General features: G+C 68.9%; 52 protein-coding genes, 1 pseudogene and 1 riboswitch (2 of these 54 only partly in view). Of the genes and pseudogenes, 28 read left to right on the top strand and 25 right to left on the bottom strand.

Going from position 1 to position 55800, the window contains the following annotated elements; all coding sequences use genetic code 11:
• Positions 1–1028, bottom strand: the 5' portion of a protein-coding gene (locus LPC10_RS08895) for a GNAT family N-acetyltransferase (RefSeq protein ID WP_231346362.1). Its footprint begins 163 nt before the window's first position; the window shows 1028 of its 1191 coding nt (coding positions 1–1028); the start codon lies at positions 1026–1028; the stop codon falls past the left edge of the window.
• A gap of 191 nt (positions 1029–1219) precedes the next feature.
• Here LPC10_RS08895 and LPC10_RS08890 point away from each other — a divergent pair, with 191 nt between their 5' ends.
• Positions 1220–2272 (top strand): polysaccharide deacetylase family protein, encoded by a 1053-nt coding sequence (locus tag LPC10_RS08890; protein ID WP_231346361.1) that lies wholly within the window; start codon positions 1220–1222, stop codon positions 2270–2272.
• 25 nt (positions 2273–2297) lie between these two features.
• Here the strand turns inward: LPC10_RS08890 and LPC10_RS08885 are convergent, their stop codons facing one another.
• Positions 2298–2732 carry a hypothetical protein gene (locus tag LPC10_RS08885; protein ID WP_231346360.1) on the bottom strand — a complete coding sequence of 145 codons (435 nt, stop codon included), beginning with the start codon at positions 2730–2732 and terminating at the stop codon, positions 2298–2300.
• Between the two features lie 161 nt (positions 2733–2893).
• A complete protein-coding gene (locus LPC10_RS08880) occupies positions 2894–3100 on the bottom strand; it encodes a DUF2842 domain-containing protein (protein ID WP_009863569.1) in 207 nt (68 codons plus the stop codon).
• Positions 3101–3289: 189 nt separating this feature from the next.
• On the opposite strand from LPC10_RS08880, the gene LPC10_RS08875 reads away from it, so the two are divergent.
• Both LPC10_RS08875 and LPC10_RS08870 read left to right on the top strand, forming a co-directional pair.
• On the top strand, positions 3290–4432 hold the full coding sequence (locus tag LPC10_RS08875; protein WP_231346359.1) for a COX15/CtaA family protein: 1143 nt from the start codon (positions 3290–3292) through the stop codon (positions 4430–4432).
• A 352-nt stretch (positions 4433–4784) separates the two neighbouring features.
• Positions 4785–5465 carry a hemolysin III family protein gene (locus LPC10_RS08870; RefSeq protein ID WP_231346358.1) on the top strand — a complete coding sequence of 227 codons (681 nt, stop codon included), beginning with the start codon at positions 4785–4787 and terminating at the stop codon, positions 5463–5465.
• A 21-nt stretch (positions 5466–5486) separates the two neighbouring features.
• Here the strand turns inward: LPC10_RS08870 and LPC10_RS08865 are convergent, their stop codons facing one another.
• Entirely contained in the window at positions 5487–5747 is a 261-nt protein-coding gene (locus LPC10_RS08865) for a hypothetical protein (RefSeq protein WP_133088238.1), read from the bottom strand.
• 368 nt (positions 5748–6115) lie between these two features.
• Positions 6116–6220: riboswitch (TPP riboswitch) on the top strand.
• A 73-nt stretch (positions 6221–6293) separates the two neighbouring features.
• Between LPC10_RS08865 and thiC the strand changes: the two genes are divergently transcribed.
• Together thiC and LPC10_RS08855 are read left to right on the top strand one after the other, a co-directional pair.
• The gene (gene thiC / locus LPC10_RS08860; protein ID WP_231346357.1) at positions 6294–8186 is read left to right on the top strand and encodes a phosphomethylpyrimidine synthase ThiC; all 1893 of its coding nucleotides are present in this window, start codon (positions 6294–6296) and stop codon (positions 8184–8186) included.
• Between the two features lie 216 nt (positions 8187–8402).
• Positions 8403–8747, top strand: a complete 345-nt coding sequence (locus tag LPC10_RS08855) for a flagellar protein FlaG (RefSeq protein WP_231346356.1) — start codon at positions 8403–8405, stop codon at positions 8745–8747.
• A 256-nt stretch (positions 8748–9003) separates the two neighbouring features.
• On the opposite strand, the gene LPC10_RS08850 is transcribed toward LPC10_RS08855, so the two are convergent.
• Entirely contained in the window at positions 9004–9378 is a 375-nt protein-coding gene (locus tag LPC10_RS08850) for a flagellar biosynthesis regulator FlaF (protein ID WP_231346355.1), read from the bottom strand.
• Between the two features lie 176 nt (positions 9379–9554).
• Here LPC10_RS08850 and LPC10_RS08845 point away from each other — a divergent pair, with 176 nt between their 5' ends.
• Positions 9555–9797: a hypothetical protein gene (locus LPC10_RS08845; RefSeq protein ID WP_231346354.1), complete on the top strand. Its 243-nt coding sequence runs from the start codon at positions 9555–9557 to the stop codon at positions 9795–9797.
• An 18-nt stretch (positions 9798–9815) separates the two neighbouring features.
• On the opposite strand, the gene LPC10_RS08840 is transcribed toward LPC10_RS08845, so the two are convergent.
• The 7 genes and pseudogenes from LPC10_RS08840 to LPC10_RS08810 all read right to left on the bottom strand — a co-directional run bounded on the left by LPC10_RS08840 (position 9816) and on the right by LPC10_RS08810 (position 14282).
• Positions 9816–9956, bottom strand: coding sequence for a hypothetical protein (locus tag LPC10_RS08840; protein ID WP_162940505.1), 141 nt, complete (start codon positions 9954–9956; stop codon positions 9816–9818).
• A 181-nt stretch (positions 9957–10137) separates the two neighbouring features.
• A complete protein-coding gene (locus LPC10_RS08835; protein ID WP_133088067.1) occupies positions 10138–10464 on the bottom strand; it encodes a hypothetical protein in 327 nt (108 codons plus the stop codon).
• A 224-nt stretch (positions 10465–10688) separates the two neighbouring features.
• Positions 10689–11222 (bottom strand): annotated as a pseudogene (locus LPC10_RS08830) (metallophosphoesterase family protein); the annotation flags it as partial.
• Between the two features lie 58 nt (positions 11223–11280).
• Positions 11281–12450: a TonB family protein gene (locus tag LPC10_RS08825; RefSeq protein WP_370644685.1), complete on the bottom strand. Its 1170-nt coding sequence runs from the start codon at positions 12448–12450 to the stop codon at positions 11281–11283.
• A 4-nt stretch (positions 12451–12454) separates the two neighbouring features.
• Positions 12455–12916 carry a protein TolR gene (gene tolR, locus LPC10_RS08820; RefSeq protein ID WP_108939692.1) on the bottom strand — a complete coding sequence of 154 codons (462 nt, stop codon included), beginning with the start codon at positions 12914–12916 and terminating at the stop codon, positions 12455–12457.
• Between the two features lie 87 nt (positions 12917–13003).
• Entirely contained in the window at positions 13004–13705 is a 702-nt protein-coding gene (locus LPC10_RS08815; RefSeq protein ID WP_108939691.1) for a MotA/TolQ/ExbB proton channel family protein, read from the bottom strand.
• 70 nt (positions 13706–13775) lie between these two features.
• A complete protein-coding gene (locus LPC10_RS08810) occupies positions 13776–14282 on the bottom strand; it encodes a Tat pathway signal protein (protein WP_231346998.1) in 507 nt (168 codons plus the stop codon).
• Between the two features lie 570 nt (positions 14283–14852).
• On the opposite strand from LPC10_RS08810, the gene LPC10_RS08805 reads away from it, so the two are divergent.
• Positions 14853–15284: an Hsp20 family protein gene (locus tag LPC10_RS08805; protein WP_231346352.1), complete on the top strand. Its 432-nt coding sequence runs from the start codon at positions 14853–14855 to the stop codon at positions 15282–15284.
• Between the two features lie 165 nt (positions 15285–15449).
• A complete protein-coding gene (locus LPC10_RS08800; RefSeq protein ID WP_231346351.1) occupies positions 15450–15734 on the top strand; it encodes a DUF1150 domain-containing protein in 285 nt (94 codons plus the stop codon).
• Positions 15735–15779: 45 nt separating this feature from the next.
• Here the strand turns inward: LPC10_RS08800 and LPC10_RS08795 are convergent, their stop codons facing one another.
• Positions 15780–16565, bottom strand: a complete 786-nt coding sequence (locus tag LPC10_RS08795; protein WP_231346350.1) for a carboxylesterase — start codon at positions 16563–16565, stop codon at positions 15780–15782.
• 125 nt (positions 16566–16690) lie between these two features.
• On the opposite strand from LPC10_RS08795, the gene LPC10_RS08790 reads away from it, so the two are divergent.
• Both LPC10_RS08790 and infC read left to right on the top strand, forming a co-directional pair.
• Positions 16691–17920 (top strand): glycosyltransferase family 4 protein, encoded by a 1230-nt coding sequence (locus LPC10_RS08790; RefSeq protein WP_231346349.1) that lies wholly within the window; start codon positions 16691–16693, stop codon positions 17918–17920.
• A 176-nt stretch (positions 17921–18096) separates the two neighbouring features.
• Positions 18097–18618: a translation initiation factor IF-3 gene (infC, locus tag LPC10_RS08785; RefSeq protein WP_231346348.1), complete on the top strand. Its 522-nt coding sequence runs from the start codon at positions 18097–18099 to the stop codon at positions 18616–18618.
• Positions 18619–18761: 143 nt separating this feature from the next.
• Here infC and LPC10_RS08780 read toward each other — a convergent pair whose 3' ends face one another.
• Together LPC10_RS08780 and LPC10_RS08775 are read right to left on the bottom strand one after the other, a co-directional pair.
• A complete protein-coding gene (locus LPC10_RS08780; RefSeq protein WP_231346347.1) occupies positions 18762–21098 on the bottom strand; it encodes a glycogen debranching N-terminal domain-containing protein in 2337 nt (778 codons plus the stop codon).
• A 159-nt stretch (positions 21099–21257) separates the two neighbouring features.
• Positions 21258–22391 carry a glycosyltransferase family 4 protein gene (locus LPC10_RS08775; RefSeq protein WP_231346346.1) on the bottom strand — a complete coding sequence of 378 codons (1134 nt, stop codon included), beginning with the start codon at positions 22389–22391 and terminating at the stop codon, positions 21258–21260.
• 441 nt (positions 22392–22832) lie between these two features.
• Here LPC10_RS08775 and rpmI point away from each other — a divergent pair, with 441 nt between their 5' ends.
• The 5 genes from rpmI (at position 22833) to LPC10_RS08750 (ending at position 28099) form a co-directional block, all read left to right on the top strand.
• Positions 22833–23036, top strand: a complete 204-nt coding sequence (gene rpmI / locus LPC10_RS08770; RefSeq protein WP_009863555.1) for a 50S ribosomal protein L35 — start codon at positions 22833–22835, stop codon at positions 23034–23036.
• Positions 23037–23087: 51 nt separating this feature from the next.
• Positions 23088–23453, top strand: a complete 366-nt coding sequence (gene rplT / locus LPC10_RS08765; RefSeq protein WP_108939684.1) for a 50S ribosomal protein L20 — start codon at positions 23088–23090, stop codon at positions 23451–23453.
• A 185-nt stretch (positions 23454–23638) separates the two neighbouring features.
• Positions 23639–24718, top strand: a complete 1080-nt coding sequence (gene pheS, locus LPC10_RS08760) for a phenylalanine--tRNA ligase subunit alpha (RefSeq protein ID WP_231346345.1) — start codon at positions 23639–23641, stop codon at positions 24716–24718.
• A 64-nt stretch (positions 24719–24782) separates the two neighbouring features.
• Positions 24783–27206 carry a phenylalanine--tRNA ligase subunit beta gene (gene pheT / locus LPC10_RS08755; RefSeq protein ID WP_231346344.1) on the top strand — a complete coding sequence of 808 codons (2424 nt, stop codon included), beginning with the start codon at positions 24783–24785 and terminating at the stop codon, positions 27204–27206.
• Positions 27207–27223: 17 nt separating this feature from the next.
• A complete protein-coding gene (locus tag LPC10_RS08750; protein ID WP_231346343.1) occupies positions 27224–28099 on the top strand; it encodes a DUF1186 domain-containing protein in 876 nt (291 codons plus the stop codon).
• On the opposite strand, the gene LPC10_RS08745 is transcribed toward LPC10_RS08750, so the two are convergent.
• Positions 28047–28865 (bottom strand): molybdopterin-synthase adenylyltransferase MoeB, encoded by an 819-nt coding sequence (locus tag LPC10_RS08745; protein WP_231346997.1) that lies wholly within the window; start codon positions 28863–28865, stop codon positions 28047–28049. The two genes, LPC10_RS08750 and LPC10_RS08745, sit on opposite strands and share 53 nt — an antisense overlap.
• Before the next feature lie 263 nt (positions 28866–29128).
• Here LPC10_RS08745 and dapE point away from each other — a divergent pair, with 263 nt between their 5' ends.
• Positions 29129–30292, top strand: coding sequence for a succinyl-diaminopimelate desuccinylase (gene dapE, locus LPC10_RS08740; RefSeq protein WP_231346342.1), 1164 nt, complete (start codon positions 29129–29131; stop codon positions 30290–30292).
• Here the strand turns inward: dapE and truA are convergent.
• From truA to recR, 7 genes are all read right to left on the bottom strand, one after another.
• Entirely contained in the window at positions 30277–31035 is a 759-nt protein-coding gene (truA, locus tag LPC10_RS08735; protein ID WP_231346341.1) for a tRNA pseudouridine(38-40) synthase TruA, read from the bottom strand. The two genes, dapE and truA, sit on opposite strands and share 16 nt — an antisense overlap.
• 13 nt (positions 31036–31048) lie before the next feature.
• On the bottom strand, positions 31049–31978 hold the full coding sequence (gene fmt / locus LPC10_RS08730; protein ID WP_231346340.1) for a methionyl-tRNA formyltransferase: 930 nt from the start codon (positions 31976–31978) through the stop codon (positions 31049–31051).
• A 9-nt stretch (positions 31979–31987) separates the two neighbouring features.
• Positions 31988–32503 (bottom strand): peptide deformylase, encoded by a 516-nt coding sequence (locus LPC10_RS08725; protein WP_231346339.1) that lies wholly within the window; start codon positions 32501–32503, stop codon positions 31988–31990.
• Positions 32504–32621: 118 nt separating this feature from the next.
• Positions 32622–33359 (bottom strand): SDR family oxidoreductase, encoded by a 738-nt coding sequence (locus LPC10_RS08720; RefSeq protein WP_231346338.1) that lies wholly within the window; start codon positions 33357–33359, stop codon positions 32622–32624.
• Complete coding sequence (locus LPC10_RS08715; protein WP_231346337.1) at positions 33359–34732, bottom strand: FAD-binding oxidoreductase; 1374 nt, start codon at positions 34730–34732, stop codon at positions 33359–33361. Before LPC10_RS08715 ends, LPC10_RS08720 begins: the two co-directional genes overlap by 1 nt.
• Before the next feature lie 8 nt (positions 34733–34740).
• The gene (locus LPC10_RS08710; protein ID WP_231346336.1) at positions 34741–35931 is read right to left on the bottom strand and encodes a glycosyltransferase family 87 protein; all 1191 of its coding nucleotides are present in this window, start codon (positions 35929–35931) and stop codon (positions 34741–34743) included.
• Positions 35932–36319: 388 nt separating this feature from the next.
• Positions 36320–36925 carry a recombination mediator RecR gene (recR, locus tag LPC10_RS08705; protein WP_231346335.1) on the bottom strand — a complete coding sequence of 202 codons (606 nt, stop codon included), beginning with the start codon at positions 36923–36925 and terminating at the stop codon, positions 36320–36322.
• A gap of 312 nt (positions 36926–37237) precedes the next feature.
• Between recR and LPC10_RS08700 the strand changes: the two genes are divergently transcribed.
• On the top strand, positions 37238–38857 hold the full coding sequence (locus LPC10_RS08700; RefSeq protein WP_231346334.1) for a phosphoenolpyruvate carboxykinase: 1620 nt from the start codon (positions 37238–37240) through the stop codon (positions 38855–38857).
• 46 nt (positions 38858–38903) lie between these two features.
• On the opposite strand, the gene rlmN is transcribed toward LPC10_RS08700, so the two are convergent.
• Positions 38904–40181, bottom strand: a complete 1278-nt coding sequence (gene rlmN, locus LPC10_RS08695; protein WP_231346333.1) for a 23S rRNA (adenine(2503)-C(2))-methyltransferase RlmN — start codon at positions 40179–40181, stop codon at positions 38904–38906.
• Positions 40182–40289: 108 nt separating this feature from the next.
• Positions 40290–42029 (bottom strand): 3-dehydroquinate synthase, encoded by a 1740-nt coding sequence (gene aroB / locus LPC10_RS08690; protein WP_231346332.1) that lies wholly within the window; start codon positions 42027–42029, stop codon positions 40290–40292.
• A 251-nt stretch (positions 42030–42280) separates the two neighbouring features.
• Here aroB and LPC10_RS08685 point away from each other — a divergent pair, with 251 nt between their 5' ends.
• The 11 genes from LPC10_RS08685 to LPC10_RS08635 all read left to right on the top strand — a co-directional run.
• Complete coding sequence (locus LPC10_RS08685) at positions 42281–43012, top strand: TetR family transcriptional regulator (protein WP_108939672.1); 732 nt, start codon at positions 42281–42283, stop codon at positions 43010–43012.
• Positions 43013–43021: 9 nt separating this feature from the next.
• Positions 43022–43315: a hypothetical protein gene (locus LPC10_RS08680; protein ID WP_231346331.1), complete on the top strand. Its 294-nt coding sequence runs from the start codon at positions 43022–43024 to the stop codon at positions 43313–43315.
• A gap of 49 nt (positions 43316–43364) precedes the next feature.
• Positions 43365–44327, top strand: a complete 963-nt coding sequence (gene mdh, locus LPC10_RS08675) for a malate dehydrogenase (protein WP_231346330.1) — start codon at positions 43365–43367, stop codon at positions 44325–44327.
• 108 nt (positions 44328–44435) lie between these two features.
• A complete protein-coding gene (gene sucC, locus LPC10_RS08670) occupies positions 44436–45632 on the top strand; it encodes an ADP-forming succinate--CoA ligase subunit beta (protein WP_231346329.1) in 1197 nt (398 codons plus the stop codon).
• Positions 45633–45640: 8 nt separating this feature from the next.
• The gene (gene sucD / locus LPC10_RS08665) at positions 45641–46525 is read left to right on the top strand and encodes a succinate--CoA ligase subunit alpha (protein ID WP_231346328.1); all 885 of its coding nucleotides are present in this window, start codon (positions 45641–45643) and stop codon (positions 46523–46525) included.
• A gap of 212 nt (positions 46526–46737) precedes the next feature.
• A complete protein-coding gene (locus LPC10_RS08660; RefSeq protein ID WP_231346327.1) occupies positions 46738–49728 on the top strand; it encodes a 2-oxoglutarate dehydrogenase E1 component in 2991 nt (996 codons plus the stop codon).
• A gap of 84 nt (positions 49729–49812) precedes the next feature.
• Entirely contained in the window at positions 49813–51147 is a 1335-nt protein-coding gene (gene odhB / locus LPC10_RS08655; protein ID WP_231346326.1) for a 2-oxoglutarate dehydrogenase complex dihydrolipoyllysine-residue succinyltransferase, read from the top strand.
• Between the two features lie 85 nt (positions 51148–51232).
• Positions 51233–52426, top strand: coding sequence for a DUF4241 domain-containing protein (locus LPC10_RS08650; RefSeq protein WP_231346325.1), 1194 nt, complete (start codon positions 51233–51235; stop codon positions 52424–52426).
• On the top strand, positions 52423–53826 hold the full coding sequence (lpdA, locus tag LPC10_RS08645; protein ID WP_231346324.1) for a dihydrolipoyl dehydrogenase: 1404 nt from the start codon (positions 52423–52425) through the stop codon (positions 53824–53826). The genes LPC10_RS08650 and lpdA overlap by 4 nt, the downstream gene beginning before the upstream one ends.
• A 179-nt stretch (positions 53827–54005) precedes the next feature.
• Positions 54006–55631 carry a hybrid sensor histidine kinase/response regulator gene (locus LPC10_RS08640; protein WP_231346323.1) on the top strand — a complete coding sequence of 542 codons (1626 nt, stop codon included), beginning with the start codon at positions 54006–54008 and terminating at the stop codon, positions 55629–55631.
• 59 nt (positions 55632–55690) lie between these two features.
• On the top strand, positions 55691–55800 hold the beginning of the coding sequence (locus LPC10_RS08635) for a hypothetical protein (RefSeq protein ID WP_231346322.1). It continues 529 nt past the right edge of the window; the window shows 110 of its 639 coding nt (coding positions 1–110); it begins with the start codon at positions 55691–55693; its stop codon lies beyond the right edge, outside the window.

Here is a 55800-nt window from a genome sequence, read left to right as displayed (position 1 = left end):
CAGGTCTTGGCCTTGTAGCCCGCCTCGCCGACGCCGAGGTCGAGCGCCCGGCGCCCCCGCGCGGCCTGATCGCCGACGAGCCGGTGCAGCAGGATCTCGCCGGGGCTGAACCGGCCGAGTTCGGGGTCGGTGTCGAACGAGGTCCACATCCCGCAGAAGCGGGCGCCGTCCACCGCGCCGCCGAAGGTCGCCAGGATGCGCCCGCTCTCGGAGGCCACCAGGGCATGAACCTCGATCGCCGGCGGAGCGCCCGGCGCGGTGGCGGCGGCGATGAAGCGGCGCACCGCCGCGTCCGCATAGGGATCGGCGATGCCGAGATCGGCGAAACGCGCGGCTTTCTGCGCGTAGAACGCGGCCTGGATCTCGGCCGCCGCCTCCGGCGTCTCGGCGACGCGGTGCTCGATCGCGCCTAAGAACTCCACGAGCTTGCGCTCCTTGGCCCGCAGCTTCTTGCGGGTGTCGCCGCTGAACACCCGGCGCAGGGTGGCCTCGGCATCGGGGCCGAGCAGCATGCCGTAGGCGTCGCTCGGTGCCGGCAAGCCGCCCCCGGCCAGCGGGTTCGGGGTTCCGTCCCAGAAGCGCGGCTGGTTGCGGAAGACGAAGGCGTCGATGCCCGCCGCCCGGCCGGCATCCGTGAGCGCCGCCGTCAGATCCTCAGCCGGCATCGCCGCCGCCTCGCGGGAGGCGAAGAGCGGCATGTGGAAATTGGCGTGCCGGTCACCGATCACCCGCGCCACCCGCAAGGGGCCGCGCCGCCCAACGGTGAGCGGGAGCAGCACCCGCGCCCGCCCGAGCGGGTCACGCAGCACGAGGATGCGGATCGCCTCGCCCGCATCGATCCCGGCGGCGCAATAGGCCGCCACCCAGTCGAAGCGCTGGTAGGGCGTCATTAGGACGGCCGGATCGGTCTCCAGTGCCCGCCACAGCCCCTCGGCCGCGGTAAGCTCCGAGAACACCTCCGCGGTGAGGCCGCCCCGGCCTCGCACCGCCTGCGTCGGCCGCCCCAGATCCTCGGCGAGAGCCACCATGCCCGTCATCCCCGGCGCCTCTGCCCGTCGGACGCAGGCCGCGCAATCCCGGAGGACCCTGCCTGCCTTGTCCTGAAACAGCGGTTGATGCCGCGCCCCGATCTGCGGGAATGGGTAACGAAAGCTTCTCGCGTCCGCCGCTAGGCTTCAGCCGATGCCGGGGCTGCCCGGTGCCTGAGTCCTGACGCGCCATGCTGTCGCCCCGCACCCGACACCGCCTGTTCCGCGCCGGCTTCCGGGCGATCACCGCCGCGGGCGCCGACCGCTGGCTCGCCCCCGCCGCCCGCGGGCGCGGGGTGATCCTCACATTCCACCACGTGCGCCCCGAGCCGGTGCCGGGCTTCGCGCCGAACGCCCTCCTGTCGATCACCCCGGCCTTCCTCGACCGGACGCTGAGCCTGCTCGCCGCCCGCGGCTTCGACCTCATCGGCCTCGATCAAGTGCCCGAGCGGCTCGCGGCACCGGAGGGCGGGCGCCCCTTCGCAGTGCTGACGTTCGACGACGGCTACCGCGACAATGTCGAGCACGCCCGGCCCGTGCTGGCCCGGCACGGGGCGCCCTGGACGCTGTTCGTGACGAGCGACTTCGCCGAGGGGCGCGGGCGGCTGTGGTGGATCGAGCTGGAGCGGGCGGTGGCGCGGCTCGACGCGGTGCGGCTCGGCTCCGGCCTCGTCCTGCCCGCCCGGACCGATGCGGAGAAGACGGCGGCCTTCGAGACGGTCTACCGCACCCTGCGGGCGGGACCGGAGCCGATGCTGCTCGACGAGATCGCCCGGCTGTGCCGCGAGGCCGGGTTCGCGCCGGGCGGCCTTGCCCGCGAACTCTGCCTGACCTGGGCGGAACTGCGCGACCTCGCCCGCGATCCGGCCGTCACGCTGGGCGCGCACACGCTCACGCACCCGATGCTCGCCAAGCACGAGGCCGGTTTCGCGGAGCGCGAGATCGCCGAGAGCCGCGCGCGGATCGAGGCCGAGCTGGACCGCCCGGTGCGGCACCTGTCCTATCCCGTCGGCGATCCGACCTCGGCCGGGCCACGGGAATTCGCAACGGCCAAGAGACTCGGCTTCGCCACCGCGGTGACGACCCGGCCGGGCCATCTGTTCGCGGAACACGCGGAGCATCGCCATGCCCTGCCGCGGGTCTCGGTGAATGGGCTGCACCAGACCGAGGCCGCGCTGGCGAGCCTTCTCTCCGGCGTCCCGTTCCTGGCCTGGAACCGCGGACGGCGCCTCAACGTGGCCTGAGAGACACTCAGGCGGGAACGCCGCCTCAGCGGCGCCGGCGGCGCGAGCGCGACGAGCCGGTGTCGCTCACCCCCGTCCCGGCATCGACGCTGCCGACATCGAAGCTGGCGCTGGCCCGGCCGCGGCGGCCGGAGCGCCGCCCGCGGCGCCGCGCCGGCTCGACATCGGGCTCCTCGATCGAGGGAATGCCGGGGATCGTCGCGGTCGAGGCAACCGACGCGGTGCTGGAGGGGGCGTCCACCCCGCTGGCATACCCGCCGCCGCTCGCGACGTTCCGGGCCGGGGGGCCGAACATGGCGAGGCACTGGTTGTAGGCGAGGTCGTTCTTCAGCCGCTCGCATTCCGCCATCGAGCGCGGCGTCCCCTGAGCCACGGCATTCGGGACGGCGAGCAGCAGGAGCGAGGCGGCGAGAAGGGCGGGCTTGAACGAGAGCGCGGGACGGCGCGGGGAGGGGCGCATGAGCGGCGGGCGACCTTCGGGAACGAACCTTGAGCGTAGGACGTCCCGCCTTCTTGCTGGGGAGTGCGGCGAAAAAAGGGGCCCGCTGTGTCCGGCCTCGTCCGAAAGCTCCGCGCGTCGTCTTCTTCCGAAAGCCGGCGGTCCGCTTGTCAGACGATTCTCTAATCGTCCGGCCGGTCCATCCAGCGGATCAGCGGCATCAGCGGGAAGATCCAGGCGATGCCGAGGATCGAGTAGATCACCGTCTGCACCGCCGGATGGGTTTCCGAGATGCGGCTGTCGGCGAGCGCCATGGCGAGCGGCGCGTAGACGATCACGAAGGCGAGGATCCCGAAGGTTCCGAGCAGGGTGCGCGTGCGGCGGCGCATGGGGGGGACCTTCGATCTCTCTCGCGTCGGGACGGCGCGCCGGTCCGCGCGCCGAAACGGGTCGTACCGATCCTGCCCGGACGCCGCAATGCAGGGGGGCATGCGTCATCGCTCGCGTTGCACGCCAGGGGCCGCTTCCCGTAAGCCACACCCGAACCTTCCCGGCCGCCGGACCTGACGCGCGAGACCATGAGACTGTCGACCCATCCGTCCCTCGACCGCTTCGACGCCGTCCCGGCGGCCTCCTACCGTCCCGGACACGGCCCGGTGCGCGCGTGGCTCTATCTGCTGGCCGTGCTCGTAGTGGCGATGGTCGCCATCGGCGGTGCGACCCGGCTCACCGGCTCGGGGCTGTCGATCACTGAGTGGCGGCCGGTGACCGGCGTGGTGCCGCCGCTCAGCGCGGCCGACTGGGCGGTGGAGTTCGACAAGTACCGCGACACGCCGCAATACCGCATCCTCAACCAGGGCATCGGGCTCGACGGTTTCAAGACGCTCTACTGGTGGGAATGGGGCCACCGCCTGCTCGGGCGGATCGTCGGCCTCGTGTTCTTCCTGCCGTTCGCGTGGTTCTGGATCCGCGGCATGCTCGGGCGGCGCCTCCTGCTCGGCCTCCTCGGGCTCGGCCTGCTCGGCGGTCTGCAGGGCGCCATCGGCTGGATCATGGTGGCCTCGGGCCTCCAGCCCGGCATGACGGCGGTGGCGCCGCTCAAGCTCGCGCTCCACCTCACCACCGCGAGCCTGATCCTGGCCGGCCTCGTCTGGCTCGCCGCTGGCACACGCCCGATGGCGCTCGCCCCGGCCCCTGAGTCAGTGCGGCTCTTCGCCGGCCTGCTGCCGGTGCTGGTGCTGATCCAGATCTGGCTCGGCGGGCTCGTCGCCGGCTCGAAGGCGGGCCTGCTCTACAACACCTGGCCCGACATGGACGGCGTCCTCGTGCCGCCGGCCCGGGTGCTGTTCGACAAGGTGCCCTGGATCGAGAACTTCATCGACAACCTCGCCCTGGTGCAGTTCAACCACCGCCTCTTCGCCTATCTCGTCGTGCTGGCGGCCATCGCCCACGCGGTCCAGTCCCTTCGCGCGGCGCCTGCCGTCGCCGGGCGGGCGATCGGCGTGGCGGTGCTCGCCACGGCGCAGATGGGCCTCGGCATCGTCACCCTGCTCCTGCAGGTGCCGCTCTGGGCCGGGCTCGCGCATCAGGTCTTCGCCATGGCGGTGCTGATCATGGCGACCGTCCATGCCCGCCTCAGCCTCGGCGTGCCCGCCGCCGCCGCACCCGCGGCGGGGGATGTGCCGATCGGCCTGGAGACGCTCGCCGGCCGCGGCGCCTGAGGAGGCCCCCATCGCGTGGGCGCGATGGGATCCGCCGAAATCGAAATCCGCCCTTCCGAACGGATCAGCCGGATTTGGCATAAGACACGCCTGCCTCACCCCGTCCGAATGGCGTGAAACCTGCCTCGCTCCGGGGCAGGGTCACGAAATCTTCGCCATTGGTCCCGATGCTGGAAACCGCATCTTGGCCGACTGCGATGCAGCATAAAATTCGGCTTATCTTGCGGCGCAATCGATGGAGGCCAGTCGTCGTAGCGACAATTTCGGTGGAAGATAGCCCCCTCAGTAGTTGGACGATGGAACGACTCGCAGCTCTATAGAATTAAATAGCTCGCCAGCATGGGAGCAGAGGATGTTTCTGGCCGAGGACGGACGCCCGCTTGCGTTGACCTGGAACTACACACCGCGCGAATTGCGGGCGGACGGTGCGGTCCACATCGCAGGTCTCGTTCTCGGGCTTCTCGGAGCGGTCTGCTTGGTCGCCACCGCGACATTGACGCATCTCGGCTGGATCGAACGGGCCTCTCTGCTGGTCTACGCCACCGCGATGCTGGCCATGCTCGGCGCATCTGCCGCCTACAACATGTGGCCGGTCAGTCCGCGCAAGTGGATCCTGCGCCGTCTCGACCACGCCTTCATCTACCTGATGATCGCCGGCACCTACACGCCGGTGGTGGCGCTGGTGGGCGCCGGCCCGGTCGCCTGGACGCTTCTCGCCCTGATCTGGACCGTGGCGCTCGCCGGCATCGCCATCAAGATCCTGATGCCGGGCCGCTGGGACCGGGTCTCGATCGTGCTCTACCTGATGCTGGGCTGGAGCGGCGTGCTCGCCTACGAATCGGTCATCTCGGGGCTCACCCCTTCGGCGCTCGGGTTCCTCGCCGTCGGCGGCCTGCTCTACTCGGTGGGCGTGGTGTTCCACGTCTGGCGGACCCTGCCGTTCCAGAACGCGATCTGGCATGGCTTCGTCCTCGCCGCGACCGCGTGCCATTACGGAACGATCATGGCGAGCGTGCTGAACGCCGGGGCGTAAATCCCCGCCTCGGATTTCGCTTCAGGCCGGCTCGGAGATGCTGCTGCCTTCGCCCAGCGTATCCGAGGCCCGCTCGACGGCGCTGATCGCATCGAGCAGATGCTGCACGCTGCGCTCCACCTCGATCCGCGGCCGGTCCATATGGGCGGCCCGCGCCACCAGTCCTTCGAGCTGATCCAGCACGGTCAGAAGGTCGCCCGCAACGGCCGCCACGTCGCAACCGGCGCGGGCCGGCGTCACGGGGGCAGGGCGGCGGAAAGGGATGATCGTGCTCATCGCCATCGTGTGTCGCGAAAAGGCGGGCGCATGACCACCCGCCGACCGGGCGTCATCCACACCCAAGCCGCCGCGCGCGGTCGCCAAAAGGGAGTTCCTGCCGCAATTGGTGAGTTTTTCGTCGAAAGCGTGGCTTGCATCCGCGGCACATGGTCAAGCTTTAGCGCCGTGGCACGGGGCGACTGTCTGAGGCGCTCTCCCTGTTTCCCGTCTCAGCCCTCATCGTCGGCGGCCGCCTTCGCGGCCTCAGGCTTCCGCTCCGCTCGTCGGCCCGGCCGTGACAGCCGCCCCTCTTCGGAAACGGAAAAATGTTTCCTCCAAATCGGACCATTCCGACGATGCATTGACAAGGATCGCGGCAGGGCAGAGGTTGGAATCGTTCCGAGGGGGGCCCCGTGAGGGGCTGAGAGTGGGCTGGCGCCCTGACCCTTGAACCTGATCCGGCTCGTACCGGCGGAGGGACGGGAACCAGTGGCCGCTGCTCGAAGCAGAAGCGGCCATCCGCACCATCGTCGGGACCACGGGTCGTCTCCCACTTCAGGAGCGACAGCGATGAACGCACCCGTCCGTCCCAAAGATCTCCCCAACGGCAGCCCTGCCAGCGTCACCACCGGCCCGGTCCAGGGCTCGAAGAAAGTCTACGCCCAAGTCCCCGGCCGCCCCGACATCCGCGTGCCCTACCGCGAGATCGCCCTCTCCGATCCGAAGGAGGAGCCGGTGCGGGTCTACGATCCGTCCGGCCCCTACACCGAGACCGATGCGGCGATCGACCTTGAGAAGGGTCTGGCTCCGGTGCGCGAGCCCTGGATCGTCGGGCGCGGCTACGCGGCGGTGAAGCCCCGCGACGTGAAGCCCGAGGACAACGGATTCGCCGCGGCCGACAAGCTCGTCGCCCCGTGCCCCGCCGAGCGCACGATCCGCCGGGCTGAACCCGGCCAGATAGTGACGCAGTACGAGTTCGCCCGCGCCGGCATCATCACCGAGGAGATGATCTACGTCGCGCATCGCGAGAACGCCTGCCGCGAGCAGATGCTGGAGCGCGCCGAGGCCGCGCTCGCCGACGGTCAGAGCTTCGGCGCGGCGGTGCCGCCCTTCATCACGCCGGAATTCGTGCGCGAGGAGGTGGCCCGCGGCCGCGCCATCATCCCGGCCAACATCAACCACCTCGAACTCGAGCCGATGGCGATCGGCCGCAACTTCCTCGTCAAGATCAACGCCAATATCGGTAATTCGGCCGTGACCTCCTCGGCCGCGGAAGAGGTCGAGAAGCTGGTCTGGTCGATCCGCTGGGGCGCGGACACGGTCATGGACCTCTCGACGGGCCGCAACATCCACAACATCCGCTCGTGGATCGTGCGCAACTCGCCCGTTCCGATCGGCACCGTGCCGATCTACCAGGCGCTGGAGAAGGTCGGCGGCGACCCGCTGAAACTCGATTGGGAAGTCTTCAAGGACACGCTGATCGAGCAGGCCGAGCAGGGCATCGACTACTTCACGATCCATGCCGGCGTGCGGCTCGCCCACGTGCCGCTGACCGCCCGGCGCACCACCGGCATCGTCTCGCGCGGCGGCTCGATCATGGCGCGCTGGTGCCTCGCCGGGCACCGCGAATCGTTCCTCTACGAGCGGTTCGACGAGATCTGCGACATCATGCGGGCCTACGACGTGTCGTTCTCATTGGGCGACGGGCTGCGTCCCGGCTCGATCGCGGATGCCAACGACGCGGCCCAGTTCGCCGAGCTGGAGACCTTGGGCGAACTCACCAAGATCGCGTGGGACAAGGGCTGCCAGACCATGATCGAGGGCCCCGGCCACGTGCCGATGCACAAGATCAAGGTCAACATGGAGAAGCAGCTCCGCGAGTGCGGCGAGGCGCCGTTCTACACCCTCGGCCCGCTGACCACCGACATCGCGCCGGGCTACGACCACATCACGTCCGGTATCGGCGCGGCAATGATCGGCTGGTTCGGCACGGCGATGCTCTGCTACGTCACGCCGAAGGAGCATCTGGGGCTCCCGAACCGCGACGACGTGAAGACCGGCGTCATCACCTACAAGATCGCCGCCCACGCCGCCGACCTCGCCAAGGGCCACCCGGCCGCGCAATTGCGCGACGATGCGCTCTCCCGCGCCCGGTTCGACTTCCGCTGGGAGGACCAGTTCAACCTCTCGCTCGATCCCGACACGGCGCGCGCCTACCACGACGAGACCCTGCCGAAGGACGCGCACAAGGTCGCGCATTTCTGCTCGATGTGCGGACCGAAATTCTGCTCGATGAAGATCACGCAGGATCTGCGCGCCGACGTGCTCGCCATGGAGGAGGCCGGCGTGGTGCTGGGCCAAGCCAAGCCTCTCTCCGAGGCGGAGCGCGAGGCCGGCATGGCGGCCAAGTCGCAGGAGTTCCTGGCCGAGGGCGGCAGGCTCTACGTCGACGCGGCGGAGTAGGCCGGATCTGAAGCAGAGGATGGCGGCCCGGAAGGACCGCCATCCTTCCCAAATCAGTTTGCCGGCCCAGTTATGAAAAATCTTCAGGCAATCTTTACGGTTCAGTCAGGGTGCCGGCCGTTGCCGGGGGATAAGCGGAGGCCTTTAAGACTCCGGTAGCGACGCGCGCAATCTTCTGAGGACCGGCCTCGTGCCGAAACTCGAAGGAATGCAGCCATGGACCCGATCAGGGCCGCGGCCTCCCCGCCGCCGATCTCGACCGCACCCGTCACCCCCATCCGTCCCGTCGCCGAAGCCGTCCGCGTCGAGGCTCCGGCCTCCCGCGTGCTCGATCCCGCGGTCACCGTCGCGGTGAGCCCGGAGAGCGAGGCGAAGCCGACCGAACCGGAGCGGCGCGCCTATACCCGCGACGCGGACAGTCAAAGCCTCGTCTTCCGGGTCACCGATCCGCAGACCGGCGACGTGGTGATGCAGATCCCCGACGAGGTGATCCTCAAGGCACGCGCCTACGCGCGGGAAACGGCGCCCTATCCGGGCGAGCGCATCGCCAAGACCGCCTGAGCCTCGCGCGGTCGAACCCGACGGCGAGCCATTTCGCGAAAGGCCGTGCGCGCGCGGTCAGGACGCGTCCGGAGAACGTGCGACGCCCGCGGGCGGCGGCGCGCCTCATCCGGCCGCGTCCCTTCGCATGACGGGAACACGCTCCGGCGAAGGATCGGCCGATTCGGCGGCGGGAGATACGCCGCTCGGAGCCCGACGAGCGCAGACGCGGCCCGCTCAGGCCGGATACGGCCGAGAGACAGCGCGCTCGGGCGGCTCAGGCTCCCGGCCCGGCATCGCCCTGGAGACCTGCGGCGATGTGGTTGTTGAGCGAGACCAGGGACTCGATCTTCTCCGCCGTCGGCTCGATCATCGCGTCCACGATGGTGTGGAACACGTAGGTCGAGAGCTGGGCCATGCCGTTGCGCACCTCGACGGGAAGTGGGCTGCTCGGCTCGGTCGCGGCAGACGCCAGAATCGTCCAGACACGCTGATTGAAGGTCAGCGCCTCGTTAAGGGCGGCCCCCATCTCGACCTTGGGCCCAAGGGCCTGCAGACGGCCGGCGGCCTTCAGCAGCACGGCGGCCTCGGCCTCCCGAGGCGAGAGCGCCACGCGCGCGACTTTCGCGTAGGCATTGGCCGCATACTGCATGATCGGAGTTCTCCCTGCGCCGCCCTCGGCCGGTCGCGGACGAATCATGCATCCCCTTTGTTAAAAGCGGGTATGCGAAGGTTCTGCCGCATTGGCGCCCCGAAAGGGAGAGAGTGCTTCGCCGTGGCCGGCCTCGTAGCCCATCCGTGCCGCATCGGGTTCGGAACCCGCTTCAGATGACGAACTTCTTTCTCGGATTGATGGCCGGTTGCATCATTGCCGGTGTCGCCACCATCACCGCCGCGCGGCATCCGACGGTGCAGTTGCGGCTGGGTCTCGTGCCCCCCGCCCAGGCGGCGGTCGCACCGCCGCCGCGCCTCGAGCCGACACCCCAATGCCCGGCGCCGAAGACCGCCTTGCAGGTCGGCAAGCCGGAGATGCTGTTCTCGCGCGACCGCCTGTGGTCGATCGCGCCGTGAGCCCTTCGCTCTGCGAGATCAGACGCTGCTGCTGAGCAGGAACATCACCATCGTCGTCGCAACCGTGCTGCCGAGGAAGCCGCACAGAGCCGCAGTGAAGGACGGGCCGGTCTGCATCTCGGCGGCGGGCTGGCGGAGCGTGCTGTCGGTGGTGATCATGGCGGAATCCTGAGGGAGATGAGAGGTTTCGCCCGACGCGAATCGAGTCGTTTCGTTGGGATGAACCTGGGCCGTAAGCTGTGACTTCGCGGTGCGGGACCGCACCCGTCCCTGGGGCGATTCCGGCTTTCACAACACTGCGTTAGGTGACGTCCCGTGGTTCGATGGGGCAGAGCCCCGATCAGTCGCAGCGGTTTACGTGCTTGGCGACGCGCAGGGAGCGGAGTTCGCTGCGCAGGTCGATCGAGACGATGTCCGCCCCGCAATCCTCGAAGGCGTCCTGCGCCTCGTGGTAGCGGTCGCCGATCTCATCAAGGGTGTCGCAGACCCGGTCATGGTTGCCGAGTTTGGCCTCCTGGCGCGCCTGATAGCGAAGCGCACTGGCCTCCTGGATCTTGCGACGGCCGTCGATGCAGCCGGGCGCCGCGAGCGCGGAGGAGACAAGGGAGACGCCGACGAGGGAGGCCGCGAGGCCGGCGAGAGCGGTGTGTCGCATGAGGTGACGCATGGGCAGACCGACGCTGGTTCGACCGAAGTCATGGAAAGGTTAAAGAACGCTCGATTCGCGGGCCGCACAGTGTCGTCACTGCTGAGGCCGTTGCATCGCCGTCCGTGTCGGTCATTTGAACGGTGACGCTAAGCCGATGGTTCCGAAAGCCCTTGACCGGATCTGCGCCGCTTCTTGGCAGACCTTTCGGCCGGCGCAGTCTCGATCGACTCCTCTAGCACCCCGGCGGCGTCCGCCCGGCCGAGACCTTTCCCGCCGCGTCCTCGGCGGGAGACGAGAATCTGGTCGAGGGTGACGGGATGCAGCCCCTGCGCATCGATGCCGACATCGTACTGGCGCGGAATCGGCTTGAGCCGGCCGTGGCTGTGGCCGTGCAGGTTGATCGCGCCCCGGCCGAGACCGTTCCAGGTCCGGAAGGCGTAGTGGCACAGCACGAGCCGGCGGCCCTCGACCTCGGTCTCGGCGTAATGCGCCACCGAGGCCCAGCCGCGCGCCGCCAGGGTGGCGGGACCGTCATTGTTGCCGACGATGAGGTGCTTGTCGCCGTGGAGCGCGGCGAGCAGGGCCGCGATGCGTTCCGGCGGGGGACCGAGGGCGAAGTCGCCGAGATGCCAGACGGTGTCGTCGGGGCCGACGACGGCGTTCCAGGCCTCGACCAGGGCCGCATCATGCGTCGGCAGGTCCGGGAAGGGGCGCCGATCGATCCGCAGGATCCGCGGATCGCCGAAATGCGTATCGCTGGTGAAGAAGACCGTCATCCGCCGCGCCGTCCGCTGTGAGCGGGACAACGCGGCGGAGGGGAGAACGATGCCGGCTTCAGCGGCCGGGGCTGAAGCGCAGCGGTACGGTGACGGCGAGGCTCGACTGCGTGACGCCGGCCGGCGCAGGCGGCAGGCTGCCGCGCACCGCCGCGAGTGCGGCGGCATCGATGGCCCCGACTCCGCTGCTGCCGACCAAGGCCGCGCCGCTCACCGCGCCGGAGCGGCTCACGGTGAACCGCACAGTGGCCACGCCGCCGCTGGTGCCGGCGGCCGCCTCACGGTTCATGCGCCCCTTGATCGCCGAGGCGAGCGCCCCGCGCCAAGCCGCCATGGCGTTGGGATCGCTGGCGGCGGCGGCCGATCCCGTCGCGCTCTGGCGCGAGGTCGCGGCGGAGCTGCGCTGCGAATTGCCCGCCTGCGCGGCCTGGGCGCGCCGGGCGGCGTCGCGTTCGGCCTTCGCCTTGGCCGCCTTGATCCGCGCCTCCTTCTGGGCCTCCTCGCGCTTCTTCTCCAAGATCTCCTTGCGGCGCGCCTCGCGCTCGGCCTCGCGCTTCTTCTCCAGCGCGGCCTTGCGGCGCTCCTCGATCTTGGGATCGGGCTTGGGCGGCTCGGGCTTCGCGGCCACCGGCGGCGGCGGCGCCAGCGGCTCCGCCTCCGGCGCCTCGGACGCGATGATCTGCTCTTCCGGCTGCGGGGGCGGCGTGTCGGGCGGGGCCTCCGTGACGGCCTCCGGCGGCGGAGGCGGGGGCTGCACCTCCTCCGGCATCACCTGCGTCATCTCGGTGGGCGGGGGCGGCTGCACCTCCTCCGGGGCGACCTGTGTCATCTCCGGCGGAGGCGGCGGCTGCACCTCCTGCGGCGTCTCCACAGGCTGGGCCGTCTCCGGCTCGCCCTCGGGCTTGGCCTCTTCAGGAATCGCTTCCGATTGTTGGGTTTCGGCGGGCGCCTGGGTCTCGGCCTCCATCATCTGCGGCGCGAGATCGATCGTGATCTCCTGCTCCCCCGGGGGAGAGGGCGGCGTCAGGCGCAGATAAGCGATGCCGAGGAGCCCCGCGGCGTGGAGCGCCAGGGCCAGGGCGAAGGCAGCCGCGAGGCGGCCCTGGCCGCCCCCGTCGGAGGGACCCGAGGGCAGCCCGTGACCGGCATGAGCGGGCAGGGGGGCGGGCATCGGGGCCGGCATCGGCGGCATGGCGGCGGCCTTCGGGGCTGGCTTGGGGGCGGCCATCGGGTTAACGGGCGGTCCCTGCGGCCGGCGCGGCGCCGCCCGACTGGGCGATCAGCGAGACCTTGGTGAAGCCCGCCTGGCCGACGAGGCCCATCACCTCCATGATCTTGCCGTAGGGCACGTCCCGGTCGCCGCGCACGAGCACGACCTGATCCGGGTTCTCCGCCTTGAGCTGCTTGAGCCGCGGCAGGATCGTGTCCGGCGTGAAGCCGTCCTTGGCGATGTAGGGCATGCCGTCCTTGTCGATGGAGACTTCGAGCGGCTTCTGCGACTGCGCCACCTTGGCGGCGGTCGTCTTCGGCAATTGCACCGGCACACCTGTCGTCATCAGCGGCGCCGCGACCATGAAGATGATCAGCAGCACCAGCATCACGTCGACCATCGGCGTGACGTTGATCTCGGACATCGGCGTCGCGTCGAGGCCGTCCTCGTCGTCGCTCGCCGAACGAACGGTTCCCATGGCCATGACATCGCCCTCCCGGGCGTCGGCGGCGCCCCGCCGAACCGGGCGGGCGTCGCGTCGAGGGTTACGGGGTGCTTTACGCGCGGAGACTTATTCGGCCGCGGCGGCGCGGGCGTGGGGGCCGCGATCGCGGGCGAGGCGGTTGCCGAGCACCGCGATGCAGGAGACGAAGCCCGACTGGATGCGGGCGACGTCGCCGGAGAGCTTGTTGTAGGCCATCACCGCCGGGATCGCGACGACGAGGCCGATAGCAGTGGCGAACAGCGCCTCGGCGATGCCGGGGGCCACCACAGCGAGGCTGGTGTCCTGGCTCTTCGCGATCGACGAGAACGAGTTCATGATGCCCCAGACCGTGCCGAACAGGCCGACGAAAGGCGCGGTGGAGCCCGAGGTCGCCAGCAGCGACAGGCCGGCCTGGAGGCGCTTCACCTCGACGCCGAGCGCCCCCTTCATCGCCCGCTCGATGCGCTCGCGGCGCTCGGCCCGGCTCTCGCTGGAATCCTGGTCGCGCCACGCGTCGAGCCCGGCCTTGACCACGTGGCCGGCGATGCCCTTCTGCGACGTGTCGATGGTGCCCTCCGAGCGCACCATCGCCTCGAACGCCTTGGCCTGCCGCTTGGCGGCGGCGAGCCGCACCAGCTTCTCGAACACGACGGTCCAGCAGGCGAGCGAGGCCACCACGAGGAGGATCATCACGCTTTTGACGATCGGGTCGGCCTGAAGGAACAGGCCGATAAACGACATGTCGTGGGCTGTAGCGACCGCCTCGGCGGGCACGGACGTCGGATCCATGTGTGACTCCTCGTGGCTCTGGGAATCGTCCGTCGCGCCGGCCGGGCCGGCGGGACGGGCGCGGCCGGCTTCAGCGATCGAAGGCGGCCGATGTCTTGGTTGCGGGCTCGATCCGCTCCAGGCAGGTCTCGCGGGTGGCGTCGCCGCCCTCGCAGGCGAGCACGTCGTTGAGCAGCAGGCGGCCGATCTTCGGGCAGGAGAGGCCGGCGAAGTCGAAGAGCCGGACCACGGTCTTCTTCTCCTGGACCGGCCCGAGTTCGACGGCGAGGCGCTTCTGGGCGACGCCCTCGGTGTCGAAGGCGAACAGGTCGACCTTGAGCGACTTCAGCGCGGGACCGCGGCTGTTGTCGACGAGCATGTAGGTGCGGCAGGCCTCGCCCGCGGGTTCGAGCCGGTTCAGCTCGATCTTCAGGGGAGAGGCATCCGGCTTGGCATCCGACTTGGACTCCGACTTGGCCGCCGGCGCCCCATCCTGTGCCATTGCAGCCGGAACCGGAGCGGTCAGGAATGCGGCGAGGGTGATACCCGCGAGGAGACGTCCCCCGATCCCGCTGCGTCCCGGCATTGCACGCCCCATTCCCCAACCTTTCTGCTTCACGACGATCTCATCTCCTAACCGCACGGTACTCCGGGTCATTTGAAGCAAAATGCTTAGCCTCAAGTCCGAAGGCCGTCGGCCGTCCCGCAGACGTTTCCCCGCCGGATTTCGACCGCGCCGGTCGGCGCCGCCCTCCCGGAACCGGATCACCGCGACGCCGCTCCCGGCCGTTTGGCGATGTGCGGATACAGCAAAGATCACGCCCGGCGCTCCCCACAGCACCGTGTACGTTTGTCGGCGTCCCTATCCGACAAGCAGGGTGTTGATCAAGGTTTGCAAAGAATTTCAGAGCAATTCCAAACTATTGGAGCAGGCAGCCCTCAGCCGGCACGCCTTCCCATTCATCCCGAGTTCGATTGCGTGTTTATCCCGCCCGGGGCCGCTCGCCGACGCCCATCGGGGCCTCCGGCCGCGCCCTTGATCGGGGCTACGGCGCTTTCCATATCCCGCTTCAAGAGCGCTGCCGCGAGGCGGGCTCGAAACCGCGAGGTGCCGCCAAGGGAACGACGCCTGTCGATCCCCAGGGCCTTGCCGGAGGTTTGAGTGACGATGACGCGGCCGTCTCCGTTCGGGTATCCGTTCCTGCTCGGCTTCGACGAGATCGAGCAGGCACTCGATCGTGTCTCCAAGGCCGCGAGCGACGGGTACCCGCCCTACAACATCGAACGGATCACCCGCAGCGAGCGCGAGCCGGAACGCTTGCGCATTACGCTCGCGGTAGCCGGATTTACGCAGGACCAGCTCGACGTCTCTCTGGAGGAGAATCAACTGGTCGTGCGCGGCCGGCAGGTCGATGACAAGGCGCGCCAGTTCCTGCACCGCGGCATCGCCGCGCGGCAGTTCCAACGGGCCTTCCTCCTCGCCGACGGCATGGAGGTGCTGGGGGCGGAGTTGTCGAACGGTCTGCTCGCGATCGATCTCGCCCGCCCGGAGCCGGAGCGCATCGTGCGCAAGATCGCGATCGCCGCCAAGGATCCGTGACACGGATCCGTGAAGCGGGGCGTGAACCGCGCGGCGCGCCAACCGCGTCGATGCAGCGCAGGCCGAACCCGGCCGTCACCCCGACCTCGATACCAACCCGGATTTGTCGCTGCCGATGTGCGGGACCATATCCGGTTCAACGCTCTGCCTCGAAGGAGGGCCTTCATGACCGACGTCACGACGACTGACCTGACCATCGACACGACCGCCACCCCCCCCATCGATCCGGCGGAGTTCGCAGCACTCGGCGAGGGGCACATCGCCTATGTCCGGCCGATCCGCTCGGACGAGGTGCGCAGCCTGTTCCCGCAGGCGCCCGAGATGGGCCCGGGCCTTGACCTGTTCGCCCTGCTCTCGGCGAGCGGCGCGCCGATTCTGCTCACCGATTCCCGCGAGGTCGCCGTGGCGAACGCCATGGCCCACCAGCTCTACCCGGTGAGCCTGCACTGAACCTGCACCGAGGCCGCATCCCCGCCGCAGGGCGGGGACGCGCCTTCAGGCCATCGCCGCGACCGTGCGCACGAGGAGGTCGATATCCTCGGGCCGCGACAGGCGGTGGTCGCCATCCTTGATCAGCGTCAGCCGCGATCCATGCGCCGGCAAGCGCTCCAGAATACGCAGCGCGTGCGGATGAGGCACGTCCGGATCGGCCATGCCCTGAAGGATGTGGACCGGACAGCCCGGCTCGAGCGGCGCATCGAGCAGCAGATGGCGCCGCCCGTCCTCGATCAGCGCCATGCGGATCGGGTCCGGCTCCGGGGCGTAGGGTGTCGAGCGATACCAGACGCCGTCGCGTTCCAGCGTCTGCCGGACTTGCGCTGGGAAGGCGTCCCACATCAGCGCCTCGGTGAAGTCGAGGGCGGGCGCGATCAACACCATTCCGCCAATCTCGGCCCCGCGCCGCCCCCGCTTGCGGGCGGCGAGGCAGGCGATCCAGCCTCCCATCGACGAGCCGACGAGGATCGGCCGTTCGTTCGCGTAGCGGTCGATGACGGCGCAGGCGTCGGCGAGCCAGTCGGAGATGGTACCGTCCTCGAAGCGCCCCTCCGACTCGCCGTGCCCGGAATAGTCGAACCGCACCATGCGCCGGCCGTTCTCGGCAGCCCAGGCATCGAGGGCGGCAGCCTTCGTCGCCCGCATGTCGGAGCGGAAGCCGCCGAGCCAGACCACCGGCGGCCCTTCACCCTCGCGCACCCGCACCGCCAGACGGCGCGGGGAGGAGCTTGCGACGTCGAGCGTCACGATGGGCAAGTCGCCCGGTGAAGTCTCCGGATCGCTCACGGGCGCGCAAAATCCTGTGATTCTGAAACAACTCGGCGACGCTTCGTTTACCGAACCGTAAAGCCGCGGGACGATCCTTACCCCATGATACAGTCCCAAGCGACCGTCCCGTCTCGGGTGACGCGATGAACGGAGGCAGCCTGTCGGGTGGCCCGGTGCAGATGTCCGAGACCTCGCCCCTGGCGGGTGTCACGGTGCTGCAGATCATCCCGGCCCTGGAGGCGGGTGGTGCTGAGCGCACTACCGTCGACGTGGCCGCCGCACTCGCCGAGGCCGGGGCCCGGCCGCTCGTGGCAACGGAAGGCGGCCGGCTCGTCGGAGAGTTGCAGGCCAAGGGCGGGATCTGGGTGCCGTTCCCGGCCAACACCAAGAACCCGCTGGCTATGGCGCTCAACGTCGAGCGCCTCGCTCGGCTCTGCCGCCGGGAGAACGTGCAGATCCTGCACGCCCGCTCCCGGGCGCCTGCCTGGGTCGCGCTCGGCGCGGCGCGGCGGCTGAAGCTGCCCTTCGTGACGACCTATCACGGCAGCTATTCGGGGCGGACCAGCGTCAAGGTCCTCTACAATTCGGTGATGGCGCGGGGCGACGTCGTGATCGCCAACTCGCACTACACCGCCGACTTGATCCGCCGGACCCACCCCGATCAGGCCGGCGGGCGGATCAGCGTGATCCACCGCGGCACGGATCTGGCGGCGTTCACGCCCTCGGCGGTCTCGGCTGCGCGGGTTGAGAGCCTGCGCCGGGCCTGGAACGTGGCGCCGCACGAGCGGGTCGTGCTGCTCGCTGCGCGGCTCACCGCCTGGAAGGGCCAGCGCGTGCTGATCGAGGCCGCCGCCCGTCTTCGCGACCTCGGCCTCACCGACTTCGCCGTGGTGCTTGCGGGCGATCCGCAGGGGCGTACGGCCTATGAGCGGGAGCTCGACGCGCTGATCGAGGCGCGCAACCTGGGCGGCATCGTGCGCCGCGTCGGCCACTGCACCGACATGCCGGCGGCCTTCCGTGCGGCCTCCGTCGTCGCGGTGCCCTCGGTGGAGCCCGAAGCCTTCGGCCGCTCGGCGGTGGAAGCGCAGGCGCTCGGCATTCCCGTGGTCGTCTCCGATCTCGGCGCGGTGCCGGAGACGGTGCTGGCGCCCCCCGATGTCGAGCCCGGTCAGCGCACCGGCTGGCGGGTGCCGCCGGGCAACGCGGCCGCGCTCGCCGACGCGCTGAAGGAGGCGCTGTCGCTGGGTGCCAGCGCCCGCGATGGCCTCGCCCGGCGGGCGCAAGCCCATGTCGAGGCGAATTTCTCCCTCGACCGGATGATCGAAGGCACCTTGGGCGTCTACGCCGAGCTTCTGAACCGAGCGAAAACGTGACAGGGTGAACCGAAATCAGTCCCGCGAGTTGACTCGGCAAGAAGATTTGCCAAGTTAGTGCCGTCCGGCCGAGCCGGATCAATCGGTGGCCGGGGCTCGCCAGACGCGGTGGCTCTCAGGCTGCCGTTTTGTCGTTGATACAGGAGAACTGAGCCATTCGCAGACCAATGAGAGCCATGCCGGCCCCGCAGAAGGACGGGCCGCGCGCAAACCGGGACATCCGCGGCGTCCGCGACGTCCAGCTCATCGACCAGGACGGGCAGAACCGGGGTGTCGTGCCCTTCTTCGACGCGCTGGCCATGGCTGAAGAGGTCGGGCTCGATCTCGTCGAGATCGCGCCGAACTCCGTCCCTCCCGTCTGCAAGTTCCTCGATTACGGGCGCTTCCGCTTCAACGAACAGAAGAAGCAGAACGAGGCCCGCAAGCGGCAGAAGACGGTCGAGGTGAAGGAGATCAAGCTCCGCCCCGGCATCGACAAGCACGATTACGACGTGAAGATGAAGGCCGTGCAACGGTTCTTCGAGGAAGGCGACAAGGTCAAGGTCACCCTCCGCTTCCGCGGCCGCGAGATCGCCCACCAGGATATCGGCCTCCGCCTCCTCGAGCGCGTGAAGCAGGAGACCCAGGAGATCGCCAAGGTCGAGAGCGAGCCGATGCTCGAAGGCCGCCAGATGATCATGATCCTGGCGCCGCGCTGACACGTCCCGACCTCTCCGCTGTCCCGCGGAAAAGGCTCGTCTGCAAATGCGCTGCTCCCTCACGGGGGCGGCGCATTTTTCGTGTTCACCGAAGGGCCGCCGACGGCCTCGAAAAAACGAGACCGTCGGCAACGTGAGACAACCTATTTCAGCATCGAGATCTGCACGTCGCCGGTGCGCCGGGTCACCGACACCGTCACGTCGCCGCCGTGCCTGTGCAGGCGGATATCGGCGCGCGAGTCGCCGAGCTTGAGGTTGAACAGCTCCACCCCTTCGAGGAAGCGCGGCAGGATCGGGTTGCGGAAGCGGATGCGGTTGCGGGCGTGGTCGATTTCGAGCCCGAGGCAGGCCGCCAGGAAGGCGAAGGGGGCCGCCGCGGCCCAGGCCTGCGGCGAGCAGGCCACGGGATAGCTCACGGGTCCGCGCTGGCGCCGCCGCATGAAGCCGCAGAACAACTCCGGCAGCCGCTTCTGGTCGTAGTACAGGCTGGTGTCGAACATGCCCTCGAACACCCGCGCCGCCTCCTCCTTGAGGCCGTAGCGGGCGAGCCCGAGGACGCAGATCGCGTTGTCGTGCGGCCAGATCGAGCCGTTATGGTAGGACATCGGGTTGTAGCGCGCCTCGCCCTTGGCGATGGTGCGGATGCCCCAGCCATTGAAGCCGTCGTTGGACAGGAGTTGCGCCGCGACCTGCGGGGCCCGCTTCGGCAGGGCGATGTCCGTGAACAGGGCGTGGCCGGTGTTCGAGGAGCGCACGGCGCATTGCCGCTTGGCCCCGTCGAGGGCGAGCGCGTAGGTGCCGATCTCCTCGCACCAGAACGCCTTATCGAAGTTTTCGCGCAGCGTGTTGGCTTGTCCGGTCAGGCGGACGGACAGGTCGTCCTCGCCCAAAAGACTCGCGAGGCGCGCCGCACCGCGCTTGGCGGCGTAGACGTAGCCCTGAACCTCGCACAGGGCGATCGGCCCCTTGGCCATGGCGCCGTCGGCGTGGAAGATCGAGTCGTGGCTGTCCTTCCAGCCCTGGTTCGCCAAGCCCTGCTCGGTCTCGCGGGCATATTCGACGAAGCCGTCGCCGTCGCGGTCGCCGTACCGGTCGATCCAGTCCAGCGCCAGCTTGAGCTGCGGCCAGATCGCCCGGATCGTGTCGAGGTCGCCCGTCACCTCGTGATACTGCGCCGCCAGCATCACGAAGAGCGGCGTACCGTCGATGGTGCCGTAATAGTGGCGGAAGGGCACCTCGCCGAGCATCGCCATCTCGCCGCGGCGGGTCTCGTGCAGCACCTTGCCGGGCTGCGCATCCGCCGCCGGATCGACATCCTTGGCCTGCGTCGCGGCGAGGAAGCGCAGCACGCCCTTGCCGAAATTCGGGTCGATCCAGAGCGCCATCATCGCCGTGATGATGCCGTCGCGCCCGAACACGGTGGAGTACCAGGGGATGCCGGCAAACGGGTAGATGCCCTCCTGCGTGCGGGTCGCCAGCATGTAGAGGTCGGCGGTCGCGCGGCAGAGCCCCTCGTTGAACTGGTCGTTCGAGGAGATGATCGTGGTGATGCCGGCGGTGATCTGGCGCTGGTCGCGGCGGTTGTCGCGGTAGGCGCGGGCGAAGATGCGTCCTTCGCTCAAATGCCGATCCGGCTGCTCGGCGAGGCTGCCAGCGGCGCGCGACAGGGCGAGCGCCGCGGATTCGCCCGCCTTCTCGGGACCCGGCGCGCTGGTATAGGCGCGGTGCGACTGGCAGACCACGCGGATGAACAGCGAGGTGTTGGCGCCGGGCTCCAGCTCGACCACGAACTCGGCCTTGCCCGGCTCCAGCGTCCGTGGCTTCGGCCCGAAATGCACCGAGGTGGTGCGCACGATCTCGTCGAGACCGGCGTAGCGGAACTGCACCTCGGTTTCGCTGCGGCGCTCGACCGTGCGCTTGCCGCGGTTCATCCGGTCGGAGCCGCGCACCTCGAACAGGTCGCGATAATCGGCGTCGAACGTGACGCCGATGCGCAGGTGCCGGCGGCGGGTGTCGTAGTTGCGCAGGCCGATACGGTCGTAGCAGGCGCCCTTGAACAGGAACTTGGTGCGCTCGATGGCGATCAGCTCGCGGGGGATCGAGGTCTCGTCGCCCGCGTCCAGCCGGATGTCGGGGGTGGTGAGGTCGACGCTGAGCGCCCCGTTGTCGTCCTGGATCGCCGAGGACAGCATCATCGGCCGCTCGTCCTCGATCGTCAGCGCGAGGCGCGAGAGGTAGCGCGTGTCCTGGAAGTAGAGGCCCTCCGGCCCCGGCGTCCAGCCGATATCGCCGTAGCTGTCGAGAACGGCGAAGGCCTCGCCGTATTTGAGGGCGCGAAGCGGGCGGTCCACCAGGGAGGCCTGCGCCTCGATATGGTACTGTGGCAGGTTCTCGTCGGCGTCGAGCAGGCCGAATTTCGAGGCCGTCCGCTCCTCGGAGCCTTCGGCGTGGAGATGGGCTGCGTCGTCCTGTGCCGCCATGCGAAGCGCCTTTTTGCCGTTGATCCGATGGATGCGAGGTCGCCCTCGCAAAACGAAGGCCGCCGGGTGCCTCGCAGCGACCGGCGGCCCCGTCGGACCCGTTCAGTTAGGCGCTCTCCCGGCCCCGACGAGGGGCCGGACGAGAGTTTGTCGTGCCGCTCAGGCCGGCATCGCGGCGACGTGGATCGGGCCGTGGGCGGTGCCGTTCAGCTCACCGTACTGAGGCGAGAAGGCGCCGGCGGCGGGCATCTTGATCACGTTTCCCTGGCCGGCCAGGAGCTGCTCGTAGGCCGAGACGTATTTGCGCACCATCACTTCGGCCGTGAAGCGGCTGTCGAAATGGGCACGGACGCCGGCGCGCGGCAGATCACGCACCTTGCGGCAGGCCTCGACCGCCTCGTCCATCGAATTGACGATGTAGCCGCTGACGCCGTCCTTGATCACTTCCGGCACCGAGCCGTTGCCGAAGGCGATCACCGGCGTACCCGCCGACATCGCCTCGATCATCACGAGGCCGAAGGGCTCCGGCCAGTCGATCGGGAAGGCGAGGGCCAGGGCGTTGCCAAGGAAGTCCTTCTTCTGCTCCTCGTTGATCTCACCGATATACTCCACCAGCGGATGGTGGATCATCGGCTCGATCGTCTCGTCCCAGTATTCCTGGTCGGCCTTGTCGACCTTGGCGGCGATCTTCAGCGGGATGCCCGAGCGGATTGCCATCTCGATCGCGCGGTCGGGCCGCTTCTCGGGCGAGATGCGGCCGAGAAAGGCGAGGTAGCCGCCCTTGGCCTCCGGATAGTAGGGGCAGTTCTCCTTCGGCAGGCCGTGATGGATCGTGGCCAGCCAGTTGGAGCTCTCCGGCATCGGCTCGCGCTGGTTGTCCGAGATCGAGACCAGCGGCATGCCGGTGAACGTGTTGTAGACCGGCATGAAGTCCGGCACGTCCAGGCGACCGTGCATGGTCGTCAGGCACTTGTGATACAGATCCTCGAACATCGGATACTGCAGCAGATCGATGTGGAAGTGGATCACATCGAACTCGTGCGCCCGGCGATGGACGTGGTGCAGCATGGCGAGGTGGCCCGCGGTGTGATCGCGGTAGCCGAGAAGGCGCAGGCCCTCCGGATGGCAAGCGGCGAGCTTCGCCGAAGTCTGGGAATCACCGCTCGCGAACAGGGTCACGTCGTGACCCTGGCGGACGAGTTCTTCCGTGATCCACGAAACGACACGCTCGGTGCCGCCATAGAACTTCGGCGGCACGGCTTCCGCGAGCGGGGCAACCTGGGCAATGCGCACGAAGACGTCTCCTGTGACAGGAAATAGGGATGTTGGGCAAACTAATGGGGGACGCGGCCTGAGCAGGACATGAACGAAACAGACAGCCAAGGTTTATGGTTCCGCCCGGCGACTGGGGCGAGCGGCAATCTTTGCAACCCCACGCAATACCGGTTCTCCACATCTGTCGCCGCCACCGCCGGCCTCCACGCTCTCAGGTCTTGACAGCGAACATGATGCAACGGGCATGCCTCGCCTGATCGGAGCGCTCCCGGGGATCCCCCGGAGAAGCGGCGGTCCGGAGCAGGTCGATTGAATCCGCAAAAAGTTTCTGCCATAAGCCGCCCGCGTTGAACCGCCCGGCCGATCAGGGCTGCCGTGGCGGTTCCCGTTGCTCCAGCAGCATTCAAGCGCGAAGTGCCGGCCGCCGGTCGGATCGCTGTCGCGTTTCAGGAGAGCCAAATGCCCAAGCTGAAGACGAAGTCGGGCGCCAAGAAGCGCTTCAAGGTTACCGGCACCGGTAAGGTGGTCTACGCCCAGGCCGGCAAGCGCCACGGGATGATCAAGCGGACCAACAAGCAGATCCGCAACCTGCGCGGCACCACGACCCTGTTCGAGGGCGATGCCGCCAACGTGAAGAAGTACTTCCTGCCGAACCAGCGGTAAGTTCTTCCACCCCCGCGATCTGTTTTGTCTTAACGTTCCAGGAGATTTCCCATGGCCCGCGTCAAGCGTGGCGTGACCAGTCACGCGAAGCACAAGAAGGTTCTGAAGGCCGCCAAGGGCTATTACGGCCGGCGCAAGAATACGATCCGCATCGCCAAGCAGGCGGTGGAGAAGGGTCTGCAATACGCCTACCGCGACCGCAAGAACAAGAAGCGCACCTTCCGCGCTCTCTGGATCCAGCGGCTCAACGCGGCGGTGCGCGAGCACGGCCTGACCTATTCCCGCTTCATCGATGCCCTGGCCAAGTCCGGCATCCAGGTGGACCGCAAGGCTCTCTCCGAGCTCGCCATCCACGAGCCGGCCGCTTTTGCGGCCGTGGTCGAGAAGGCGAAGTCGGCCCTGCCGAAGGCCGCCTGATCGCGCTCCGCCGAGCGGCGGAACGATCGAAGCTTTGACAAGGCGCGGCGCGGCAAGCGCCGCGCCTTCTTCATTTGGGCCGGGGCGTGTTTGCCCGGCGGCCCCGGCCCGCCTCGGTCGCGCGCTTGCAGGAATGCGGACGACGCGCGAAGGCAGCCCCGGACGACTGGCCAAGGACAGCGGTGATGGATCTCGACGCTCTCGAACGCGATCTTCTCGGGCAGATCGAGCAGGCAGGGGACGAGGCCGGCCTGGAGGCCCTGCGCGTGGCTGCGCTCGGCAAGAAGGGCAGCGTCTCCGAGCTGCTGAAGACGCTCGGCACGATGACGCCCGACGAGAGGCGTGAGCGCGGCCCCCTCATCAACGGCCTGCGTGACCGGGTGCAGGGCGCGATTGCTCAGAAGCGCGAGGCGCTGGCGAACGCCGCCCTCGACGCGCGGCTCGCCGCCGAGCGCATCGACGTGACGCTGCCGCTTCGGGAGGCGCCCGAAATCCGCGGCCGCATCCACCCGATCAGCCAAGTGATCGAGGAGATCACCGCGATCTTCGCCGATCTCGGTTTCTCGGTGGCGGAAGGGCCGGACATCGAGACGGACGAGTTGAACTTCACTGCGCTGAACTTCCCCGAGGGACACCCGGCGCGGGAAATGCACGACACGTTCTTCCTGGCGCCGGATCATCTCGGCCGGCGCAAGCTCCTGCGCACCCACACCTCGCCGGTGCAGGTGCGCACCATGCGGGCCAAGCAGCCGCCGATCCGGGTGATCATGCCCGGCCGCACCTACCGGCACGATTCCGACCAGACCCACACCCCGATGTTCCATCAGGTCGAGGGACTCGTCATCGACCGCTCGGCCAACATCGCCAACCTGAAATGGGTGCTCGAATCGTTCTGCCGCGCCTTCTTCGAGGTCGAGGCGGTGACGATGCGCTTCCGCCCCTCGTTCTTCCCCTTCACCGAGCCGTCGGCCGAGGTCGATATCCAGTGCTCGCGCAAAGGCGGCGAGTTGCGCTTCGGCGAGGGCACCGACTGGCTGGAAATCCTCGGCTGCGGCATGGTCCACCCCAACGTCCTGCGCAGCGGCGGGCTCGACCCGGATCAGGTCCAGGGCTTCGCCTTCGGCATGGGCATCGACCGCCTCGCCATGCTCAAATACGGCATGCCGGATCTGCGCCCCTTCTTCGAGGCGGATGTGCGCTGGCTGGAGCATTACGGCTTCCGGCCGATCGACGTGCCGAGCCTGGTCGGCGGCTTGACCGCTTGAGCCCTGCCGCCCCGACTTTCGATCCCGGCCCGGCCCGCTCCGGCGGCCGCGAGGATGTTCTGAGATGAAATTCACCCTCTCCTGGCTCAAGGACCACCTCGACACCGAGGCCTCCCTCGACGCGATCGCGGAGACGCTGACGCGGATCGGCCTCGAAGTCGAAGGCATCGAGGACAAGGCCGCCGCGCTTCGCCCCTACGTGATCGCGCGCGTCATCTCGGCCGAGCAGCACCCCAACGCCGACCGCCTGCGGGTCTGCCAAGTCGATGCCGGCGACGGGCAGCCGCTCCAGGTCGTGTGCGGCGCGCCGAACGCGCGCAGCGGCATGCTCTCGGTCTTCGCGCCTCCGGGCACCTACGTGCCGGGCAAGAACATCACCCTGTCCGTCGGCACGATCCGCGGCGTCGAGAGCCGCGGCATGCTCTGCTCCGGCGCGGAGCTGGGCTTGAGCGAGGATCACGACGGCATCCTCGACCTGCCTCAGGATGCGCCGGTCGGCACGCCTTACGCTCTCTGGGCCGGGCTCGACGATCCGGTGATCGAGATCAACCTGACGCCGAACCGCTCGGACTGCGCCTCGATCCACGGTATCGCCCGCGATCTCGCCGCCACCGGCATCGGCACCCTCAAGCGCGAGCCGATGCCGCCGGTCCGCGGCGAGGGCGCCTGCCCGACCCCGGTCACGCTGCGCTTCGACGCGCACGACCGGGGGCTCTGCCCGCTCTTCGCCCTCCGCCTCGTGCGCGGCGTGAAGAACGGTCCCTCGCCCGAGTGGATGCAGAAGCGCCTGCGGGCAATCGGCCTGCGCCCGATCAACGCGCTCGTCGACATCACCAACTACATGACCTTCGACCGCGGCCGGCCGCTGCACGTCTTCGATGCGGGGAAGGTCGCGGCCGGCCTCACCGTGCGCCTCGCGGAAGACGGCGAGAGCCTCGTGGCGCTCGACGGCAAGACCTACCGGCTCGACTCCGACACCGTGGTGATCGCCGACGGGAACGGCGTCGAGTCGATCGGCGGCATCATGGGGGGTCAGGCCTCGGGCTGCGATGAGACCACCACCGACGTGCTGATCGAGTCGGCCCTTTGGGATCCGCGCAACATCGCCCGCACCGGGCGACGTCTCGGTATCATCACGGACGCGCGCTACCGCTTCGAGCGCGGCGTCGATCCGGCCTTCGCCCTGCTGGGCCTCGACCTCGCCACCCGCCTCGTGATCGATCTCTGCGGCGGCAGCCCGAGCGAGGCCACCATCGCCGGCGAGATCCCGGATCTCGACCGCGTCATCGACTTCCCCTGGACCGAGGTGCGGCGGCTCGCCGGCATCGAGCTGTCGCGGGCCGAGATGAAGGTGACGCTGGAATCCCTCGGCTTCCACATCTCCGGCTCGGGAGACCGGGTGAAGGTGCTGCCGCCGTCCTGGCGGCCGGACGTGGAGGGCAAGGCCGACCTCGTCGAGGAGATCGTGCGCATTGCCGGCCTCGACCGGATCGAGCCGAAGCCGCTGCCGCGGATCGAGACGGTGGCGGTCGAGCCGATGCTCACCGTGCTGCAGCGGCGCGGGCGCCTCGCCAAGCGGGCGCTGGCGAGCCGCGGCATGCTGGAGGCGGTGACCTATTCCTTCATCCCGCACGAGGACGCGCGCCTGTTCGGCGGCGGCAAGGCCGATCTGGCGCTCGCCAACCCGATCGCCGCCGACCTCTCCGACATGCGCCCGAGCCTCGTGCCCGGCCTGTTGCGGGCCGCCCAGCGCAACGCCGACCGCGGCTTCCCCGACACCGCCCTGTTCGAAGTCGGCCAGTGCTTCGCCAGCGACGAGCCGGAGGGTCAGTCCCTGCGCGCCACCGGCCTGCGCCGCGGCACGGCGCGGCACGCCGGCGCCGGGCGCCACTGGAGCGGCGCGGCGGAGACCGTCGATGCGTTCGAGGCCAAGGCCGACGCGCTGGCGCTGCTCGCGGCCCTCGGCGTGCCAACCGGCGGTCTCCAGATCGTGGCCGGCGGCCCCGACTGGCTGCATCCCGGCCGCTCGGGCACGCTCCAATTCGGGCCGAAGAACGTGGTCGGCCACTTCGGCGAGCTGCACCCGCGGCTCCTGAAGGCGATGGACCTCAAGGGCACGCTGGTGGCCTTCGAGATCACCCTCGATGCCCTGCCGCTGCCGCGCCACCGGCCGACCAAGGCCAAACCGGCGCTGGCGCTCCCCGACCTCCAGGCGATCTCCCGCGACTTCGCCTTCGTCGTCCCGCGCGACGTCGCGGCGGCCGACATCCTGAAGGCGGCGCAGGGGGCCGAGCGCAAACTCATCACCGGCATCGAGGTGTTCGATCTCTACGAGGGCGCCGGCGTCCCCGAAGGATCGAAGTCGGTCGCGGTCGCGGTACGGCTGCAGCCCTCCGAGCGCACGCTGACTGATGCGGAGATCGAGGCGGTGAGCGCCAAGATCGTCGCCGAGGTAGGCAAGAAGACCGGAGCGACGCTTCGTTCGTGATCGAGGGAGGCAGGGCCATGGATGCGGATCTCGTCGCGGTTCTCACGGAGGCGAACCATCTTCCGGCCGAGGCGCTGAAGCGAGCCGTGCAGAATCCCGAGGCGGTCGCCGAGCCGGTGCTCGCCCTGCTGGAGCGGGCGGCGGAGGATGCCGAAGCGATCGAGGACGAGGAGGTCAACCTCCTGTTCTGGGGCCTGCATGCCCTGGCCGCGGCCCGCGATACCCGCGTCTTCCCGCCCCTGATGCGCCTGCTGCATCAGGACGGAGAGGCGGTGGAAGGACTTCTCGGCGACGGCATCACCGAGGCCCTGGCGCCGGTGATCGCCTCGACTTTCGACGGCGACACCGACTTGCTCGCTCGGCTGATCCTCGACAGCACCGCCGACGACTTCGTCCGCGGGTCGGCCTTCAGCGCGTTGGGCTTCCTGACGCGGCAGGGTCGGATTCCGCTGAGAGAGGCGGAAACCCTGCTGGTGCGCTTCGACGAGGCGCGCGCGGCGGTCGAGGGGGGACCGGCCTGGACGGCCTGGGAAGAGACGATCGCCTATCTCGGACTCACCGCACTCGCCCCGCGGGTGGAGGCGGCCCGCCGCGACGGGCGCATCACCGACGAGTTCAGCGACCTGCCGTGGTTCCGCAAGGCATTACGGCAGGCCAGCGCCGAACCGCCGGATCTCAGCGCCTTCGACGCGCGCCACTACACCTATCTCGACGATCCGGTGACGACCCTCGGCTGGACCGCGGAATCCTACGGCCAGCCGGTCACGAACCCGTTCAAGGATGTCGGGCGCAACGATCCCTGCCCCTGCGGCTCGGGCAAGAAGTACAAGAAGTGCTGCCTCAACGCCCTTGAGGCGAAGCCGGCCCCGGTGCGTCTGCCCGGCCTGTCCTGACCCCGTTCAACGGGTTGTCCGGGTCCCAGGCGTAGTGGAGCGTCTCGAAGCGCATCGAACGGGCATCGACCATCAGCAGGCGCCCGACCAGGGGCTCGCCGAAGCCGGCGAGCGCCCGGATCACCTCCATCGCCATCAGCGAGCCCATTACGCCGGCAAGTGCGCCGAGCACACCGGCCTCGGCGCAGGGCGCGACGCTGCCCGGCGGCGGCGGGCTCGGGAACAGGCAGCGATAGGTCGGGTTCGGCTCGCCTCCCGGTCCGGTCTCGTGGGCGCGGATCGTGGTGAGCGAGCCGTCGAAGGCGCCGAGCGCCGCCGTCACCAACGGTTTTTTGCCGGCAAAGCACGCATCCGAGACGGCATAGCGCGTCGAGAAATTGTCGGAGCCGTCGGCGACGAGATCGTAGCCTTCGAGCAGGGCCGGCGCGTTCTCCGGCGTCAGGCGGCAAGCGTGGGTCTCGACGCGCACATGCGGGTTGAGGCGGGCGACGGCGTCGACCGCGCTCTCGACCTTCGGGCGGCCGACATCCGGCGTGCCGTGGATGACCTGCCGCTGCAGGTTCGACAGCGAGACGATGTCGTCATCGACGATGCCGATCGTGCCGATGCCGGCGGCGGCGAGATACTGGATCAGCGGCGCGCCGAGCCCGCCGGCGCCGATGACGAGCACGCGCCCGGCCTTCAGCCGGGCCTGCCCCGGGCCGCCCACCTCGCGCAGGACGAGGTGGCGGGCGTAGCGTTCGATCTCTTCGGAGGTGAGGGCCATGCCGGCCATGTAAGCGCCTCGGGCGGGCAGCGGAAGCGGGTCAGGGCTTGCTGCGCGGACGACGGGCGCGTGATACGGCTTGGCTCACCAACGAAGAGCACTGTTTCCCACCCGAATTCCTCATCCTGAGGTGCCGGAGCGGAGCGGAGGCCTCGAAGGATCCTCCAGGGATCGCGCGGGAACTGGACGCCCCTTCGAGGCCTGCTGACGCGGGCACCTCAGACGAGGGACAGGGTGGGAGCAGCGAGACACCAGGACCGCCCTTGTCCGACCATTCCCCTCTCGCCCTCGCCCAGGCACTGATCCGCTGCCCCTCCGTCACCCCTGAGGAGGGGGGCGCGCTGTCGTTCCTGGCGGACGCCCTCGCGCGCGCGGGCTTCTCCGTCGAGCGCCCGGTTTTCTCCGAGCCCGGCACGCCGGACATCGAGAACCTCTACGCCCGCATCGGGACGACGGGTCCGGTCCTCGTCTTCGCCGGCCATACCGATGTGGTGCCGCCGGGCGAGACGGCCTCTTGGACCCATGGACCCTTCTCCGGCGAGGTATCTGAGGGCTTCCTCTACGGCCGCGGCGCTGTGGACATGAAGGGCGGCATCGCCTGCATGCTCGCCGCGACGCTGGACTTCCTCGACGCGCGAGGGCCGGAATTCGGCGGCTCTATCGTCTTCCTCATCACCGGGGACGAGGAGGGGCCGGCGGTCAACGGCACCGTCAAGCTGCTCGAATGGGCGAAGGGGAGGGGCGAGCGCTTCGACCATTGCCTGCTCGGCGAGCCGACAAACCCCGATACGCTGGGCGAGATGATCAAGATCGGCCGGCGCGGCTCGCTCACGGGGCGCCTCACCGTGCAGGGGCGCCAGGGCCACGTCGCCTATCCGCACCGGGCCGAGAACCCGATTCCGGGCCTGCTGCGCCTCGCCTCCGCGCTGATCGCCGAACCGCTCGACGATGGCACCGCGCATTTCGACGCCTCGAACCTCGAATTCACGACGATCGACGTCGGCAACCCCGCCACCAACGTGATCCCGGCCTCGGCCAAGGCCGTCTTCAACGTGCGCTTCAACGACGACTGGACCGCCGAGACGCTCGGCGCCGAAATTCGGAAGCGCCTGGAGGCGGCGGCCGGCAACGCCGTGCGCTTCAGCCTCGACCTTCAGCCCTCGAACTCGCCGGCCTTCCTGACCCAGCCCGACGCCTTCGTCGATCTCGTGGCGGATGCGATTGCAGCCGAGACCGGACGGCGCCCGGCCCTCTCCACGACGGGCGGCACCTCGGATGCGCGCTTCATCAAGGATGCCTGCCCGGTGATCGAGTTCGGCCTGGTCGGGCGGACCATGCACGAGACCGACGAGCGGGTGGCGGTGGCGGATCTCGACCGGCTCACCGCGATCTACGGGCGGGTGCTGGAGCGTTATCTCTCGTCGTAATCGACGCCGACGAAGGTCAGCCCGCAGGCCGGGGCCAGCGGCCCGCAGCGGTGCTTGGCCTTGGTGGCCAGAATCTCCGCCACGTCGTCGGCGGAGAGGCGGCGGCAGCCGGCGAGCATCAGCGTGCCGGCCATGGCGCGCACCTGATGGTGCAGGAAGGAGCGGGCCGAGGTCGCGATCACGATTTCCTCGAACAGGCCCATCCGCTCGCGCGTCACGTCGAGCTGTTCGAGGGTGCGGACGGGCGAGTTCGCCTGGCACTCCGCGGCGCGAAACGCCGAAAAGTCGTGGCGGCCGAGCAGGCGCTGGGCGGCCGCGTGCATCAGCCCGGCATCGAGCGGCCAGGGCACATGCCAGACATGGGCGCGGGTCAGCGCGGCGGGGCTGCGCCGGTTGAGGATGCGGTAGCGGTAGTGCCGCCGGATCGCCGAGTGCCGCGCGTCGAAGGCCTCCGTCACCAATTCGGCGGAGAGGATGGCGACCGGCTGCGGGCGTAAGTGCGCGTTGAGCGCGTCGCGCACGGTGTCGGTGCGCCAGTCCTTGGCGAGATCGAGATGCGCCACCTGATGGATGGCGTGGACCCCCGCATCGGTGCGGCCGGCGCAGGTCAGCCGCGCGGCCTCGCCGGAGAACCGCGTCACGGCGATCTCGATCGCCGCCTGCACGGTCGGGTCGTCGGCCTGACGCTGCCAGCCGCAGAACGGTCCGCCGTCATACTCGATGACAAGCTTGTAGCGGGGCATCAGACGGGCGCGCTCACGCGAAGGAGGCTCCCGCCGCCAGCCGCGCCCCGCGCAAAAACTCCTCGCCGCTCGCGACGCCGCCCTTGCCGGCCCGGCGCAGTTCGATGAGCCGCACCGCGCCGGTGCCGCAGGCCACCGTGCAGGCGGCGTCGAGCAGCGTGCCCGGCGCGCCGGACCCGTCCGCGGGCAACGCCCGAAGCACCTTCACCCGCTCCGCCCCCTTACCGAGATCGGCCTCGAAATAGGCGCCGGGAAACGGCGACAGCCCGTTGATGTGGCGCGCGACCTCCTCGGCCGGCCGCGACCAGTCGATCCGCGCCTCTTCGTTGGTGATCTTGTGGGCGTAGACGACGCCCTCTTCGGCTTGCTGCACGAAGGTGAGGCCGCCCCGCTCCAGCGTCCGGATCGCCCGCCCCATCAGGTCGGCGCCGAGCGGCATCAAGGCGTCGTGCAACTCGCCGGCCGTCATGCCCTCGGTGATCGTGATGCGCTCTTCCATCGCCACGGGGCCGGTATCGAGCCCAGCCTCCATCCGCATCACGCCGACGCCGCTCATCGCGTCGCCCGCCATCACCGCCCGCTGGATCGGCGCGGCCCCGCGCCAGCGCGGCAGCAGCGAGCCATGCAGGTTGAGGCAGCCGTGGCGCGGCAGGTCGAGGATTCTTTGAGGCAGCAGCAGGCCGTAGGCGACGACGACCGCCACGTCTGCCCCATGCCCGGCGAAGTCGTCCGCCGCCGCCTCGCTCTTCAGGGTCGCCGGCGTCAGCACCGGCAGGCCCAGGGCATCGGCACGGGCATGGACGGGAGAGGGCTTCAGCGCCATGCCGCGGCCGGCCTTGGCGGGCGCGCGGGTGTAGACGGCGGCGATGGTGTGGCCGTCGGCGTGGAGACGGTCCAGGGTGGGGACGGCGAAATCCGGCGTTCCCATGAAGACGATGCGCATCGGGTCCGTTCAGGCGGCGTCGCGCTTGGCGGCCTTGGTGAACTTCTTCATCACCCGGTCGCGCTTGAGCTTCGACAGGTGATCGATGAACAGCACACCGTTGAGATGGTCGATCTCGTGCTGGAGGCAGGTGGCGAGCAGGCCGTCGGCCTCCTGCTCCACGGTTTCGCCGTCGAGGGTCATGTAGCGCACCCGGACCCGGTCCGGCCGCTCGACCTCGCCGTAGAATTCGGGGATCGACAGGCAGCCCTCGTCGTAGATGCGCTTCTCCTCGGACGACCAGACGATCTCCGGGTTGAGGTAGACGGTCGGGTTCTTCGCGTTCTCGTCCTTCGAGGTGTCGATGGTGACGACGCGCTTGGCCACCCCGATCTGGATCGCGGCGAGGCCGACGCCGGGGGCGTCGTACATCGTCTCGATCATGTCGCGGGCGAGCGTGCGGATCTCGTCGGTGATCGCGCTCACCGGCTCGGAGATGCGGCGCAGCTGCGCGTCGGGCAGGATGACGAGGGGGCGGACAGTCATGGCTTCCGGGCCGGGAGGGGCAAGGGCGTTTCGAACGCGCGCGAAAACGCGCTCTCTGACCCGGAGATAGGCGGCGGCGGGGGGGCGGTCAAATGCCGACGGGAGGGGTCTTTCGCGGTCACAGACTCAGGCGCTTGAACACGGGCTCGGGGATCGCACCAATCACCGCCATGACGAGGCGCCAGACCTTGCGCACATAGATCACGTCGCCCCCGCGCCCTTCCGCGGCGGCATAGACCGCCCGCCCGACCTCGACCGGCTCGGCGGTCAGGAGCGGCGGCAGACGCAAGTTTCGGGTCATCCGGGTGCGCACGAAGCCGGGTTTCACCGTCACCACCCGGACCCCGCTCTTGGCTAGACGGTTGCGCAGGCCGGAGAGAAAGGCGGTGAAGCCGGCCTTGCCGGCGCCGTAGACGTAGTTCGAGCCGCGCCCGCGGTCGCCGGCGACCGAGCTGATGCCGACGATGGCGCCGCTGCCCCGCGCGGCGAAGCGCTCGGCGAGGAGGCCGAGCAGCAGGGACGGTCCCAGAAAATTCGTCCGCATCACCCGCTCGGCATGGGCGGGATCGCTCTCGGCTCGGCCCTGGTCGCCGAGTTCGCCCACAGCGCAGATCACGGTGTCGGGCAAGACCGGCAGCCCGTCGAGCCACGCGGCGAAGCTCTCGCTCTCCAGAATATCGAGGCGCAGCAGCGTGACCTCGGCCCGGTGGCGCGCTTGGAGGTCGTCGGCGCTGCGTTGCGCCCGCTCGGGGTCGCGCGCCGCCAGCAGGATGCGCCAGCCGGCCTCGGCGTAGCGCGCGGCCACGGCGTGGCCGATATCGGAGGTGGCCCCGACGAGGAGCAGGGTTCCGGCCATCACAATCCCAGGCGCGCGGAGAGGCGGGAGGCGAGCACCCCGTCGGCGCCGAGCCGGCGCCGGAGGTCTCGGAAGGCGGGCAGGGCGGGATAGCCCGCCTCGAAGGTGTCCCGGCTCTGGCGGGCATCCTTGGCGAGGTAGAGCCGTCCGCCGGCCGCAACGACGCTCCGGTCGAGCGCGGCGAGCAGGGCGAAGGTCGCAGCATTCGCCGGCAGGTCGAGGGCCAGCGTGTAGCCCTCCATCGGGAAGGACAACCCGTGCCCGCCGGGGCCGAGCCGCTTGAGCACTGCCAGCGGCGAGGCGGTGCCGAGGTGGGCGACCCGATCGAGAATTCTGGCCAGGACGGACTCGGCGCCCCGCCGGGGCACGACGCATTGGTGCTGCACGAAGCCGCGGGCGCCGTAGAGGCGGTTCCAGGACGCCAGCCCGTCGAGGGGGAAGAAATAGCTCTGCCACGGCACGAGACCCGAGGCAGGCGCCGCCCTCCCTCGGCGAAAGTAGAGCGCGTTGAAGGCCGTGACGGAGGCGCGATTCAGGGTCCAGCCCGGCAGTCCAGGCGGCACCGTGAGCCGGCTACGGGTCGGGATGGGGAATGGGTCGCACCCGGCGGCGAGGCAGGCTTCGCGCCCGGCATGCTCGCCGCGATAGACGAGGCCGCGCCCGAGAGCGGCCCCGCGGGCGAGGCAGTCGATCCAGGCGACGGAATAGGTCGCCGCGTCATCCTCATCCAGCGCCCGCAGCATCGCCGGAAGGTCGGCGGCGACGCGGGTCTGCTGGCAGATCCAGCCGCTCTCGACCGGCCGCAGCCGGAAGGTGGCATCGAGGATCGTGCCGGTCAGCCCCATCCCGCCGAGCGTCATGGCGAAGAGATCGGGGTTCTGGTCGCGCGAGCAGACGCGCGGGACGCCGTCGGGCGTCAGCAGCGTCAGGGCCTCGACATGGGCGCCGAAGCCGCCCTCGCGGTGGTGGTTCTTGCCGTGGACGTCGGAGGCGATCATCCCGCCCAGCGTCACGAACTGCGTGCCGGGCACGACCGGCGGGAAGAAGCCCCGCGGCAGGAAAGTGCGAACGATGTCGGCCAGCATCACGCCGGCCTCGGCCCGCAGCCGCCCCGTGGCGGGGTCGAAGCCGCGGATCCGGTCGAGGGCGCCGGTCAGGCACGTGATGCGCTGGCCGACGGCGGCATCGCCGTAGGCGCGCCCGGCGCCGCGGGCGATTACGCCCCGCCGGCCGCGCAGGAGCGTGGGCAGGGTTTCGGGCGCATCCGCCACCAGGATCTCGCTGGCCGCGCGGGGATACCGGCCCCAGCCAGAGATCGTCCGCAGGCTCCGCGCCTCCGGGCCGCCATCGGCGAGGGCAAGGTTTGCGGGCATAACGGCGCTCAGGCGTGAGCCATGCGGACCGTCGCGGCCTTGACCTGCGTCGAACCCGGCACCGCCTGCGTCCGGCGGAGGATGCGCCAGACCAATGCGAGAAGGAGGAGGAAGGGCGGGGCCGAGAGCGAGATCCCGACGGGCAACACCAGGGCCGTTCCGCTCAGGGCCCCGTGCAGCGGGGTCGCCATGATGCCGTAGCCACCCACGATCCAGCCGAGCCCGAACAGGGCAAGCTCCTCCCCTCGGCGCGCCTGCCGGAGGAGGTCGGGCAGCAGAAGGGCGAGGGCGATGCCGTAGAGCGGCAGGTCGTAGTCGTAGGCGTAGGGGCTGACGAACAGGCTCACCAGTGCGGCAAGGCCGACGACCTGCCGTCGCGGCATCCCTTTCCAAAGGGCAAGCGGGATCAGGCCGAGGACCGAAGCGGCGGTCGCCATCTGGGCCGCCAGCGCGAGGGCGGCCGGCAGATCGAGGCTGCGCAGCCACGCGTAGACCGAGATCATCCGAAAAAGCGGGTAGGCGCCCGCGGCCAGGAACGCCTTGGCCTCCTCCACGCCACCGAGGAAGGCTGGCCAGATCGCCGGGCCGAGCACGAAGGTGGAGAGCGCGAGCGCGAGCGCGGCCGTCACGGCAGCGAACCCGAGGCATCGCCAGCGGCGCAGAACGAGGGCGCAGACCGCGAGCCCGACGGCGAGATGCGGCTTGATCACCATCAGGCCGAGCGGCAACCCGGCCAGCGCCCGTCCGCCGAGGAGACCGAGGGCCGTCAGCCCGATCAGCGTACCGGTGAGAAAGCCGTTCTGGCCGCCGGCCACCGCGATGAAGAGGGCCGGCGCCAGCGCGACGACGACGGTCGCGAAGTGTGGCCCGGCGATCCGGCGCAGGACGAGAAGGTAGGCCGCGAGCGTCGAGCCGGCGAACACGAGATAGGCGAGACTGATCGGCAGGGGTGCGAGCGCCGCCACCACGAGGTTGAAGGGCGGGGGGTAGGTCCAGGGCAGGAAGGCCTGCTCGCCGGTGAGAGCCTGCTGCGCCTCCAACAGAGACGGGAGATGGTAGGCCTGGGCGATGTCGCCCTGCCACACCATCCGGCCGGCGACGTAGAAGGCGTCGAAATCCGTGAGTTCCTGAGCGGGAAGAAGCCCGGCGTAGCGCAGCGCCTTGCTGAGCATGACAGCCACGAGGCTCAGGAGGAGCATCCGCACTACGAAGGGCGTGGCCAGCCGCTCGTGGAATCGCGGGACTTCAGATCCCAGCGCTTGATGTCTCGGAACTTGATTTTTCGGATCTTGATTTCTCGGACCTTGGAACTTCGTCCCACGGCCAGGACCCTGATCTGCTTGAAGATCCATCATGGTCGAGCCGGGACGATCCGTGCGGAAAATACTGTCTTTCGGCACAGCCGCGCCGGTCCGCGACCAGATTTGTCATGGTGCGATTTAAGAAGCCGTTACGGGATCGCTCCGAACGGAAGCGCCGAGCAGGCGGCCTCGAACCCTGGTCCGGACCTCTCGCCGTGCCGTGCGGCTTGAGCGTGGTGATTAGTCCCGCGCGGCCTCGTTCTCGCTCCGCACGGAACGACCGCCCTCAGAACGCCGTGCGGCTGCGGATCGCCGCCGTGAGCGTGCCCTCGTCGAGGTAATCGAGCTCGCCGCCCACCGGCACGCCGTGGGCAAGGCGGGTGATCGTCAGCCCGAGCGGCTTGAGCGATTCGGTGACGTAGTGGGCCGTGGTCTGGCCATCGACCGTGGCGTTCAGCGCCAGGATGATCTCCTTCACCCCCGGTTCGCTCGCCCGCTCCACGAGGCGGCCGATGGTGAGATGCTCGGGCCGCACGCCATCGAGCGCCGAGAGCACGCCGCCGAGCACGTGATAGCGCGCCTTGACCGCGCCGGAGCGCTCCAGCGCCCAGAGATCGGACACGTCCTCCACCACCACGAGGGTGGTGGGATCACGCGTTTCGTCCCGGCAGATCGTGCAGGGATCGCTGGTATCGACGTTGCCGCAGGAACGGCACACGACGATGCGATCGGCCGCGATCCGCATCGCGTCGGCGAGCGGCGCCAGCAGGGTCTCGCGCTTCTTGATCAGTTGGAGCGCGGCCCGGCGGGCGGAGCGGGGCCCCAGCCCTGGCATGCGCCCGAGAAGCTGGATCAGACGCTCGATCTCGGGGCCGGCGACGGCTTGGGGCATGCGGGCGATACGGCTGTGGCTGGGAAGGGACGGCGGGCGCCCTCTCTCACATAGGCCTTCTGCCGCGATTTTGCCCGTTCCCGATGCCGACGGCGCGACCATCCCCTGAGAAGCCGGCGAGTAAATTTTATTTGAGCCCATACCAAGGAATAGTTGACGGTCACGCCGGAGACCGATCCATTGAGCAGACGGGGCGGAGAACCTGCGTGCGGCGGCCCTGACCGACCGCACGGACGCCTCGCCAGAAGACGCGAAACAGTCGGCGAGACCGGCGCGACGGCGCGATCAGGGGCCGTGAGGGAGAGAAACCCCGTGAAGACCATCGGTGAATTCAACGCGGCCCACGGTCCGGAGGCCATCGGCCTGACCGATCTCGCCGCCGTGCATTGGAACCTCGAAGCGCCCCGCCTCAATGAGGAAGCCTTGCGGCGCGGCGAGGGGCAGCTCGCCCGCGGCGGCGCGCTGGTCGCCACCACCGGCAGCCACACCGGCCGCTCGCCCAAGGACAAGTACGTGGTGCGCGATGCCAGCACCGAGAACGAGATCTGGTGGGACAACAACGGCTCGATTACGCCCGAGCAATTCGCCACGCTGCTCGACGATTTCCGCGCGCACGCCCGCGGCAAGGAGCTGTTCGCCCAGGATCTCTACGGCGGTGCCGACCCGGCCCACCGGGTGCGGGCGCGGGTCTACACCGAACTCGCGTGGCACTCCCTGTTCATCCGCAACCTGCTGATCCGCCCCGAGCGCGACGAACTCAGCCAGTACGTGCCGGAGCTGACGATCATCGACCTGCCGAGCTTCCAAGCCGACCCGGCCCGGCACGGCTGCCGCTCCAAGACCGTGATCGCCATCGATTTCAGCCAGAAGATCGTGCTGATCGGCGGCTCGGCCTATGCAGGCGAGATGAAGAAGTCGGTCTTCACCTACCTCAACTACGTGCTCCCCGGCGCGGGCGTGATGCCGATGCACTGCTCGGCCAATGCCAGCCTCGACGAGACCGGCGACTCGGCCCTGTTCTTCGGCCTGTCCGGCACCGGCAAGACCACGTTGTCGAACGATTCCTCGCGCCAACTGATCGGCGACGACGAGCACGGCTGGAGCCGGGACGGCATCTTCAACTTCGAGGGCGGCTGCTACGCCAAGACCATCCGGCTCTCGCGCAACGCCGAGCCGGAGATCTATGCCACCACCGAGCGCTTCGGCACGGTGATGGAGAACGTCGTCATCGATCCGCTCACCCGCGTGCCGGATTTCGACGACGCCTCGCTCACCGAGAACACCCGCTGCGCCTACCCGCTCGACTTCATCGCCAATGCCAGCGCCACCGGCCGGGCGGGCCATCCGAAGAACATCGTGATGCTGACCTGCGACGCCTTCGGCGTGATGCCGCCGATCGCCAAGCTCACGGGCGCCGAGGCGATGTACCACTTCCTCTCGGGCTACACCGCCAAGGTGGCGGGCACCGAGCGCGGGCTGACGGCGCCGGAGGCGACCTTCTCGACCTGCTTCGGCGCACCGTTCATGCCGCGCCACCCGAGCGTCTACGGCAACCTGCTGCGGCAGTTGATGGCCGAGCACGGCGTGGATTGCTGGCTCGTCAACACCGGCTGGACCGGGGGTGGCGTCGGCACCGGGCGGCGCATGCCGATCCGCGTCACCCGCCGGCTGCTCTCGGCGGCGCTCGACGGCTCGCTGGCGCAGACCGAGTTCCGACGCGATCCGTATTTCGGCTTCTCGGTGCCCGCCGAAGTGCCCGGCGTCGAGACGCAGGTGCTCTCGCCGGTCGAGACCTGGACCAACAAGGCGGCCTTCGCCGAGACCGCCACCCGCCTCGTCACGATGTTCCGCGAGAACTTCACCCGCTTCGAGAGCCACGTCGATGCCGACGTGCGCGCCGCCGAGCCGGTCGCCGCACCGATCGCGGCCTGAGCGGTCGCAGCCCCTCCCCGCGCGAGCGGGGAGGGAGCACGAAAAATCAGTCGACCTGATCGGCGTAGACGGCCTCGGCGCCCATGCCCTCTTCGAGCATCATCCGGGCCCGTGCCCGCAGCTTCTCGGTCTCGCTCTTGAGCTGGCCGCAGGCCGCGAGGATGTCACGCCCGCGCGGGGTGCGCACCGGAGAGGCGTAGCCGGCTGTGAAGACGATCTCGGAGAAGCGCTCGATCCGCTCCCAGTCCGAGCACTCGTATTTCGAGCCGGGCCAGGGGTTGAACGGGATCAGGTTGATCTTGGCCGGGATGCCCTTGAGCAGGCGCACCAGGGCGCGGGCGTCGGCGTCCGAATCGTTGACGCCCTTCAGCATCACGTACTCGAAGGTGATGCGCCGGGCGTTGCTGAGGCCCGGATAGGTCCGGCAGGCGTCGAGCAGCTGGGCGATCGGGTACTTGCGGTTGAGCGGCACCAGCTCGTCGCGCAGGTCGTCGCGCACGGCGTGCAGCGAGATCGCCAGCATGGCGTTGGCCTCAAGCCCCAGCCGCTCGATCTGCGGCACCACCCCGGAGGTCGAGACCGTGATGCGGCGGCGCGAGAGGGCGAGGCCCTCCTGGTCCGACATCACCGCGATGGCGTCGATCACCGCGTCGAGATTGTAGAGCGGCTCGCCCATGCCCATGAACACGATGTTGGTGACGAGCCGCCCGGCCTCGCCGCCATCCTTGCCCGGCATCTGGCCGGTGAAGTCGCCGAGGGCGTCGCGGGCGACGACGAGCTGCGAGACGATCTCGGCGGTGGAGAGGTTGCGCACGAGGCGCTGCGTGCCGGTGTGGCAGAACGAGCAGGTCAGCGTGCAGCCGACCTGGGACGAGACGCAGAGCGTGCCGCGGTCGTCGCCGGGAATGTAGACACACTCGATCTCGGCGCCGCGGTTGTGGTCGTGCGCGCCGGTGGGCGCCATGCGCAGCAGCCACTTGCGGGTGCCATCGCGCGAGACCTGCTCGGTGACGACCTCCGGCCGCTCCAGGGTGAAATGGTCCGCAAGCTGCGCCTTCAGCCCCTTGCCGACATTGGTCATCTCGGAGAACTCGCGCGCGCCGCGCACGTAGATCCAGTGCCAGACCTGGCTCACCCGCATCCGCGTCTCGCGCTCGGGCACGCCGATGCCGATGAGCGCCTGCTTCAATCCCTCACGGGTGAGACCGACGAGGGAGGCCTTACGGCCGGGCAGGGTCGAGAGGGCGGTGACCTCGGGGGCCTTCTCGATTGCGGGGAGGGCGCGCGATGCGCCCGGGGCGGAGTCGAACGACGCCGTCGCCATGGCTCAAGACCTTAGGAAGCTGGAACGGCTCTCATATAGGCGCATTCGGGCGGGAACGCGACTGCGCTGGATTTCGGGCAGAGGCCGGGAAAGCGCGGGTCTAACGCCTCAGCCCCGCAATTCCTCCTCCAGGAACGCCCGCACTTCGCCCGCCTCGATCCCCGGCGCGATGAAGCTCTGGCCGATACCGCGGGCGAGGATGAAGGTGAGCTGACCGTCGCGGACCTTCTTGTCCTGGGCCATGGCGTCGAGGAGCGTGTCGGGATCACCGGCCCCGCCCGGCACTTGGCTCAGGCGGGTCGGCAGGCCGGCGAGCGCGAGATGGTTGGCCACGCGCCCCGCATCCTGGCCGGGGCACAGGCCGAGCCGGGCCGAGAAGCGGAAGGCGAGCGCCAGCCCGATCGCGACGCCCTCGCCGTGGACGAGGCGGGTGGCGTCGTAGCCGGTCAGCCGCTCCAGGGCGTGGCCGAAGGTGTGGCCGAGATTGAGCAGAGCGCGCTCGCCGTCCTCCCGCTCGTCGCGTGTGACCACGCCGGCCTTGGCGCGGCAGCAGGCGGCCACCGCCTCGTCACGCTCGGACCCGCCGGAGAAGATGCCGGCCCAGTTCGCCTCGCACCATTCGAAGAAGTCGGCGTCGCCGATCAGGCCGTACTTGGCGACCTCGGCGTAGCCTGCCCGCATCTCGCGCTCGGAGAGGGTGTCGAGGGTGGCGGTATCGGCCAGAACGAGCCGAGGCTGATGGAAGGCGCCGATCAGGTTCTTTCCCAGCGGCGAGTTGATCCCGGTCTTTCCGCCGACGGACGAATCAACCTGCGCGAGCAAGGTCGTCGGAACTTGGAGGAAGCGGACCCCGCGCCGCAGCGAGGCCGCCGCGAAGCCCGCGAGATCCCCGACCACCCCCCCACCGAGCGCCACCACGAGGTCGCCGCGCTCGATCTTATGAGCCAGCAAACCGTCGCTGACGCGGGCGAATTCCGCGTAACTCTTGGACGCTTCGCCCGGCGGCACGGCGATGATCCCGCAGCGCAGGCCGGCGGCCTCAAGGCTCGACCGCACGCGCTCACCGTAGAGCCCGGCGACCGTTTCGTCCGTGACGATGCCGGCGGCCCTCGCACCGAGATCGCGCGCCTCCGCGCCCACCGCATCGATCAGGCCGCGGCCGATGCGGATATCGTATTCACGCCCGCCCGAGAGAGGAACGTTCACGCGCGTTGACGGTTGCTTCATGGAATATGTCAAATGTTGCGATTGGGACACGCGGGATGGGTTGATGTGAAGGTCGAGGGCTTCCATCACGTCTTCCACCACGCGGTCATGGGACACTTCGCGAGACAAGACCGTGACATCGGCCTGGGCATAGACGGGATGGCGCACTTCCATCAGCGCACGCATGGTCGCTTCCGGATCCTCCGTCTGGAGAAGAGGGCGGGTGTTGCGCTTGCGCACGCGGCGCATCAGCACCTCGAGATCCGCCTTGAGCCAGACCGAGATGCCGCCCTCGGCGATTCGCGCCCGCGTCGCCTCGCGCATGAACGCGCCGCCGCCGGTGGCCAGCACCATCGGCCCCTCGCGCAGCAGGCGCGCGATCACACGCTCCTCCCCCTCGCGAAAGCTCGCCTCGCCGTAGATGGCGAAGATGTCGGCGATGGTGAGCTTGGCCGCCGCTTCGATCTCGTGGTCGGCGTCCTTGAACATCAGGCCGAGGCGGCTGGCGAGGCGGCGGCCGACGGTGCTCTTGCCCGCCCCCATCAGACCGACGAGCACGATCGACCGGGCCCCGAGGCCACGGCGCAGGCGTGCTTCGATCGGTTCGCCAAGCGGCGGCGCCGGCGGCAGGGGAGCGGTCATCGGGCGGTCATAGACGGTTTTGCGGATACGGCGAAGCGTCGGGTACCGCCGTCGGCGCCGAGTCGAAACCCCTTCAGTCTCTTCCCGCCTGCCGTCCAAACGGGATCAGTACAAAAACCATGACTGTTAGGGGTTGCAAAGTGTCGCGTGGACGGGAAGGCTCGTACGCGAGCGCGTGGGACGGCACCGCTCTCGACTAGGCTTGCCTCGTCGAGTGCCCCCACGCTTGTTGTCTCAGTGCCAGGAAAGTCATGTTGCCATACGGATCTCTCTCCCTTCCCGTCACCCTGACCGACAGCGAGGGGGAGGCGAATGATCCGAACTCTGATCCGCGCGCCGGCTCCTCCCGCCCCTCCCGCCTGAGCGGCCCCGCAGCCCGCGCCAGACCTACACCAGTCTCGACGGATGCGCGGCTGCTGGCCATCGCCACGGAACACCTGACCCGGCTCGGGCCGAAACGGGTGACGGTGGTGGCGGTCGCCGCAGAGGCAGGCATGACCCATGCCAATGTCTACCGCTACTTCCCGTCGAAGGACGCCCTGCTCGACGCTGTCGCCGGGCGCTGGTTGCGCGACCTCGAAACCGAACTCGCCGGCATCGCCGACGCGCCCGATCCCGCCGACGACAAGATCGAGCGCTTCATCAGCGCACTCGCCAACGCTCAGAGCGAGATGCTGACCCGCGAGCCCAACCTGTTCGCCGTGCATCTCGATGCCACCGTCGCCTCCCGTCCGATTGCCCGCCGCCACCGCGTGCGTCTGCGCGCCCTCGTCGAGCGCGTCGTGGAGGAAGGTATCGGCACCGGCGTCTTCGCCGCCCGTGATCGCGAGCGGGCCATCGCGGTCATCTTCGACGCGAGCTACCGCTTCACCCATCCGGTGGCGATCCAGCACGATGCGGACGTGCCCCGCGACCTGCTGGATGCCCGTCTCGGGGCCGTGATCCAATCGATTCAGCGGGCCCTGCGGACAGGAACTTTCTGAATACGAAATATGAGGCTGCCGCTGCATCGCGGCGCGACAGAATTAGCGTGGAATGACAGACTGAAAATACTGTCACCAACCCCTTGCCGGCTGTTCTTTGCCGCCATCAAGGAGGCCAAGCATCTGAATTTCAAAGTTTTTCTAAAAGCCTCATTGCTGCGGAGGCGTCTTCGGCCGCGATCCAGCCACGCTGACCCGGACCTTCGTCGGGTTGAAGGCCTGTGGCTTTTCCGCCAAACACCGCCCGCATCAGAATGGATCGGCGAAGGTTCGGCCGCAGCGCACCATCCGCGACATCGCTGACACGTTTTTTTCGAACCGTCGCGAATTCCGACCGGAGGCTAGATCACTCATGGCACGCAGCAAGATCGCGCTCATCGGAGCCGGGCAGATCGGTGGCACGCTCGCCCACCTCGCCGGCCTCAAGGAACTCGGTGACGTGGTGCTGTTCGACATCGTCGACGGCGTGCCGCAGGGCAAGGCGCTCGACATCGCCGAATCCGCCCCGGTCGACGGCTTCGATGCCAAGTATTCCGGCGCCAGCGACTATTCGGCCATTGCCGGCGCCGACGTCGTGATCGTGACGGCGGGTGTGCCGCGCAAGCCCGGCATGAGCCGCGACGACCTGATCGGCATCAACCTGAAGGTGATGGAAGCGGTCGGTGCCGGCATCAAGGAGCACGCCCCCGACGCCTTCGTGATCTGCATCACCAACCCGCTCGACGCGATGGTGTGGGCGCTGCAGAAGTTCTCGGGGCTCCCGACCAACAAGGTCGTCGGCATGGCCGGCGTGCTCGATTCCGCCCGCTTCCGCCACTTCCTCGCGGAAGAGTTCGGCGTCTCGGTCGAGGACGTCACCGCCTTCGTGCTCGGCGGCCACGGCGACGATATGGTGCCGCTGACCCGCTACTCGACGGTGGCCGGCGTGCCGCTGACCGATCTGGTCAAGCTCGGCTGGACCACCCAGGAGAAGCTCGACGCCATGGTCGAGCGCACCCGCAAGGGTGGCGGCGAGATCGTCAACCTCTTGAAGACCGGCTCGGCCTTCTACGCGCCGGCGGCCTCCGCCATCGCCATGGCCGAGAGCTACCTGCGCGACAAGAAGCGGGTTCTGCCCTGCGCCGCCTATCTCGAGGGCCAGTACGGCATCGACGGCCTCTATGTCGGCGTGCCGGTGGTGATCGGCGAGAACGGCGTCGAGCGCGTCCTCGAAGTGACCTTCGACGAGGCCGAGAAGGCGATGTTCGAGAAGTCGGTCAACTCCGTGAAGGGCCTGATCGCGGCCTGCCAGGGCATCAACGAGAAGCTCGTGTGAAAAGCCGCGAAGAGCGGGCGGTGAACGGCGAACGGGCGGCTTCGACGCCCTTCGCTCCACTGCCACTCTACGCTATTGGCTAGGCTCTATCCGCTCGACGAGGTCTCGATGAACATCCACGAATACCAGGCCAAAGCCGTCCTGAAGGAGTTCGGCCTGCCGGTCTCCCGCGGCGTGCCGATCTTCAAGCCGGAAGAGGCGGCCGCCGCGGCCGACGCGCTCGGCGGCCCGGTCTGGGTGGTGAAATCGCAGATCCACGCGGGCGGGCGCGGCAAGGGCACCTTCAAGGGCGCGCCCGCGGGCGCCAAGGGCGGCGTGCGCGTCACCAAGTCCAAGGACGAGGTGGTGCAGTTCGCGGGCGAGATGCTCGGGGCGACGCTGGTGACGGTGCAGACCGGCGAGGCCGGCAAGCAGGTCAACCGCCTCTACATCGAGGAAGGCGCCTCGATCGCCGCCGAGTTCTACCTGTCGATGCTGGTCGATCGCGAGACCGGCCGCGTCGCCTTCGTCGTTTCGACCGAAGGCGGGATGGACATCGAGCAGGTCGCCCACGACACCCCTGAGAAGATCGTCACCTTCTCGGTCGATCCGGCCACCGGCATCATGCCCCATCACGGCCGTGCCGTCGCCAAGGCGCTCGGCCTCTCGGGCGCCCAGGCCAAGGAAGCGGGCGCGCTGACGGAGAAGCTCTACGCGGCCTTCACGGCCAAGGACATGAGCATGCTGGAGATCAACCCGCTGGTGCTCACCGGCGACGGTCATCTCAAGTGCCTCGACGCCAAGATCTCCTTCGACTCGAACGCCCTCTACCGCCACCCGGACATCGTCGCGCTGCGCGACGAAACGGAAGAGGACGCCAAGGAGATCGAGGCCTCGAAATACGACCTTGCCTACATCGCGCTCGACGGCACCATCGGCTGCATGGTCAACGGCGCGGGCCTGGCGATGGCGACGCTCGACATCATCAAGCTCTACGGCGAGGAGCCGGCGAACTTTCTCGACGTCGGCGGCGGCGCCTCCGAGGAGAAGGTCACGGCGGCCTTCAAGATCATCACCGCCGATCCGCAGGTGAAGGGCATCCTCGTCAACATCTTCGGCGGGATCATGAAGTGCGACGTCATCGCCCGCGGCGTGATCGCGGCGGTGAAGGCGGTCGGCCTCGAAGTGCCGCTCGTCGTGCGGCTCGAGGGCACCAATGTCGAAGAGGGCAAGGAGATCATCCGGAACTCCGGCCTCAACGTGATCCCGGCGGACGATCTGGACGACGCCGCGCAGAAGATCGTCGCCGCGGTGAAGAAGGGCTGAGTTGACCGATGTCCATCCTGATCGACGCCAACACCAAGGTCATCTGCCAGGGCTTCACCGGCAAGAACGGCACCTTCCACTCCGAGCAGGCCATCGCCTACGGCACCAAGATGGTCGGCGGCACCTCGCCGGGTAAGGGCGGCTCGACCCATCTCGGCCTGCCGGTGTTCGACACCGTAGCCGAGGCGCGCGAGGCCACCGGCGCCACCGCCTCCGTCGTCTACGTGCCGCCGCCGGGCGCCGCGGATGCGATCTGCGAGGCGATCCAGGCGGAGATCCCGCTGATCGTCTGCATCACCGAGGGCATTCCGGTGCTCGACATGGTGCGGGTCAAGCGCGCGCTCGAAGGCTCGAAGTCGCGCCTGATCGGGCCGAACTGCCCCGGCGTCGTCACCGCCGGCCAATCGAAGATCGGCATCATGCCGGCCAACATCTTCAAGCCGGGCTCGGTCGGCATCGTCTCGCGCTCCGGCACGCTGACCTACGAGGCGGTGTTCCAGACCTCGAATGCCGGGCTCGGCCAGACCACGGCGGTCGGCATCGGCGGCGACCCGGTCAAGGGCACCGAGTTCATCGACATGCTGGAGCTGTTCCTGGCCGATCCCAAGACCGAGTCGATCGTGATGATCGGCGAGATCGGCGGCTCGGCCGAGGAGGAGGCGGCGCAGTTCCTGGCCGACGAGGCCAAGCGCGGCCGCAAGAAGCCGATGGTCGGCTTCATCGCCGGCCGCACCGCCCCGCCCGGCCGCCGCATGGGCCATGCCGGAGCCATCATCTCGGGCGGCAAGGGCGGCGCCGAGGACAAGATCGCGGCGATGGAGGCCGCGGGCATCCGCGTCTCGCCCTCGCCGGCCCGTCTCGGCTCGACCCTCGTGGAAGTGCTGAAGGGTTGATGGGGTCTGTAACCGGGACCTGCGCGGCTGTGTTGCACCGCACGCAAGCTCGGGCGACCCATGTGGAAGAACAAGCCGGGGCGCGTCCGCGCCCCAGCCGGATCCGGAGGCGCGACGCGGGGGGGTAGCTCCCCGCTCAGCCCGGCCGCCGGATCGGACACGACGCGGCGGCCCGCTGGAATAGCGCCGCCCGAGCGGTAGGACAGGCAGCGATGGCACGCCAGGACGCGAACGAAGCGCTTCTCCAAACCTCCTTCCTCTACGGCGCCAACGCCGCCTGGATCGAGGAATTGCAGGCAGCCTATGCCCGCGATCCGAACTCGGTCGATCCCGAGTGGCAGCAGTTCTTCAAGGAACTGGGCGAGGACGACGCCCTGGTGAAGAAGAACGCCGAGGGCGCCTCCTGGGCCAAGCCCAACTGGCCGGTTCCGCTCAACGGCGAGATCGTCTCCGCGCTCGACGGCAACTGGGGCGCGCTGGAAAGGGCACTCGGCGAGAAGATCCAGACCAAGGCGCAGCCGGGTAAGCCCGGCGACTCGGCCAAGGGCGCGGCGATCGTTGCCGCCACCGGTGTCTCGGTCGAGCAGGCCACCAAGGATTCCGTGCGCGCGATCATGCTGATCCGCGCCTACCGCATGCGCGGCCACCTTCACGCCAAGCTCGACCCGATCGGGCTCGCCCCGCGCGGCGACCACGAGGAGCTGCACCCGCAGCATTACGGGTTCCAGGAGAGCGACTGGGACCGCAAGATCTTCCTCGACAACGTGCTCGGCATGGAATTCTCGACGATCCGCGAGATCGTCGGCATCCTGGAGCGGACCTACTGCCAGACGCTCGGCGTCGAGTTCATGCACATCTCCGATCCCGAGGAGAAGGCGTGGCTCCAGGAGCGCATCGAGGGCAAGGACAAAGAGATCTCGTTCACGCCGGAAGGGCGCCGCGCGATCCTGAACAAGCTGATCGAGGCGGAAGGCTTCGAGAAGTTCCTCGATCTCAAGTACACCGGCACCAAGCGCTTCGGCCTCGACGGCGGTGAGTCGATGGTCCCGGCGCTCGAGCAGATCATCAAGCGCGGCGGCGCACTGGGCGTCGAGGAGATCGTGCTTGGCATGGCCCATCGCGGCCGGCTGAACGTGCTCACCAACGTGATGGCCAAGCCCTTCCGCGCGGTGTTCCACGAGTTCAAGGGCGGCTCGGCCTCACCCGCCGAGGTCGAGGGCTCGGGCGACGTGAAGTACCATCTCGGCGCCTCCTCCGACCGCGCCTTCGACGACAATACTGTCCACCTCTCGCTCACCGCCAACCCGTCCCACCTCGAAATCGTCGATCCGGTGGTGCTCGGAAAAGTGCGGGCCAAGCAGGACCAGAAGGCCAAGCCGAATGTCGAGCGCCGCAAGGTGCTGCCGCTCCTGATTCACGGCGACGCGGCCTTTGCCGGCCAGGGCGTGGTGGCGGAGTGCTTCGGCCTGTCGGGCCTCAAAGGGCACCGCACCGGTGGCTCGATCCACTTCATCATCAACAACCAGATCGGCTTCACCACCGACCCGCGCTTCTCGCGCTCCTCGCCCTACCCGTCCGACGTGGCGAAGATGGTGGAAGCCCCGATCTTCCACTGCAACGGCGATGACCCGGAGGCCGTGACCTTCGCCGCGAAGGTCGCGACCGAATACAGACAGAAGTTCGGCAAGCCGGTCGTGATCGACATGCTGTGCTACCGCCGCTTCGGCCACAACGAGGGGGACGAGCCGGCCTTCACCCAGCCGAAGATGTACCAGCGGATCCGCAAGCATCCGACCGCGCTGGAGACCTACGGCAAGAAGCTCGTGGAGCAGGGCGACGTCACCCAGGAGCAGCTCGACGCGCGCAAGGCCGAGTTCCGCTCCATGCTGGAGAGCGAGCTCGACATCGCCGGCGGCTACAAGCCGAACAAGGCCGACTGGCTCGACGGGCGCTGGTCCGGCTTCAAGGCGGTGCGCGAGGATGTGGACGATCCGCGCCGCGGCCGCACCGGCGTGCCGGTCGAGACCCTGCGCGACATCGCCACCCGGATCACCACCCCGCCGCCGGGCTTCCACCTGCACCGCACGATCCAGCGCTTCTTCGACAACCGCGCCAAGGCGGTCGAGACCGGAATCGGTATCGATTGGGCGACGGCGGAAGCGCTCGCCTTCGGCTCGCTGCTGATCGAGGGCCACCGCGTCCGGCTCTCGGGCCAGGACGTCGAGCGCGGCACCTTCTCGCAGCGTCACGCCGTGGTCATCGATCAGGAGAACGAGCAGCGCTACACGCCGCTCAATTCCGTGCGCGAGGGGCAGGCGAGCCTGGAGGTCATCAACTCGATGCTCTCCGAGGAGGCGGTGCTCGGCTTCGAGTACGGCTATTCCCTGGCCGAGCCGAACTCCCTGGTGCTGTGGGAGGCGCAGTTCGGCGACTTCGCCAACGGCGCACAGGTCATCATCGACCAGTTCATCTCATCGGGCGAGCGCAAGTGGCTGCGCATGTCCGGCCTCGTGATGCTGCTGCCCCACGGCTACGAGGGCCAGGGGCCGGAGCACTCCTCCGCCCGTCTGGAGCGCTATCTCCAGATGTGCGCCGAGGACAACATGCAGGTCGCCAACTGCTCGACGCCCTCGAACTACTTCCACATCCTGCGCCGTCAGTTGAAGCGCGACTTCCGCAAGCCGCTGATCCTGATGACGCCGAAATCGCTCCTGCGCCACAAGCGGGCGGTCTCGAAGATCGAGGAGATCGCGGAGGGCTCGACCTTCCACCGCATCCTGTGGGACGACGCCGAACACGACGAAAGCGGCATCAAGCTCACCCGCGACGACAAGATCCGCCGGGTCGTGCTGTGCTCCGGCAAGGTCTATTACGACCTCTACGAGGAGCGGGAGAAGCGCGGCGTCAACGACGTCTACCTGATGCGCGTCGAGCAGCTCTATCCCTTCCCGCTTAAGGCACTGGCCAACGAGATGAGCCGCTTCCGCAACGCGGAGGTGGTGTGGTGCCAGGAAGAGCCCAAGAACATGGGCTCGTGGACCTTCGTCGAGCCCTATCTCGACTGGGTGCTGGGCCAAGCCGGCTCCGCCTCGAAGCGTCCCCGCTACGTCGGCCGTCCGGCCTCGGCCTCGACCGCGGTCGGCCTGATGTCGAAGCACCTCGCCCAGCTCCAGGCCTTCCTCAACGAGGCGCTGGCGGTCTGATCCGCCTGCCCCCCTCTCGCTCGATCCACCAACCGGGGCCGCGCTGCCCGAAGGCGCGCCCCGAAACTCCGGTGAACACAGACCATGGCGACCGATATCCTCGTCCCCACGCTCGGCGAATCCGTCAGTGAGGCCACGATCGGCCGCTGGTTCAAGAAGCCCGGCGACACGGTGGCCGCCGACGAGCCCCTGGTTGAGCTCGAGACCGACAAGGTCACGCTCGAGGTGAACGCGCCGGCCGCGGGCCAGCTCGGCGAGATCCTGGTCAAGGACGGCGAGACGGTGGAGCCCGGTGCGGTGCTCGGCTCGATCGTCGAGGGTGGCAAAGGTGCCGACAAGGGTGCCGACAAGGGCGCGAGCAAGCCGGCCCCGAAGAGCGCCGAGCCCGCCGAGACCAAGACGCAGAGCCGCGAGGAGAAGGGCGAGGGCAAGGCGGCCAAGGAGGCGCCTGCCCAGGAATCCTCCGCATCCTACGGCAGCCACGGCGACGCCCCGCCGGCCGGGGGCCGCGGCGCCGACGAGAGCGGTCCGGCGGTGGCCAAGCTCGCCCGCGAATCCGGCATCGATCCGGCCAGCCTCAACGGCAGCGGCAAGGACGGCCGCGTGACCAAGGGCGACATGCTCGCCGCCATCGACAAGGGCGTCCCGAAGGCTCCGGCTCAGGAGTCCAGGAGCGAGACCAAGGCCCCGCCGCGGGCGCCCTCCGCACCGAATGACGCCGCGCGCGAGGAGCGCGTGCGGATGACGAAGCTCCGCCAGACCATCGCGAAGCGCCTCAAGAGCGCCCAGGACACGGCGGCGATGCTGACCACGTTCAACGACGTGGACATGGGCGCGGTGATGGCGCTCCGCTCGCAGTACAAGGACATCTTCGAGAAGAAGCACGGGACGAAGCTCGGCTTCATGGGCTTCTTCACCAAGGCGGTGATCGGCGCGCTCAAGGACGTGCCGGCGGTCAATGCCGAGATCGACGGGCAGGACCTCGTCTACAAGAACTACTACCACATCGGCATCGCCGTCGGCACCGATAAGGGCCTGGTCGTACCGGTGGTGCGCGACGCCGACGACTTGTCGATCGCCGGCATCGAGAAGAAGATCGCCGGCTTCGGCAAGAAGGCGCGCGAGGGCAAGCTCTCCATCGACGAGATGCAGGGCGGCACCTTCACCATCACCAACGGCGGCATCTACGGCTCGCTGATGTCGACGCCGATCCTCAACGCCCCGCAATCCGGCATTTTGGGCATGCACCGCATCGAGGAGCGTCCGGTGGTGCGGAACGGCAAGATCGAGGCGCGGCCGATGATGTATCTGGCGCTCTCCTACGATCACCGCATCGTCGACGGGAAGGAGGCCGTGACCTTCCTCGTCCGCGTCAAGGAGGCACTGGAGGATCCGGCCCGCCTCGTGCTCGACCTCTGATCCGACGCGGCTGCATCACCCGCCCCCGTGCTCGCGCCGGCTCCCGGCCGGGCGCGTGGGGCCGGGCGCGGCCGAGCGTGTGACCATGCCTCGATTGTCCGACCCAGGCCGGCGCATCGTCCTCGGTCTCGCCGCGGCGGCGGTCGGGGCGGGACTCGCGGCTTCGCTCGCCCGGCTCTTCCCGTGGCAGCGGGCGGGCCGCGAAGGAGATCAACCGGTGGCCGATGCGCCCTACGATCCCAGGGAGAACGAGCCCAACCTGTCCGTGACCGGATTGCCCGACGACGCTTTGCGGGAGCGGGACATCACCCGCATGGCCCTCGGGCTCCTGCCGCTGCCGAACGGCACGGTGATCGCCGCCGATCCTCTGGTGCAGCCCGAGCGTGAGGCCTTCACCCGCCGGGTCGAGCCGGGTGACTATCCGGTCACGCTCTATCAGGCGCAAGGCCGGGTCGCCCTGGCCGAGCTTCGTTTCGCCGACGGGACGCCGGCGCGCTGGGAACTCGCCCTCGTGCCGGGCCAGGACATCGCCAGCCTGAAGGCGGGCGAGGTCTTCGGCTATCCCGTCGATGGCGGGCTCGGCTGCTTCATGGACCCGGCCGCGCGTGCCGCGATGGCGCGCCGCGATGCGCAGGAGCAGAAGCAGGCCGGCTACAGCAACTATTACGACGACGTGCTGGCAAGCGAGCTGAAGGATTCGAACCTAAACTGGGTCATGCATCGGCCGCTGCCGGATGATCCGGCGCGGGTCGCGGTCTTCTCCAGCGGCTGGGGTGACGGCGTCTACCCCTCGTACTGGGGCCTCGATGCAGCCGGGCAGCCGCTCCGGCTCGTCACGGATTTCGGGATCATCGAGAACGGCGACGGGCGCGATACGTGGGAGATCGCCTTCGCCGCGGCCCTGGCCGGGCTCACGCCGGAGCAGCGCCGCGACAGCGAGCGGGGCTACGCGGCGCTGAAGTCCGATGATCGTGCCGCCTTCGCAGCCCTGCTCGATGCGGGCCGGATCGCACCCGAGACGCCGATCGAAGCCGTCGAGGGCACCTTCACCTTCGAAGCGATCCGCCTCGACAAGCCGGAGGCGCTCGAACGCCTCGTCCGGCACGGCGCGCCCACCCTGATGCCGCCGTACCTGCAGATCGGCGACGAGCGGACGACCTATCCGGCTTACGCCCGCTCCCTCAAGACACCCCGGTCGCCGCAACTCCTCGCCGTCATCGAGGCCTGGGAGCGCACCGGCTCAACCGACACGCCATCACGAGGACAGACCCAACCATGAGCTACGATCTCGTCGTCATCGGCACCGGCCCCGGCGGCTATGTCTGCGCCATCCGCGCGGCCCAGCTCGGGCTGAAGACCGCGGTGGTCGAGAAGCGGGCGACCCACGGCGGCACCTGCCTCAATGTCGGCTGCATCCCCTCGAAGGCGCTGCTGCACGCTTCCGAAGCGTTCGAGGAGGCCAACAAGCACTTTTCGGAGTTGGGCATCGACGTGGGCACGCCGAAGCTCGATCTCAAAAAGATGCAGGCGTTCAAGCAGGGCGGCGTCGACGGCAACACCAAGGGCGTCGAGTTTCTGCTCAAGAAGAACAAGGTCGACACCTATCACGGCCGCGGTCGCATTGCCGGGGCCGGCCGGGTCGAGGTGATCTCGGACGATGGCGGCAACCAGATGCTGGAGACCAAGAACATCGTCATCGCCACCGGCTCCGACGTGACGCGGCTGCCGGGCGTCGAGATCGACGAGAAGACGGTGGTCTCTTCCACCGGCGCCCTCGAACTCAGCGCGGTGCCCAAGCGCCTCGTGGTGATCGGCGCGGGCGTGATCGGGCTCGAACTCGGCTCGGTCTGGCGCCGGCTCGGCGCCGAGGTGACGGTGATCGAGTATCTCGACCGCGTGCTGCCGGGCATGGACGGCGAGGTCGGCAAGCAGTTCCAGCGGATCCTGGCCAAGCAGGGCATGGTCTTCAAGCTCTCGACCAAGGTGACCGGCGTCGAGGTCAACAAGAAGGGCGGCGCGACCGTCACCGTCGAGCCAGCGCAGGGTGGCGAGCCGGAGAAGATCGAGGCCGACGTGGTGCTCGTGGCCATCGGCCGGGTGCCCTACACTGAGGGGCTCGGGCTGGAGACGGTGGGCGTGGCCACCGACAACAAGGGCCGGATCGAGACCGACAGCCACTACGCCACCAACGTCACCGGCATCTACGCCATCGGCGACGTGATCGCCGGGCCGATGCTCGCCCACAAGGCGGAGGACGAGGGCGTTGCGGTCGCCGAGATCCTGGCCGGGCAGTCGGGTCACGTGAATTACGGCGTGATCCCGAACGTGGTCTACACCTTCCCGGAGGTCGCCTCGGTCGGCAAGACCGAGGAGGAGCTGAAGAAGGACGGCATCGCCTACAAGGCCGGCAAGTTCCCCTTCACCGCCAACGGCCGCGCCAAGGCCAACGGCACCACCGACGGCTTCGTGAAGATCCTCGCGGATGAGAAGACGGATCGCGTGCTCGGCGTCCATATCATCGGCGCGGATGCCGGCAATCTCATCGCCGAGGTCGCCGTGGCGATGGAGTTCGCGGCCTCCGCCGAGGACATCGCCCGCACTTGCCACGCCCACCCGACGCTGACGGAAGCGGTCAAGGAAGCCGCGCTTGCGGTCGATAAGCGGGCGATCCACGTCTGATCGCCTTGCAGCCGGACCCGGCCTGCCGGGTCCCGCCACCGACAACTTCAGAGATGACTGTGCGACCTAGTGTCGTTCACGAAGCGTTCAAGCCGTCATTTCATCGGGAACGCGCTGCTGTAGCTTCGGATTGACACGCGCAATCCGACCCAGTGGGTCGTCCCCGCTGGAAAGTTTCGATGCCCTCTTCACCCGAGAAGCCCAGGGCACCCGGGCCGAATACGCCTGTCACCGGCAGCGGCGCCTCAGGCGTCGTCGATCAACATCACGACATCTTCTTCGCGGCCGTCGAAACGACGCGTATGCCGATGATCGTCACGGACCCACACCAGCCGGACAACCCGATCATCTTCGCCAACCGCGCCTTCATCCGGATGACCGGCTATTCGGCCGACGAGCTGATCGGATCGAACTGCCGGTTTCTCCAGGGCCGCGACACCGACCGCGACACCATCTCGGAGGTGCGCGACGCGATCCGTGAGCATCGCGAGTTCGCCACCGAGATCCTGAACTACCGCAAGGACGGCTCCTCGTTCTGGAACGCGCTGTTCGTCAGCCCGGTGTTCAACCGCTCGGGCGATCTCGTCTACTTCTTCGGCTCGCAGCTCGACGTGTCGCGCCGCCGCGACGCGGAGGAATCGCTGCACCAAGCCCAGAAGATGGAGAGCCTCGGCCAGCTCACCGGCGGCATCGCCCACGACTTCAACAACCTGCTTCAAGTCGTGTCGGGCCATAACGAGGTGATGCTGGCGCTGCTCGACCACCCCACCCTCGACGTGTCGCGGATGCGCCGGGCCGGCGAGGCGGTGCGGGCGGCGACCGACCGCGCCGCCAAGCTCACCCACCAGCTCCTCGCCTTCTCGCGCAAGCAACGGCTGGAGGGGCGGCTGCTGAACCTCAACGGCCTCGTCGAGAGCATGGGCGAGATGGCCGGGCGGACACTCGGCGACGACGTCGTGCTGAAATCCGTCCTCGCGCCGGATCTCTGGACCACCCGCATCGACCCGACCCAGGCCGAGGTCGCCCTGCTCAACGTCCTGATCAACGCCCGCGACGCGATGCCGGGAGGCGGCTCGGTGACGGTGCGGACCGAGAACCTGCTGATCGAGGACGAGGACACCGCCCTCTACAAGACCGTGCCGCCGGGCGCCTACGTGGTGATCTCGGTGACCGATACCGGCCTCGGCATGCCGCCGGAGATCCTGGCCCGCGTCATGGAGCCGTTCTTCACCACCAAGGACGAGGGCAAGGGCACGGGGCTCGGGCTCGCCATGGTCTACGGCTTCGCCAAGCAGTCGGGCGGCTCGGTGAAGATCTATTCCGAGGTCGGACACGGGACGACGGTGCGGCTCCTGTTTCCCGCTTCCGACCAGAAGGCCGAGGACGAGCATAAGCCCTCGATTCGCGCCGCCGACCGGCACGGCACCGAGACGGTACTCGTCGTGGACGACCGGCCCGACGTCGCCGCCACCGCCGGCATCATCTTGGAAGATTTCGGCTACCGGGTCACCGTGGTCGACGGCCCGAGGGCAGCGCTCGACATCCTCGACGGCGAAGGGCGCATCGACCTGCTGTTCACCGACCTGATCATGCCCGGCGGCATGAACGGGGTGATGCTGGCCCGCGCCGCGCGGGAGCGGCAGCCCAAGATCAAGGTGCTGCTGACCACCGGCTACGCCGAGGCCTCGATGGAGCGCACCGACGCGGGCGGCACCGAGTTCGAGATCATCAACAAGCCCTACAAGCGGATGGAGCTGGCCCGACGGGTGCGGCGGGTGATCGACGGGCCGACGGGGGTGGGGTAGGGGCGCGGGCCTCGACCGCCCGGTTTGTCCGCGGCACAGAAGGCAGGTAGAGGCGGCGGATGGCTGAAGCAGCGATCCGCACCGGGGCGCTCCCCTTGCAAAGCCGCCCTTCCCATTGGGTCGCGCGGAAGGTTCTGGCTGGCCTCACGATGCTCGTGGCGCTTCCATT

The organism is Methylorubrum sp. B1-46 (genome assembly GCF_021117295.1).
GTDB lineage: Bacteria > Pseudomonadota > Alphaproteobacteria > Rhizobiales > Beijerinckiaceae > Methylobacterium.
This window is presented reverse-complemented; position numbering and strand designations above follow the sequence as displayed.

Excerpts from the sequence above, each read along its gene's own strand:
- LPC10_RS08890 (WP_231346361.1), top strand. The coding sequence starts at position 1,220 with ATGCTGTCGCCCCGCACCCGACACCGCCTGTTCCGCGCCGGCTTCCGG.
- LPC10_RS08885 (WP_231346360.1), bottom strand. The coding sequence starts at position 2,732 with ATGCGCCCCTCCCCGCGCCGTCCCGCGCTCTCGTTCAAGCCCGCCCTT.
- LPC10_RS08880 (WP_009863569.1), bottom strand. The coding sequence starts at position 3,100 with ATGCGCCGCCGCACGCGCACCCTGCTCGGAACCTTCGGGATCCTCGCC.
- LPC10_RS08875 (WP_231346359.1), top strand. The coding sequence starts at position 3,290 with ATGAGACTGTCGACCCATCCGTCCCTCGACCGCTTCGACGCCGTCCCG.
- LPC10_RS08870 (WP_231346358.1), top strand. The coding sequence starts at position 4,785 with ATGTTTCTGGCCGAGGACGGACGCCCGCTTGCGTTGACCTGGAACTAC.
- LPC10_RS08865 (WP_133088238.1), bottom strand. The coding sequence starts at position 5,747 with ATGGCGATGAGCACGATCATCCCTTTCCGCCGCCCTGCCCCCGTGACG.
- thiC (WP_231346357.1), top strand. The coding sequence starts at position 6,294 with ATGAACGCACCCGTCCGTCCCAAAGATCTCCCCAACGGCAGCCCTGCC.
- LPC10_RS08855 (WP_231346356.1), top strand. The coding sequence starts at position 8,403 with ATGGACCCGATCAGGGCCGCGGCCTCCCCGCCGCCGATCTCGACCGCA.
- LPC10_RS08850 (WP_231346355.1), bottom strand. The coding sequence starts at position 9,378 with ATGCAGTATGCGGCCAATGCCTACGCGAAAGTCGCGCGCGTGGCGCTC.
- LPC10_RS08845 (WP_231346354.1), top strand. The coding sequence starts at position 9,555 with ATGACGAACTTCTTTCTCGGATTGATGGCCGGTTGCATCATTGCCGGT.
- LPC10_RS08840 (WP_162940505.1), bottom strand. The coding sequence starts at position 9,956 with ATGATCACCACCGACAGCACGCTCCGCCAGCCCGCCGCCGAGATGCAG.
- LPC10_RS08835 (WP_133088067.1), bottom strand. The coding sequence starts at position 10,464 with ATGCGTCACCTCATGCGACACACCGCTCTCGCCGGCCTCGCGGCCTCC.
- LPC10_RS08825 (WP_370644685.1), bottom strand. The coding sequence starts at position 12,450 with ATGGCCGCCCCCAAGCCAGCCCCGAAGGCCGCCGCCATGCCGCCGATG.
- tolR (WP_108939692.1), bottom strand. The coding sequence starts at position 12,916 with ATGGCCATGGGAACCGTTCGTTCGGCGAGCGACGACGAGGACGGCCTC.
- LPC10_RS08815 (WP_108939691.1), bottom strand. The coding sequence starts at position 13,705 with ATGGATCCGACGTCCGTGCCCGCCGAGGCGGTCGCTACAGCCCACGAC.
- LPC10_RS08810 (WP_231346998.1), bottom strand. The coding sequence starts at position 14,282 with ATGGGGCGTGCAATGCCGGGACGCAGCGGGATCGGGGGACGTCTCCTC.
- LPC10_RS08805 (WP_231346352.1), top strand. The coding sequence starts at position 14,853 with ATGACGCGGCCGTCTCCGTTCGGGTATCCGTTCCTGCTCGGCTTCGAC.
- LPC10_RS08800 (WP_231346351.1), top strand. The coding sequence starts at position 15,450 with ATGACCGACGTCACGACGACTGACCTGACCATCGACACGACCGCCACC.
- LPC10_RS08790 (WP_231346349.1), top strand. The coding sequence starts at position 16,691 with ATGAACGGAGGCAGCCTGTCGGGTGGCCCGGTGCAGATGTCCGAGACC.
- infC (WP_231346348.1), top strand. The coding sequence starts at position 18,097 with ATGCCGGCCCCGCAGAAGGACGGGCCGCGCGCAAACCGGGACATCCGC.
- LPC10_RS08780 (WP_231346347.1), bottom strand. The coding sequence starts at position 21,098 with ATGGCGGCACAGGACGACGCAGCCCATCTCCACGCCGAAGGCTCCGAG.
- rpmI (WP_009863555.1), top strand. The coding sequence starts at position 22,833 with ATGCCCAAGCTGAAGACGAAGTCGGGCGCCAAGAAGCGCTTCAAGGTT.
- rplT (WP_108939684.1), top strand. The coding sequence starts at position 23,088 with ATGGCCCGCGTCAAGCGTGGCGTGACCAGTCACGCGAAGCACAAGAAG.
- pheS (WP_231346345.1), top strand. The coding sequence starts at position 23,639 with ATGGATCTCGACGCTCTCGAACGCGATCTTCTCGGGCAGATCGAGCAG.
- pheT (WP_231346344.1), top strand. The coding sequence starts at position 24,783 with ATGAAATTCACCCTCTCCTGGCTCAAGGACCACCTCGACACCGAGGCC.
- LPC10_RS08750 (WP_231346343.1), top strand. The coding sequence starts at position 27,224 with ATGGATGCGGATCTCGTCGCGGTTCTCACGGAGGCGAACCATCTTCCG.
- LPC10_RS08745 (WP_231346997.1), bottom strand. The coding sequence starts at position 28,865 with ATGGCCCTCACCTCCGAAGAGATCGAACGCTACGCCCGCCACCTCGTC.
- truA (WP_231346341.1), bottom strand. The coding sequence starts at position 31,035 with ATGCCCCGCTACAAGCTTGTCATCGAGTATGACGGCGGACCGTTCTGC.
- fmt (WP_231346340.1), bottom strand. The coding sequence starts at position 31,978 with ATGCGCATCGTCTTCATGGGAACGCCGGATTTCGCCGTCCCCACCCTG.
- LPC10_RS08725 (WP_231346339.1), bottom strand. The coding sequence starts at position 32,503 with ATGACTGTCCGCCCCCTCGTCATCCTGCCCGACGCGCAGCTGCGCCGC.
- LPC10_RS08720 (WP_231346338.1), bottom strand. The coding sequence starts at position 33,359 with ATGGCCGGAACCCTGCTCCTCGTCGGGGCCACCTCCGATATCGGCCAC.
- LPC10_RS08715 (WP_231346337.1), bottom strand. The coding sequence starts at position 34,732 with ATGCCCGCAAACCTTGCCCTCGCCGATGGCGGCCCGGAGGCGCGGAGC.
- LPC10_RS08710 (WP_231346336.1), bottom strand. The coding sequence starts at position 35,931 with ATGCTCCTCCTGAGCCTCGTGGCTGTCATGCTCAGCAAGGCGCTGCGC.
- recR (WP_231346335.1), bottom strand. The coding sequence starts at position 36,925 with ATGCCCCAAGCCGTCGCCGGCCCCGAGATCGAGCGTCTGATCCAGCTT.
- rlmN (WP_231346333.1), bottom strand. The coding sequence starts at position 40,181 with ATGGCGACGGCGTCGTTCGACTCCGCCCCGGGCGCATCGCGCGCCCTC.
- aroB (WP_231346332.1), bottom strand. The coding sequence starts at position 42,029 with ATGACCGCTCCCCTGCCGCCGGCGCCGCCGCTTGGCGAACCGATCGAA.
- LPC10_RS08685 (WP_108939672.1), top strand. The coding sequence starts at position 42,281 with ATGTTGCCATACGGATCTCTCTCCCTTCCCGTCACCCTGACCGACAGC.
- LPC10_RS08680 (WP_231346331.1), top strand. The coding sequence starts at position 43,022 with ATGAGGCTGCCGCTGCATCGCGGCGCGACAGAATTAGCGTGGAATGAC.
- mdh (WP_231346330.1), top strand. The coding sequence starts at position 43,365 with ATGGCACGCAGCAAGATCGCGCTCATCGGAGCCGGGCAGATCGGTGGC.
- sucC (WP_231346329.1), top strand. The coding sequence starts at position 44,436 with ATGAACATCCACGAATACCAGGCCAAAGCCGTCCTGAAGGAGTTCGGC.
- sucD (WP_231346328.1), top strand. The coding sequence starts at position 45,641 with ATGTCCATCCTGATCGACGCCAACACCAAGGTCATCTGCCAGGGCTTC.
- LPC10_RS08660 (WP_231346327.1), top strand. The coding sequence starts at position 46,738 with ATGGCACGCCAGGACGCGAACGAAGCGCTTCTCCAAACCTCCTTCCTC.
- odhB (WP_231346326.1), top strand. The coding sequence starts at position 49,813 with ATGGCGACCGATATCCTCGTCCCCACGCTCGGCGAATCCGTCAGTGAG.
- LPC10_RS08650 (WP_231346325.1), top strand. The coding sequence starts at position 51,233 with ATGCCTCGATTGTCCGACCCAGGCCGGCGCATCGTCCTCGGTCTCGCC.
- lpdA (WP_231346324.1), top strand. The coding sequence starts at position 52,423 with ATGAGCTACGATCTCGTCGTCATCGGCACCGGCCCCGGCGGCTATGTC.
- LPC10_RS08640 (WP_231346323.1), top strand. The coding sequence starts at position 54,006 with ATGCCCTCTTCACCCGAGAAGCCCAGGGCACCCGGGCCGAATACGCCT.